The 56,316-nt window shown below is 57.4% G+C and carries 55 protein-coding genes (2 of these 55 cut by a window edge); 9 read left to right on the top strand and 46 right to left on the bottom strand.

The genetic code is table 11. From position 1 onward, the window contains the following. Positions 1-33, bottom strand: partial view of a glutathione transferase gene (gene yfcF, locus F3J28_RS01895; RefSeq protein ID WP_166874366.1) — the start only. The gene continues 612 nt to the left of window position 1, outside the view; 33 of the gene's 645 nt are visible here — the first part of the coding sequence; its start codon is at positions 31-33; its stop codon lies off the left edge, out of view. Between the two features lie 151 nt (positions 34-184). Between yfcF and yfcG the strand changes: the two genes are divergently transcribed. The 3 genes from yfcG to F3J28_RS01880 all read left to right on the top strand — a co-directional run bounded on the left by yfcG (position 185) and on the right by F3J28_RS01880 (position 2,168). Continuing rightward, a complete protein-coding gene (gene yfcG, locus F3J28_RS01890) occupies positions 185-814 on the top strand; it encodes a GSH-dependent disulfide bond oxidoreductase (RefSeq protein WP_039295554.1) in 630 nt (209 codons plus the stop codon). A 77-nt stretch (positions 815-891) separates the two neighbouring features. After that, positions 892-1,251 carry a dihydroneopterin triphosphate 2'-epimerase gene (gene folX / locus F3J28_RS01885; protein WP_205247105.1) on the top strand — a complete coding sequence of 120 codons (360 nt, stop codon included), beginning with the start codon at positions 892-894 and terminating at the stop codon, positions 1,249-1,251. Positions 1,252-1,274: 23 nt separating this feature from the next. Then, the gene (locus tag F3J28_RS01880; RefSeq protein WP_166872171.1) at positions 1,275-2,168 is read left to right on the top strand and encodes a TIGR01777 family oxidoreductase; all 894 of its coding nucleotides are present in this window, start codon (positions 1,275-1,277) and stop codon (positions 2,166-2,168) included. A 37-nt stretch (positions 2,169-2,205) separates the two neighbouring features. Here the strand turns inward: F3J28_RS01880 and F3J28_RS01875 are convergent, their stop codons facing one another. The 3 genes from F3J28_RS01875 to dalD form a co-directional block, all read right to left on the bottom strand. After that, the gene (locus F3J28_RS01875; protein WP_166872169.1) at positions 2,206-3,483 is read right to left on the bottom strand and encodes an MFS transporter; all 1,278 of its coding nucleotides are present in this window, start codon (positions 3,481-3,483) and stop codon (positions 2,206-2,208) included. A gap of 63 nt (positions 3,484-3,546) precedes the next feature. Then, positions 3,547-5,013, bottom strand: a complete 1,467-nt coding sequence (gene xylB, locus F3J28_RS01870; RefSeq protein WP_166872167.1) for a xylulokinase — start codon at positions 5,011-5,013, stop codon at positions 3,547-3,549. Between the two features lie 9 nt (positions 5,014-5,022). After that, on the bottom strand, positions 5,023-6,417 hold the full coding sequence (dalD, locus tag F3J28_RS01865) for a D-arabinitol 4-dehydrogenase (protein WP_166872164.1): 1,395 nt from the start codon (positions 6,415-6,417) through the stop codon (positions 5,023-5,025). A gap of 194 nt (positions 6,418-6,611) precedes the next feature. Here dalD and F3J28_RS01860 point away from each other — a divergent pair, with 194 nt between their 5' ends. Next, complete coding sequence (locus F3J28_RS01860) at positions 6,612-7,562, top strand: sugar-binding transcriptional regulator (protein ID WP_166872163.1); 951 nt, start codon at positions 6,612-6,614, stop codon at positions 7,560-7,562. A gap of 128 nt (positions 7,563-7,690) precedes the next feature. Here F3J28_RS01860 and hisP read toward each other — a convergent pair whose 3' ends face one another. The 17 genes from hisP to pdxB form a co-directional block, all read right to left on the bottom strand. Then, a complete protein-coding gene (gene hisP, locus F3J28_RS01855; protein ID WP_008459737.1) occupies positions 7,691-8,464 on the bottom strand; it encodes a histidine ABC transporter ATP-binding protein HisP in 774 nt (257 codons plus the stop codon). Between the two features lie 10 nt (positions 8,465-8,474). Continuing rightward, a complete protein-coding gene (locus F3J28_RS01850; RefSeq protein WP_039305135.1) occupies positions 8,475-9,188 on the bottom strand; it encodes an ABC transporter permease in 714 nt (237 codons plus the stop codon). Continuing rightward, positions 9,185-9,871: a histidine ABC transporter permease HisQ gene (locus F3J28_RS01845; protein ID WP_008459735.1), complete on the bottom strand. Its 687-nt coding sequence runs from the start codon at positions 9,869-9,871 to the stop codon at positions 9,185-9,187. The genes F3J28_RS01850 and F3J28_RS01845 overlap by 4 nt, the downstream gene beginning before the upstream one ends. 74 nt (positions 9,872-9,945) lie before the next feature. Next, a complete protein-coding gene (hisJ, locus tag F3J28_RS01840; protein ID WP_166872161.1) occupies positions 9,946-10,728 on the bottom strand; it encodes a histidine ABC transporter substrate-binding protein HisJ in 783 nt (260 codons plus the stop codon). Between the two features lie 191 nt (positions 10,729-10,919). Next, on the bottom strand, positions 10,920-11,702 hold the full coding sequence (argT, locus tag F3J28_RS01835; protein WP_039295568.1) for a lysine/arginine/ornithine ABC transporter substrate-binding protein ArgT: 783 nt from the start codon (positions 11,700-11,702) through the stop codon (positions 10,920-10,922). A 287-nt stretch (positions 11,703-11,989) separates the two neighbouring features. Beyond that, positions 11,990-12,562, bottom strand: a complete 573-nt coding sequence (locus F3J28_RS01830) for a UbiX family flavin prenyltransferase (protein ID WP_039305142.1) — start codon at positions 12,560-12,562, stop codon at positions 11,990-11,992. Between the two features lie 21 nt (positions 12,563-12,583). Next, complete coding sequence (locus F3J28_RS01825; RefSeq protein WP_166872160.1) at positions 12,584-13,255, bottom strand: ArsR/SmtB family transcription factor; 672 nt, start codon at positions 13,253-13,255, stop codon at positions 12,584-12,586. Positions 13,256-13,320: 65 nt separating this feature from the next. Beyond that, positions 13,321-14,733, bottom strand: a complete 1,413-nt coding sequence (locus tag F3J28_RS01820) for an MFS transporter (protein WP_166872157.1) — start codon at positions 14,731-14,733, stop codon at positions 13,321-13,323. 135 nt (positions 14,734-14,868) lie between these two features. After that, positions 14,869-16,386, bottom strand: coding sequence for an amidophosphoribosyltransferase (purF, locus tag F3J28_RS01815; RefSeq protein ID WP_008459723.1), 1,518 nt, complete (start codon positions 16,384-16,386; stop codon positions 14,869-14,871). A gap of 38 nt (positions 16,387-16,424) precedes the next feature. Next, positions 16,425-16,910 carry a colicin V production protein gene (gene cvpA, locus F3J28_RS01810; protein ID WP_008459721.1) on the bottom strand — a complete coding sequence of 162 codons (486 nt, stop codon included), beginning with the start codon at positions 16,908-16,910 and terminating at the stop codon, positions 16,425-16,427. 344 nt (positions 16,911-17,254) lie between these two features. After that, positions 17,255-17,971: a cell division protein DedD gene (gene dedD, locus F3J28_RS01805; protein ID WP_166872155.1), complete on the bottom strand. Its 717-nt coding sequence runs from the start codon at positions 17,969-17,971 to the stop codon at positions 17,255-17,257. Then, positions 17,961-19,229, bottom strand: a complete 1,269-nt coding sequence (gene folC, locus F3J28_RS01800; RefSeq protein ID WP_166872153.1) for a bifunctional tetrahydrofolate synthase/dihydrofolate synthase — start codon at positions 19,227-19,229, stop codon at positions 17,961-17,963. The genes dedD and folC overlap by 11 nt, the downstream gene beginning before the upstream one ends. Before the next feature lie 64 nt (positions 19,230-19,293). Beyond that, positions 19,294-20,214: an acetyl-CoA carboxylase, carboxyltransferase subunit beta gene (gene accD, locus F3J28_RS01795; RefSeq protein ID WP_008459714.1), complete on the bottom strand. Its 921-nt coding sequence runs from the start codon at positions 20,212-20,214 to the stop codon at positions 19,294-19,296. Positions 20,215-20,352: 138 nt separating this feature from the next. Continuing rightward, the gene (locus F3J28_RS01790) at positions 20,353-21,012 is read right to left on the bottom strand and encodes a DedA family protein (RefSeq protein ID WP_039295583.1); all 660 of its coding nucleotides are present in this window, start codon (positions 21,010-21,012) and stop codon (positions 20,353-20,355) included. 25 nt (positions 21,013-21,037) lie between these two features. Next, positions 21,038-21,853, bottom strand: coding sequence for a tRNA pseudouridine(38-40) synthase TruA (gene truA, locus F3J28_RS01785; protein ID WP_166872150.1), 816 nt, complete (start codon positions 21,851-21,853; stop codon positions 21,038-21,040). Next, the gene (locus F3J28_RS01780) at positions 21,853-22,866 is read right to left on the bottom strand and encodes an aspartate-semialdehyde dehydrogenase (protein WP_166872147.1); all 1,014 of its coding nucleotides are present in this window, start codon (positions 22,864-22,866) and stop codon (positions 21,853-21,855) included. Before F3J28_RS01780 ends, truA begins: the two co-directional genes overlap by 1 nt. A 69-nt stretch (positions 22,867-22,935) precedes the next feature. Then, entirely contained in the window at positions 22,936-24,072 is a 1,137-nt protein-coding gene (gene pdxB, locus F3J28_RS01775) for a 4-phosphoerythronate dehydrogenase PdxB (protein ID WP_166872145.1), read from the bottom strand. Positions 24,073-24,323: 251 nt separating this feature from the next. Here pdxB and flk point away from each other — a divergent pair, with 251 nt between their 5' ends. After that, positions 24,324-25,328 carry a flagella biosynthesis regulator Flk gene (flk, locus tag F3J28_RS01770; RefSeq protein ID WP_166872142.1) on the top strand — a complete coding sequence of 335 codons (1,005 nt, stop codon included), beginning with the start codon at positions 24,324-24,326 and terminating at the stop codon, positions 25,326-25,328. A 56-nt stretch (positions 25,329-25,384) separates the two neighbouring features. Here flk and F3J28_RS01765 read toward each other — a convergent pair whose 3' ends face one another. Then, complete coding sequence (locus F3J28_RS01765; protein WP_166872140.1) at positions 25,385-26,566, bottom strand: MFS transporter; 1,182 nt, start codon at positions 26,564-26,566, stop codon at positions 25,385-25,387. 225 nt (positions 26,567-26,791) lie between these two features. Continuing rightward, on the bottom strand, positions 26,792-28,009 hold the full coding sequence (gene fabB, locus F3J28_RS01760) for a beta-ketoacyl-ACP synthase I (protein ID WP_166872138.1): 1,218 nt from the start codon (positions 28,007-28,009) through the stop codon (positions 26,792-26,794). Between the two features lie 158 nt (positions 28,010-28,167). On the opposite strand from fabB, the gene mnmC reads away from it, so the two are divergent. After that, positions 28,168-30,168 (top strand): bifunctional tRNA (5-methylaminomethyl-2-thiouridine)(34)-methyltransferase MnmC2/FAD-dependent 5-carboxymethylaminomethyl-2-thiouridine(34) oxidoreductase MnmC1, encoded by a 2,001-nt coding sequence (gene mnmC / locus F3J28_RS01755; RefSeq protein ID WP_353620567.1) that lies wholly within the window; start codon positions 28,168-28,170, stop codon positions 30,166-30,168. Between the two features lie 71 nt (positions 30,169-30,239). On the opposite strand, the gene F3J28_RS01750 is transcribed toward mnmC, so the two are convergent. From F3J28_RS01750 to prmB, 6 genes are all read right to left on the bottom strand, one after another. Further along, positions 30,240-30,515: a YfcL family protein gene (locus F3J28_RS01750; RefSeq protein ID WP_008459691.1), complete on the bottom strand. Its 276-nt coding sequence runs from the start codon at positions 30,513-30,515 to the stop codon at positions 30,240-30,242. Positions 30,516-30,542: 27 nt separating this feature from the next. After that, a complete protein-coding gene (locus F3J28_RS01745; protein WP_008459689.1) occupies positions 30,543-31,091 on the bottom strand; it encodes an elongation factor P hydroxylase in 549 nt (182 codons plus the stop codon). Positions 31,092-31,107: 16 nt separating this feature from the next. Continuing rightward, positions 31,108-31,905 (bottom strand): sulfite exporter TauE/SafE family protein, encoded by a 798-nt coding sequence (locus tag F3J28_RS01740; RefSeq protein ID WP_166872133.1) that lies wholly within the window; start codon positions 31,903-31,905, stop codon positions 31,108-31,110. Next, complete coding sequence (gene mepA / locus F3J28_RS01735) at positions 31,906-32,730, bottom strand: penicillin-insensitive murein endopeptidase (protein WP_166872131.1); 825 nt, start codon at positions 32,728-32,730, stop codon at positions 31,906-31,908. 4 nt (positions 32,731-32,734) lie between these two features. Continuing rightward, complete coding sequence (aroC, locus tag F3J28_RS01730) at positions 32,735-33,820, bottom strand: chorismate synthase (protein ID WP_166872129.1); 1,086 nt, start codon at positions 33,818-33,820, stop codon at positions 32,735-32,737. Between the two features lie 82 nt (positions 33,821-33,902). Beyond that, on the bottom strand, positions 33,903-34,835 hold the full coding sequence (prmB, locus tag F3J28_RS01725) for a 50S ribosomal protein L3 N(5)-glutamine methyltransferase (RefSeq protein ID WP_008459683.1): 933 nt from the start codon (positions 34,833-34,835) through the stop codon (positions 33,903-33,905). A 173-nt stretch (positions 34,836-35,008) separates the two neighbouring features. On the opposite strand from prmB, the gene smrB reads away from it, so the two are divergent. Continuing rightward, the gene (gene smrB, locus F3J28_RS01720) at positions 35,009-35,560 is read left to right on the top strand and encodes an endonuclease SmrB (RefSeq protein WP_008459682.1); all 552 of its coding nucleotides are present in this window, start codon (positions 35,009-35,011) and stop codon (positions 35,558-35,560) included. Between the two features lie 176 nt (positions 35,561-35,736). Here smrB and sixA read toward each other — a convergent pair whose 3' ends face one another. The 4 genes from sixA to F3J28_RS01700 form a co-directional block, all read right to left on the bottom strand. Next, on the bottom strand, positions 35,737-36,225 hold the full coding sequence (gene sixA, locus F3J28_RS01715; protein ID WP_166872127.1) for a phosphohistidine phosphatase SixA: 489 nt from the start codon (positions 36,223-36,225) through the stop codon (positions 35,737-35,739). 179 nt (positions 36,226-36,404) lie between these two features. Further along, positions 36,405-38,570 (bottom strand): fatty acid oxidation complex subunit alpha FadJ, encoded by a 2,166-nt coding sequence (gene fadJ, locus F3J28_RS01710; protein WP_166872125.1) that lies wholly within the window; start codon positions 38,568-38,570, stop codon positions 36,405-36,407. Further along, on the bottom strand, positions 38,570-39,880 hold the full coding sequence (fadI, locus tag F3J28_RS01705; RefSeq protein ID WP_008459679.1) for an acetyl-CoA C-acyltransferase FadI: 1,311 nt from the start codon (positions 39,878-39,880) through the stop codon (positions 38,570-38,572). Before fadI ends, fadJ begins: the two co-directional genes overlap by 1 nt. A gap of 179 nt (positions 39,881-40,059) precedes the next feature. Then, positions 40,060-40,344 carry a YfcZ/YiiS family protein gene (locus F3J28_RS01700; protein WP_008459678.1) on the bottom strand — a complete coding sequence of 95 codons (285 nt, stop codon included), beginning with the start codon at positions 40,342-40,344 and terminating at the stop codon, positions 40,060-40,062. Between the two features lie 377 nt (positions 40,345-40,721). On the opposite strand from F3J28_RS01700, the gene fadL reads away from it, so the two are divergent. Next, complete coding sequence (gene fadL, locus F3J28_RS01695) at positions 40,722-42,086, top strand: long-chain fatty acid transporter FadL (protein WP_166872123.1); 1,365 nt, start codon at positions 40,722-40,724, stop codon at positions 42,084-42,086. 49 nt (positions 42,087-42,135) lie between these two features. Here fadL and F3J28_RS01690 read toward each other — a convergent pair whose 3' ends face one another. The 13 genes from F3J28_RS01690 to ccmA all read right to left on the bottom strand — a co-directional run bounded on the left by F3J28_RS01690 (position 42,136) and on the right by ccmA (position 55,294). After that, positions 42,136-44,037, bottom strand: coding sequence for a heavy metal translocating P-type ATPase (locus tag F3J28_RS01690; RefSeq protein ID WP_166872121.1), 1,902 nt, complete (start codon positions 44,035-44,037; stop codon positions 42,136-42,138). Continuing rightward, positions 44,034-45,086 carry a protease modulator HflK gene (gene hflK, locus F3J28_RS01685; protein ID WP_008459674.1) on the bottom strand — a complete coding sequence of 351 codons (1,053 nt, stop codon included), beginning with the start codon at positions 45,084-45,086 and terminating at the stop codon, positions 44,034-44,036. Before hflK (F3J28_RS01685) ends, F3J28_RS01690 begins: the two co-directional genes overlap by 4 nt. Then, entirely contained in the window at positions 45,083-46,096 is a 1,014-nt protein-coding gene (hflC, locus tag F3J28_RS01680; protein ID WP_166872119.1) for a protease modulator HflC, read from the bottom strand. Before hflC ends, hflK (F3J28_RS01685) begins: the two co-directional genes overlap by 4 nt. After that, positions 46,093-48,057 carry a protease modulator HflK gene (gene hflK / locus F3J28_RS01675; protein ID WP_166872117.1) on the bottom strand — a complete coding sequence of 655 codons (1,965 nt, stop codon included), beginning with the start codon at positions 48,055-48,057 and terminating at the stop codon, positions 46,093-46,095. The genes hflC and hflK (F3J28_RS01675) overlap by 4 nt, the downstream gene beginning before the upstream one ends. 166 nt (positions 48,058-48,223) lie before the next feature. Further along, positions 48,224-48,982 (bottom strand): phospholipid-binding lipoprotein MlaA, encoded by a 759-nt coding sequence (gene mlaA / locus F3J28_RS01670; RefSeq protein WP_008459669.1) that lies wholly within the window; start codon positions 48,980-48,982, stop codon positions 48,224-48,226. Positions 48,983-49,028: 46 nt separating this feature from the next. Further along, complete coding sequence (locus tag F3J28_RS01665) at positions 49,029-50,042, bottom strand: cytochrome c-type biogenesis protein CcmH (RefSeq protein ID WP_502706891.1); 1,014 nt, start codon at positions 50,040-50,042, stop codon at positions 49,029-49,031. A 26-nt stretch (positions 50,043-50,068) separates the two neighbouring features. Next, entirely contained in the window at positions 50,069-50,626 is a 558-nt protein-coding gene (locus tag F3J28_RS01660; protein ID WP_166872115.1) for a DsbE family thiol:disulfide interchange protein, read from the bottom strand. Continuing rightward, positions 50,623-52,578, bottom strand: a complete 1,956-nt coding sequence (locus tag F3J28_RS01655; protein WP_166872113.1) for a heme lyase CcmF/NrfE family subunit — start codon at positions 52,576-52,578, stop codon at positions 50,623-50,625. The genes F3J28_RS01660 and F3J28_RS01655 overlap by 4 nt, the downstream gene beginning before the upstream one ends. After that, the gene (gene ccmE, locus F3J28_RS01650; RefSeq protein WP_166872111.1) at positions 52,575-53,054 is read right to left on the bottom strand and encodes a cytochrome c maturation protein CcmE; all 480 of its coding nucleotides are present in this window, start codon (positions 53,052-53,054) and stop codon (positions 52,575-52,577) included. The genes F3J28_RS01655 and ccmE overlap by 4 nt, the downstream gene beginning before the upstream one ends. Further along, on the bottom strand, positions 53,055-53,267 hold the full coding sequence (ccmD, locus tag F3J28_RS01645) for a heme exporter protein CcmD (RefSeq protein WP_008459664.1): 213 nt from the start codon (positions 53,265-53,267) through the stop codon (positions 53,055-53,057). It lies immediately after the preceding gene. Further along, positions 53,264-54,004 carry a heme ABC transporter permease gene (locus tag F3J28_RS01640; protein ID WP_166872110.1) on the bottom strand — a complete coding sequence of 247 codons (741 nt, stop codon included), beginning with the start codon at positions 54,002-54,004 and terminating at the stop codon, positions 53,264-53,266. The genes ccmD and F3J28_RS01640 overlap by 4 nt, the downstream gene beginning before the upstream one ends. Positions 54,005-54,033: 29 nt before the next feature. Next, positions 54,034-54,693, bottom strand: coding sequence for a heme exporter protein CcmB (gene ccmB / locus F3J28_RS01635; RefSeq protein ID WP_038480670.1), 660 nt, complete (start codon positions 54,691-54,693; stop codon positions 54,034-54,036). Continuing rightward, positions 54,686-55,294 (bottom strand): cytochrome c biogenesis heme-transporting ATPase CcmA, encoded by a 609-nt coding sequence (gene ccmA, locus F3J28_RS01630; protein ID WP_166872108.1) that lies wholly within the window; start codon positions 55,292-55,294, stop codon positions 54,686-54,688. The genes ccmB and ccmA overlap by 8 nt, the downstream gene beginning before the upstream one ends. Before the next feature lie 203 nt (positions 55,295-55,497). Between ccmA and F3J28_RS01625 the strand changes: the two genes are divergently transcribed. Beyond that, on the top strand, positions 55,498-56,316 hold the 5' portion of the coding sequence (locus F3J28_RS01625) for a formate/nitrite transporter family protein (protein WP_166872105.1). It continues 123 nt past the right edge of the window; 819 of the gene's 942 nt are visible here — the first part of the coding sequence; it begins with the start codon at positions 55,498-55,500; its stop codon lies beyond the right edge, outside the window.

Genomic DNA, 56,316 nt, shown 5'->3' with positions numbered 1-56,316 from the left:
ATCGGTCCACAACGTAATGGCAGGCTGGCTCATCATATCCTCACTTATTCGCGCGACAGGTTATTGAACATAGAGCGAAAAAAGCGTTTTGTCATCCGCTTAAAACGCACCATTGCGGTGCAGAAATAGCAATAACTTCTATACTCGAAACATTTGCCAAAATGGACTAACCCCTGGAGTGACCATGATCGAACTTTATTATGCGCCTACCCCAAACGGCCATAAAATTACCCTGTTTCTGGAAGAGGCCGGCCTGGAGTACAAAATCCACCGGGTCGATATCGGCAAAGGCGAACAGTTTCGCCCGGATTTTTTGGCTATCTCGCCGAATAACAAAATTCCTGCCATCGTGGATAACAAACCGGCCGATGGCGGCGAGCCTTTAAGTCTCTTTGAGTCCGGCGAAATTTTGCTTTATCTGGCGGATAAAACCGGGTTACTCCTCAGCAAAGAACTGCGCGCCCGCCATGCCACGCTGCAGTGGCTTTTCTGGCAGGTCGGCGGCTTCGGCCCGATGCTGGGCCAGAATCACCATTTCAACCACTTTGCTCCGCAGCCCGTCCCTTATGCTATCGAGCGCTACCAGGTTGAAACCCAGCGTCTTTACGGCGTACTCAATAAACAACTCGAGAAAGCCCCGTGGCTTGGCGGCCACGATTACAGCATTGCGGACATCGCGACTTATCCCTGGGTGGTGTCTCACGAACGCCAGCGCGTTGACCTCGCCAATTTCCCGGCGGTAAGGAACTGGTTTGAGCGGATCCGCACCCGGCCTGCCACCGTGAAGGCTTATCAGCGGGCAGAGAAGGCGTAATCCCCGGTTCAGGTTTTTTCCCGCCCTGGTGTATCCTGTGGCGGGAAAAGACTAATAAGGAACCTGCAATGTCATCCATGCAACCAGACGCCATTATTCGCATTAAAAACCTGCGCCTGCGGACTTTTATTGGTATCAAAGAAGAAGAGATCGCCAACCGGCAGGACATCGTGATTAACGTCGCACTCCACTACCCAGCGGGCAAAGCCAGGGAGAGCGAGGACATCAACGACGCGCTGAACTACCGCACCGTGACCAAAGACATCATCCAGCTGGTTGAGAATAACCGCTTCTCCCTGCTGGAAAAATTAACTCAGGATGTGCTGAACATCGCATGCGCCCACCCGTGGGTGACATATGCTGAAGTAGAGATCGATAAACTTTACGCGCTTCGCTATGCCGACTCGGTATCCATAACCCTGAGCTGGCGGCGATAAGCGCGTCCAGGTGGGAGGAAAGTATGGAGATCCTGATTACCGGCGGCAGCGGGCTGATTGGCCGCCACCTGACAGCTCGCCTGCTCGAGCTAGGCCATACTGTTTCGGTCGTCACGCGTGCGCCGGAAAAGGCCCGCAAGCGGCTGAATAATCGCGTCGTACTGCTCAAAGGGCTCGACGGCTTACAGAATCTCGACGCCTTTGACGCGGTCATCAACCTGGCCGGGGAGCCGATCGCCGATAAACGCTGGAGCGAGGAGCAAAAACAGCGCCTGTGCCAGAGCCGCTGGCAAATCACCGAGCGGCTGGTCGAGCTGTTTAAGGCCAGCCAGCAGCCGCCCAAAGTCTTCATTTCCGGGTCGGCCACCGGCTATTACGGCGACCTGGGCGAAGTGGTCGTCACCGAAGACGAACCTCCCCACAACGAATTTACCCACAAGCTTTGCGCCCGCTGGGAGCAAATCGCCTGTGGCGCGCAAAGTGAAAAGACGCGAGTTTGCCTGTTACGTACCGGCGTTGTTTTAGCCCCCAAAGGCGGAATTCTGGCCAAAATGCTGCCGCTGTTCCGGCTGGGGCTCGGCGGCCCCATCGGCAATGGCAGGCAGTATCTGGCGTGGATCCACGTCGACGATATGGTAAACGGCATTCTCTGGCTGCTGGATAACGACCTGCGCGGGCCGTTTAATATGGTTTCCCCTTACCCAGTTCGCAACGAACAGTTTTCCCATGCTCTCGGCCATGCCCTCAAGCGCCCGGCCATACTTCGCGCCCCGGCCACGGCGATTCGCCTGCTAATGGGGGAATCTTCCGTGTTAGTGCTCGGCGGACAACGTGCGCTGCCTAAACGCCTTGAGGAATCCGGCTTTGGCTTCCGCTGGTTCGACTTAGATGAGGCGCTGGCGGACGTGATTCGCTAACAGCAAAAAGCCGGGTAATTCGCCCGGCTTTTTCATTTTACTGCTCTACAGCGCTCATTTTTCTCGCGTCAGCTTTATCCTTCACCCGTTTCGGCTGCGGAACTTTGATGATAAACGTCAGCACGCCCGCAAACAGATACAGTCCGGTGTACGCCCAAACTACGCCCACAATGTCGAAAAACGGCAGGATGAGTGACGCAATAGCCGGTGCCACAAAGTTGCTCATCCCCGCCGACAGGTTATAGATGGAAATAGCCGCCCCGCGGTGATGCGGCTCCAGCGTTGGAAATACCGCCGTCATTGGCACAAACGCCGCGACAAAGGTGCCGAGCATGACCGCCGGGATCAGCGCCACCCAGAAGTTATGCCCCACCCACACCGGCAGGTAATAAAACGTCAGGCTGGAGATCGCCATACCTAAACAGCCGAACCAGCGAACCTGGCGGATCCAGCCGATGTACTCCCCCATAATTCCCCAAAAGATATTGGTGAAAATGGTGACAAAGAAGAACACCGCCCAGATTTGCAGCCATTCCGAAATCGTGAAACCGAGACGGTCAACAAACAGCAGCGGCATCACTATCGCAAAGCCAAACAGCGACAGCGTGTTGATAATGCGGATAAGACAGGCGTAAAACACGTCACGGTTGCTGAACAGAATGGTCACGGCCCGCGACATCTCCGTCATTTTCTCTTTCAGCGGCAGATTAACCCGCGAACGGTCAACCGGCACATTACGCAGGCTGAAGAAGGCGATAAGCCCCCCGCCCGTTACCCAGGCAATGGCCATCCACAGCGTCCCCGTTTCGCCAAATGCCGGGATAGTCAGGCTGGGCAGATAGCTCCCCACCACGCCGATGCCGATAGAGTACATCGCCCAGAACCAGCCCGTTGCCGCCGCCAGCCTCTCACGCGGTACCACCTGCACCAACATCAGCATGAAGGAGTAGATAAACAGCGGATAAGCCAGGCCGCGAATGCCGTAAAACAGAAGCATCAGCGGGTAGTTACGCATCCCGAGGCCAAGCGTCATAAACAATGCATGCATCACGACCCAGGTCACAAAACCAATCAGCATTGCTTTTTGCGGGGTGATAAGCTCAGCGACTACGCCGGAAGCCCAGGCCGCCAGACCTGCCGCAAGGCCATACAGAGTAAACACCATCGCCGATTCCGCGGGCGTAAAGCCCATGTCGGTAATGTGTTTAGACAAAAACGCCATCTCGAAACCATCGCCGCTCATAAAAATAGCAATGGCGACAAATCCCCACAGCAGATGTTTAGGTAAACCAAACCAGTAGTGTTTAGATTGCATCACACTCTTCCTCGTTCACGGGTACAGGGGTTTCCGGCGGCAGAGAGGCCGCCGGAAGGGCCGTCAGGGCAGCAGCTTACGAGCGGCTTTTTGTTGTTGGTAAAGCAGATGGAACACGGACAACCGCTGCTGCAGCACACTTTGCAGTTTTTTACGCGGCGTGAAGCGCTGTTGAACAGGAGGCTTGCGGCAAACAACTTCTTCTACGCCGCCGTCGGCTAACCAGCCAAGGCGAGCAGCACCGAGCGCTCCGGAGGAACTCGCCGGATGGGTCACAATCGGCACATCCAGCACGTCGGCAATCAGCTGCGCCCAGATAGCGCTACGCGCCCCTCCGCCGGTCAGGCTGCATTGGGTAATCTGGCTGCGGGACGTCTCCAGCACCGCCATGCCGTCCGCCAGGCCAAAAGTCACGCCCTCAATAACCGAATACCCCAGTAAGGCACGGCTGGTTTCATGGTTGAGTGCGAAGAAACTCCCCATGGCATGAGCATCGTTATGCGGCGTGCGCTCCCCTGACAGATAAGGCAGGAAAACAGGCGCATGCTTTTTCTGCTCGTCGCTCAGATCGGCCATTTCCTCCATAAGCTGGCTTTCGGTGACCGACAGCAGATTGCACACCCAGCGCAGGCAGCTGGCGGCGCTGAGCATTACGCTCATCTGGTGCCAGCGCTGAGGTAGAGCGTGGCAAAAAGCATGCACGCCGGATTCAGGACGGGTTTGCAGCTCGTCGTTTACCACGAAGATAACGCCAGACGTGCCGAGCGAAATAAACGCATCGCCGCTATTCACCGCGCCAACGCCCACTGCAGAGGTAGCATTATCGCCACCGCCACCGGCGATGTTGACGCCGGAGCTAAGCCCCCACTCGGTCGCCAGGGCGGAACGTAAAACGGCGCTGACTTCGCTGCCCTCTACCAGGCGCGGCATCTGGCTGCGGGTCAGTCCGGTCGCCGCCAGCAGTTTGTCTGACCAGTCACGTTCTGCCACGTCCAGCCACAGCGTTCCGGCGGCATCCGACGGGTCAGAAACGAACGCGCCGCTCAGCCGCCAGCGCAGGTAGTCTTTCGGCAGCAGCACCTTGTCCACGCGGGAAAAGATTTCCGGCTCGTGCTCCGCCACCCAGCGTAGCTTCGGGGCAGTAAAGCCGGGCATCACCAGGTTGCCGCTGATGGTAAGAAATTCAGGGTGTTCTGCCGTGAGCCGAGCGCATTGTTCGGCGCTGCGCGTGTCGTTCCACAGAATGCAGGGGCGCAGCACTTTTCCCTGGTCGTCCAGCAGCACCGCGCCGTGCATCTGCCCGGACAAGCCAATAGCGCGAATTCTCGCCCAGGCATCAGGCATTTGCTGACGCAGCGTAGAGACCACCTGCTGCGTCGCCTGCCACCAGGCTTCAGGATCCTGCTCAGCCCAGTGCGGATGCGGGCGCTGAACGGTTAATGCCGCGTGAGCAGAGGCTAAAATTTCACCCTGCCCGTCAATCAGCAAAGCCTTTAGTTCAGAGGTGCCGATATCGATGCCAAGATACATAGAGCCTCCTTAAGCTGCTGCCAAAGGCGATTGAGGAGACTTGATCCACGCCTCAAGGCGAGTGACCGTCCGCACCATCAGCTCATGGAAAGCGGAGGAATGCGCGAGTTCAGCAAACAAAGTTTTGTCGCTGACAAAGGCTTTGAGCGGCTCAGGAGCGGCGAACAAGGCCCGAATCGCGTCGTCCTGCATGACGCCATCCTGGTACTCATAAGGCAGCAGACCTTGCGCCCAGCGCTGCAGGAAGAGGAAGAACAGTGCGGGCAGAACCGCCGTGGCCGCAGGCTCTTCACCTCGCTGATAGCACTCAATCAGCGTCGGGGTAATAAAGCCTGGGATCTTGGACAGGCCATCGGCCGCCACGCGCTGGTTGGTGTCTTTGATATAGGGATTGCTAAAGCGGGCCAGCACCACATCCCGATACTCAGCCAGATCCAACGGGCTTGGCGACAGTGAAGGAATAACATCCTCCGTGACGTAGTCCCATGCCATCTGCCTAATCGGCTGCTGCACGGTGCTTTCATCGATGTAGTTCAGCCCGGTCAGCGTCCCCGCCCAGGCAATGCAGCTGTGGCTGGCGTTCAGAATGCGGATTTTTGCCTCTTCATACGGCAGCACCGATTTCACCATTTCGACGCCAACGTTCTCAAGCGGCGGGCGACCGTTGATAAAGTCGTCCTCGATAACCCACTGAATAAAAGACTCCCCCATCACCGGCACCTTATCGTCGAACCCCGTAGCCGCTTTCACCCGTGGAGCAATGTCTGCCGTAGGACGAGGGGTAATACGGTCAACCATGGTGTTAGGCGACACAGTGTGGGTGGTCACCCAGTCAAACAGCGCGTGGTCGCCCTTCGCCTTCAGGAACGACAGAAAGCCGTGGCGGAAGCGTTCGCCGTTGTGGCGCAGGTTATCGCAGTTGAGCAGCGTTACCGGCTCACCGCCGTTGCTCATGCGCCGATGCAGAATGCGGCTGAGCGCGCCGTAAAGTGTGGTCATGCCCCCGGCAAGATCGGCTTTGACATCCGGCTGATGAACGTCCAGCTCGTGCTGCGGCGTGAGGTAATACCCGGCTTCGGTGACGGTGAAGGCGATCACGCGGGTCGACGCTCTGGCCCCCTCTTCAACCAGGGCAGTAATCTCTTTATCCCACGGCAGCACTTTGCGGATAGAGGCAATCTTTTCGTAGGCTCGGACACCTTCCGGCGTAACGGTTTCCAGCACGTATTCGCCGTGCTGCGCAGTCAGTTGACTCAGCAGTTCACCGGCATCATTGCGGATATTGCCCAGCGAAATACTCCAGCCGTCATCGCCCTGCTCGCGCAGCTGATTGAGATACCACGCCTGATGGGCACGGTGGAAAGAGCCTGCGCCAATATGCATCCATACCGATTTCGTCGTCATGATTCACCTCAGAATTAAGCATTTGTCATTTTTATGGGCATTTGCCCGTTTGTTATAGTCTAGTTGCGGCAGCTGCCGTCTTTCTGAGATCAAACTCACACAGACAACATTTGCCCATTAAAATGACTTTTGCCCAATTACCAACGAAACGCGTGCGGAGTAGAATGCGTTTCAAAGAGTCATAAGGTGTCGCCATGAGCAGAGAAGAGAAAAAACAAGAGCAAGCCGCACGCGTTGCCTGGATGTATTACGTGGCAGGTATGACGCAGCAGGATATTGCCCGCGAACTGGGCATTTCCCGTCAGGTCGCTCAGCGGCTGGTTTCTTCCGCGCGCGAGCAGGGTATGGTAACGGTGAAAATTGCCCATCCGGTCGCCCGCTGCCTGAAGCTGGCGCAGCAAGTCCAGGAGCGTTTCGGCCTGGAAATCTGCCGCGTGGTGCCTTCGGAAGGGCTGGATGACGAAGCTATCCAGCAGATGCTGGCGGTGGAAGGTGCCGAAGTGATGTCACAGTTTATCGCCGACGAGCAGCCGCAGGTTTTCGGCATCGGCTCCGGGAAAACGCTGCGCTCAATCATCGACGTGCTGCCGTGGATCGAACGCCCGCAGCACCACTGCGTCTCAATGATTGGGGCGATTGCGCGCGATGACTCGGGTACGCGCTATGACATGCCGCTAAAAATGGCGGAAAAAATGCAGGGCAAATATTATTTTATCCCCGCCCCTCTGTACGCCGACAGCGAAGAAGACCGCGACATGTGGTGCCGGCATAAAGTGTACCAGCGAGTAACCGACCGGGCGCTGACGGCTAACGTTGCGTTTCTCGGCGTTGGCGAGGTGGACATCGGCTGCCCGCTGAACGCCGAGGGTTTTATTACCGACGAGCAGGTCAACATGCTGCACCGCCAGGGCGTTGCCGGTGAAATGCTGGGGCATTTCTTTGACCACAGTGGCCAGCGCGTTTACAGCGAGCTGGATGCTCTGCTGACCAGCGTGCCGCTGCAAAGCGATAACCCGCGTAAGATCATCGCTTTTTCCGGTGGAGCGCGAAAATTTGCCGCCATCAAAGCAGCATTGACCGGTCGCTGGATGTCAGGCCTGGTAACGGATGAGAGTACGGCGGTAAGGTTGTTGGCTGAGAGGTGAGGCGTTATTCACCCTCACCCCGGCCCTCTCCCAGAGGGAGAGGGGGAAAACAATGAATGCCCACTCCGATTGGGAAGGAAGAAAACCATAAGTCCCCTCTCCCTTTGGGAGAGGGTTAGGGTGAGGGATTACTTCAACGAACCAGAAAGGAACTGCTGCAGGCGAGCGCTCTTAGGGCTGCCAAACAGCTCAGCTGGCGGGCCTTCTTCTTCAATGCGGCCCTGATGCAGGAAGATGACGTGGCTGGAAACATGTCGGGCAAAGTCCATCTCGTGGGTGACCACCACCATGGTTTTACCCTCCTCCGCCAGCTTCTGCATAATGCGTAACACTTCGCCCACCAGCTCCGGGTCAAGCGCCGAAGTAGGCTCGTCAAACAGCAGCACTTCCGGCTCCATCGCCAGCGCACGGGCAATGGAAACGCGCTGCTGCTGGCCACCGGACAGATGCACCGGGTATTTAACGTACTGACGCTCGTCGATGCCGACTTTGGCCAGGTATTTAATCGCCCGTTCTTTTGATTCCTGCTTGCTCAGCCCAAGCACCTGAATAGGCGCTTCCATCACGTTTTCCAGCACCGTCATGTGGCTCCACAGGTTGAAGTGCTGGAACACCATCGTCAGCCGGGTGCGCAGCAGGCGCAGCTGGTTTTTGTCGGCGACTTTGAGCTGACCGTCTTTATCCCGCACCAGATTGATGTTCTGGTTGCTGACCACAATCGTGCCTTCACTTGGTTTTTCAAGGAAGTTAATGCAGCGCAAAAAGGTACTTTTGCCCGAGCCAGACGAACCGATGATGCTGATCACGTCCCCGGCGTTAGCCTTCAGAGACACCCCTTTGAGCACTTCATGTTCGCCGTAGCGTTTGTGCAGATCCGTTACGTTTAGTTTAATTTCAGCCATCAGAAGTCACTCAGTGCGAAGCGGGTTTAACGTGCTGCAGCCAGCGTTTTTCCGCTTTGCGGAACAGGCTTATCAGCACATAAGAGATAATCAAATACAGCACGGCCGCGATGCCAAACGCGGTAAACGGCTGGTAGGTTGCGGAGTTGATATCACGGGCAATCTTGAGCAGATCCGGCACCGTGGCGGTAAACGCCAGCGCCGTAGAGTGCAGCATCAGGATCACTTCGTTGCTGTAGGCCGGCAGCGCAATACGCAGCGCGGAAGGCAGAATAATACAGCGGTACATTTTCACTTTTGAGAAGCCGTAAGCGCGCGCAGCTTCAATATCACCGTGCGGAACCGAGCGAATAGCACCGGCGAAAATCTCCGTGGTGTAGGCGCAGGTATTCAGCGTCAGCGCCAGCACGGTACAGTTCAGGCCGCTGCGGAAGAAAGCGTTCAGCAGCTCCGTACCTTTGACTATCTCCAGCGTGTACATCCCGGAATAGAACACCAGCAACTGCACGTAGAGCGGTGTACCGCGGAATACGTAGGTAAAGAGCCAGATGGGGAACGAAATAAATTTGTTGCTGGACACCCGCCCAATGGCGAGGAACAGCGCCAGAATCCCGCCCATTACCACTGACGTAATCAACAGCCACAGCGTAATGGCGACGCCCGTAAAGCGGTAACCGTCAGTCCACAGCAGCGACTGCCAGTAATCGTGAATAATATCGATCATAGCTCGGCCCTCTTCACGCCAACGGAATAGCGGCGTTCAAGCCAGAGCAGCACTCCGTTTGAAACCGTGGTAAAGACCAGGTAGATAATCCCGGCGACAATCGCGAAGTAGAACGGCTGCCAGGTGCTTTTCCCGGCAAGCTGCGTGGCTTTCACCACGTCTTCCAGGCCAAGCAGAGAAACCAGCGCGGTGGCTTTGAGGATAACCTGCCAGTTGTTACCTATCCCCGGTAACGCGTAGCGCATCATGGCCGGGAACAGAATACGGCGGAAAGTTTGTGACCCGGTAAAGCCAAAGGCGGTGGCCGCCTCAATATGGCCCTTCGGCACGGCAAGATAGGCCCCACGGAAGGTTTCGGTGAAATAAGCCCCATAGATAAAGCCTAGCGTGATGATCCCGGCGATCATTGGGTCGATATCAAACTGCGCCATTCCAAGCGCATCTGTAATGCTGTTGAGCAGCATCTGCAGCCCGTAGAAAATTAACAGCATCAGCACCAGGTCAGGCACGCCGCGAATCAGCGTGGTGTAGCCTTCAAACAGCAAAGCAAGCGGGCGATTTTTGGACAGTTTTGCGCCAGCACCGGCAAGCCCAATCAGCACGGAAAGGACAACCGAGGCGAGCGCCAGCTCAAGCGTAACCAGAGCCCCTTTGAAAATTACTTCGGAAAAGCCATACAACATGGTGCGTATCCTGTCGTCAGTGTTTGCTGCTTATTGGGCCCCGTCTGACGCGGGGCCTTTGTCACCGGTAAGGCTTATTCACCATACACATTAAAATCAAAGTACGGCTTCGCTAACTTGTCGTAAGTGCCGTCTTTACGCATCTCCGCGAACGCCTTGTTCAGCGCCTCACGCAGTTCGTTATCTTCTTTACGCAGGCCCATGCCGGTGCCCACGCCAAACAGCTTGTCGTCTTTAATGGACGGGCCACCGAACTGATAGTTTTTGCCCACCGGCTGCTTCAGGAAGCCTTCGCTGGCGGCGACTTCATCCTGGAACGCAGCGTCAATACGTCCGGCAGCCAGGTCAGCGTAAATGGAATCCTGCCCCTGATAGGAGACAATTTCGATGCCTTTTGGCGCCCAGTGTTCATTGCCGTAGGTTTCCTGCGTGGTGCCCTGCAGCACGCCGACGCGCTTGCCTTTCAGCGACTCAAGGGTCGGCTGAATCGGGGAACCTTTGGCCACCACCAGACGAGAATCTGCCGCGTACAGCTTGTCGGTAAAGGCGATTTCCTGCTGACGTTTTTCGGTGATGGACAACGAAGACATGATGGCGTCGATCTTCTTCGCTTTCAGCGACGGGATCAGCGCATCCAATGGGTTTTCAACGAAGGCACATTGGGTGTTAATGCGCTTGCAGAGTTCTTTCGCCAAATCGATATCAAAGCCGATCAGCTGGCCCTGAGCATTTTTGGATTCAAATGGCGCATAGGTTGGATCCGTGCCAATCCGCAGGTTTTTCGGAATGGCAGCGAATGCTGTGGTCACGCTGGAAAACGCCAGCACCAGAGAAAGAGACAAAACCAGCTTTTTCATAATTATCCTCAATAGACTGTCCGTTACTTAAGGCTCACACCCACTACAAACAGGGAAAACTTACGCAACACGTTGCGAACAAACCGTTTTCGCACCATAAAGGTGCAGCCGGAACGGGGCTGCACCACTGCATAGTTATCCTGCCAGGTTAAGAATATATTCAAAACCGGGCTACAGACTAAGGGATAAACTTATTCGCCGTAAACATTAAAGTCGAAGTACTTTTTCGCCAGTTTGTCGTAAGTCCCGTCTTTACGCATTTCAGCCAGCGCTTTATCGAACGCGGCCTTCAGCTCGGTGTCATCTTTACGCAGGCCGATCCCGGTCCCATCGCCGAAGTATTTTTTGTCCTTCACGGACGGACCGGCAAAGGCATAGTCTTTCCCGGCAGGCTGTTTCAGGAAGCCTTCGCTCCCGGCAACTTCGTCCTGGAATGCCGCATCCAGGCGCCCTGCAGCGAGGTCAGAGTAAATCAAATCCTGGTTGGCGTAGGCCACCACATCAACGCCTTTCGGGCGCCATTCAGCGTTGCCGTAGGTCTCCTGAATGGAGCCCTGCAGCACCCCAACGTGCTTGCCTTTCAGCGATTCGAGCGTCGGCTGAATCGGGGAGCCTTTGGCCGCGATCAGGCGGGAATCCGCCGCGTACAGCTTGTTGGAGAAAAGGATCTCCTGCTGGCGTTTTTCGGTGATCGACAGAGACGAGATAATGGCGTCAATTTTCTTCGCTTTCAGCGACGGGATCAGGGAATCAAAGTCGCTGCCAACCCAGGTACATTTGGTCTGAATGCGCTTGCAAAGTTCGTTACCCAGATCGATATCAAACCCAACAAAATCGCCTTTCGCGTCTTTCGAAGAGAATGGCGCGTAGGTCGCGTCGGTACCAATGCGGACGTTTTGCGGAATCGCTGCAAACACGCTGGCTGCGCTGGACAGGCCGAGCAGTAAAGACAGTGCAAGAACCGACTTCTTCATACGATACCCTCAAGTTTGGCTTTCTTATTTGTGATGTCTTGTTGTGTGGTAATGCCTTTGCATACGGAGAGTTGCAGTTCTCATGCCACTTTTCCCTGCGTGGAAAAAAGCCGCTGATTTATGTTAATAAAACGTTGCAACTTCGCGCTAGTTTGAAAGATAGCAGGTCTGGGAAGCGGGACTAGAGGGGAAGGCGGTTTTCGAGGATTAAATCTTCTAAAAGCGATCGGCGTTGCAGAATTGCCCCATAATGAGGCAATCATTTTGTGATGCACCGCAGCAGTGCATTACTTGTGTTCACCCCAGCGAACGAACAGGTCTTCGGGCAGCTCAAGGTCAAACTGATCCAGCACCCGGTTGACCGTCTGGTCGACAATATCCTGCAGCGTTTGCGGGCGATGATAAAACGCCGGCACCGGCGGCATGATCACCGCGCCCAGCTCGGATGCCTGGGTCATCAGGCGCAGGTGCCCGAGGTGCAGCGGCGTTTCGCGAATGCAAAGCACCAGCGGGCGACGTTCTTTCAGCACCACGTCCGCCGCACGGGTCAGCAGCCCGTCCGTATAGCTGTGCACGATGCCGGAGAGCGTTTTAATCGAGCACGGCAGCACCGCCATCCCCATGGTCTTAAACGAGCCGGAAGAGATGCTGGCGGCGATATCCCGTGAGTCATGCACAACATCCGCCAGGGCCTGCACATCACGCAGCGAGTAATCGGTTTCCAGCGCCAGCGTCTGGCGCGCCGCATTGCTCATCACCAGGTGGCTTTCCACCTCCGGCAGCTGCTGGAGGATCTGCAGTAAACGCACCCCGTAAATGGCGCCGCTGGCGCCGGAAATACCGACAATCAGTCGTTTCATTCATCACCTTATCTCACCCTTTCAGGATGACCATTTCGACTCAACTCGCAACCCGGCCGCCTGCCAGCCAGGAAAACCATCATCCACGCGCTGCACCATAAAGTCTTTCTGGCGCAGAAACGCCACTGCCTGTCTGGAAAGTACGCAGAAACGCCCGCCGCAGTAGGCCAGAATATCCCTGTCGCGAGGTAAATCAGACAGGCGCTGCTCCAGCTTATCCAGCGGAATATTCAGCGCACCGGGGATATGGCCGGCGGAATAATCTTCCGCGGAGCGAACATCCAGCAACAACGCGCCCTGCTCCAGCCTGGCCAGCAGCGCTTCAATGGAAACCCCCTCCAGCCGCTGCGGATTGTAGAGACTCGCTGTCGCAACGCGCTGCATTTCGCTGTGCTGCCAGGTATTAAAATTGTGCAGAGCAGAGAGCACGTTTGCCACCGGCCCTTCGCCTTCGCGGTAAAAAACCTGCTTCCCGACGCGCCGCGACTGCACGAACCCGGCCCGCCTGAGCTGCTGTAAATGCTGGGAGGTATTGGTCACGGAAAGGCCGGTTGTCTCTGCCAGTTGCTCAACTGAACTTTCGTGCTGAAAAACGGCCTCCAGCAAGGCAAGACGATGGGGATGCGCCATCGCGCGAGCAAGACCTGCCAGTATTTCTAGTTGGCCCTGCGGGCTCCCCATCACTTTTTTCATCCACGCTGCCCGTTATCCGCCAAACGCCGCCGATGTTAGCATTGCCGCCCCTAAAGTGACAGATATCACCTGGCCTGCCGACTCAGGCGTATTGCTAAAAGCGTCGCACCGGCCGGCGCCAAAGCGAAGACCCCAAACAACGCCATACTGGCCGTGCTGGCCCCTTCAACCCCTCCGGGCGAGGTGATGCCGGCCCCGTTAGTAATAACCCCGGCCAGGGCGGCGGCGAGCGCCGTCGCGTAAAGCTGCACGGTGGTAATGGAGGCGGACGCCAGCGTTTCTTCCCCGGGCGGTGCCGCCTGAAATACCTTCGTTAACAGATGAGGCCAGGCAAGACCAATCCCGAACCCAACGCCCGCCAGCGCCGTACCGCAGGTAACCACGCCCGCCGGGCCGTTAAAAGGTGTCGGCATAATAATGGACAGCGTGACCAACGACACAAGTACCACCAGCGGCCCGACGCAGATTATCCGCTGCGACATTTTTGAACTGACTGAAGCGCTACAAAGCGCCGCCAGCGTCCAGCCTCCGGCCATCATTGCCGTCAAATAACCGGCGGACAGCGGGCTGAATAGATGGATGAGCTGCAGAAAGTATGGCACGTAAATTTCCGTCGTCAGGCCAATGACCAGCAGCGCCATCATCGCATAGAGCAGGCCAATACCACGCGTCGGGGAATAAGCGCCGCGAGGCAGCAATTTTGCCGCGCCCGGCCTGCTGTCCAGGCGAGCGATGAGCCACCCCAGCCCCAGACCAACGGCTATTCCGGAGATATTCAGGGGCAAAGAGTCGCCCAGACCGGCGAGGGAAATGGCCAGCACGGACAGGACCAACAGCGAGATGGTGAGTACGGGCAATCGTGCCTCACCGGCTTCAGGCTTCGACATGCTTCTAAATTGCACCATCACAATCAGGGCAAGCACGGCGGCTATCGGCAGCAGCGCCCAGAACGCCAGGCGCCATTCGCCGATCTCCGCGAAAACACCGCCGATCGCCGGGCCGCATAGGGTTGCTATGCCCCACATGCCGGAAACCAGCGCCATAGCCCGGGACCAAAGCGGAGCCTCAAAGGCGACGCGGATCAGCGCGTAGCTCAGCGCAAACAACACACCGCCTCCGAGTCCCTGCACCACTCTCCCCAGGAGCATGACCGGCATGGAGGGTGCCAGCGCGCAGATTACCGCCCCACAGGAAAACAGCAGCAGGGCCGACAGGTAGGCCATCGCCGCGCCCTGCCGCGCAATCAGCTTCGCAGAGATGGCGGAGCCTACAATCGACGCGGCGACAAAGAGCGTGGTGTTCCACGCATACCAGGCCAGGCCGCCAATTTCCTGAATGACGGTCGGCAAAATCGTGGTGACGATATAAATATTAATGGCATGCAGCGCCACGCCGCCGGCGAGGGCCAGGGATCGCAGCCCGTTATGGCCGCTAAGCAGCGTGGCCCAGGAGGCATTTTGACTCGTAATGTCTGACATTCACTCTTCCATCTATCATTCCATAAAGTAATGGAATGATAGAATGAAAAACCAACCGCAATTTGTCTCTCTGTGCATCGGGCATAAAAAAGCCCACGGGGTAAACCGTGGGCCTGTAAACGAGGGCGGCTTAGCTTAGCCTTCGTTGTGCATCTCTAAGTTTTCCACTTCGTTCTGACGCGCCAGCGCCTTGGAGTCGTCGTTACGCAAGGATTCGAGATACTGCAGGTATTTGTGGTCAACGTCTTTCGTCACGTAAATGCCGTTAAAGACGGAGCATTCGAACTGGGTGATGTCCGGGTTTTCCACACGTACCGCTTCGATCAGATCGTCCAGATCCTGGAAAATCAGGCCGTCGGCGCCGATGATCTGGCGAATTTCATCCACTTCGCGGCCGTGAGCAATCAGCTCGTTGGCGCTCGGCATATCAATGCCGTACACGTTAGGGAAGCGAATTTCCGGTGCAGCGGATGCCAGGTAAACCTTTTTGGCACCGGCTTCACGCGCCATCTCGATAATCTGCTCAGAGGTGGTGCCGCGCACGATGGAGTCATCCACCAGCAGCACGTTCTTGTCGCGGAATTCAGCGCGGTTGGCATTCAGCTTACGTCGCACGGATTTACGGCGCAGCTGCTGGCCCGGCATGATAAACGTACGGCCTACGTAGCGGTTTTTCACAAACCCCTGGCGGTACGGCTTCTCAAGAATGCGGGCGATTTCCAGCGCGATGTCGCAGGAGGTTTCTGGAATCGGAATGACCACGTCGATATCCAGGTCTTCCCATTCACGGGCAATTTTTTCGCCAAGCTTTTTACCCATCTCAACGCGCGCGCTGTAGACGGAGATCTTGTCGATGAAGGAGTCCGGGCGAGCAAAGTACACGTACTCGAACAGGCAAGGATTGCTGACCGGGTTGTCGGCGCACTGGCGGGTGAACAGCTGGCCTTTCTCGGTAATGTAAACTGCTTCGCCCGGCGCGATATCACGCAGGAATTCAAAGCCCAGAGTGTCCAGCGCCACGCTCTCGGAGGCCACCATGTATTCGGTGCGGCCATCGCCCAGATCGCGTTTGCCGATCACCAGCGGGCGGATGCCGTTCGGGTCGCGGAAGGCAACCATGCCGTGGCCGATAATCATCGCCACGCAGGCGTAAGCGCCGCGAATCTGGCGGTTAGTGGCGGCGATAGCGGCAAAAATGTTGTCTGCTTCCAGCGGATAATGGCGGAAGTTATCCAGCTCGCTGGCAAAGATATTGAGCAGGATTTCAGAATCAGAAGTGGTGTTAATGTGGCGGCGCTTTTCTTCGAACAGCTTTTTGCGCAGCTCGTGGGCATTGGTCAGATTACCGTTATGCGCCAGCGTAATCCCGTAAGGCGAGTTGACGTAGAAAGGCTGAGCTTCAGAAGCGCTGGAACTGCCGGCGGTGGGGTAACGCACGTGGCCAATACCCATATTCCCCTGCAGACGCTGCATGTGACGGGCTTCAAACACATCGCTCACCAGGCCATTCGCTTTACGCAGACGGAAGCAATTTAACGCGTCGATGGTGACGATGCCTGCGGCATCCTGGCCACGGTGCTGAAGCACCGTTAACGCATCATAAATCGACTGGTTTACCGGCATGAAACCGGCGATACCGACAATACCGCACATGTTGTCTTTTCCTCATTAAGCCACACCCCCCGCTACGATTAGCGGGGCAAGAAACTTGACGAGCTTTGCAGATAGTCAAAGAACCATCTGATGATGAAACTGAATTGCGGGATAAGCTGCGACTTTTGCCAGTCATCGCTTTTCGAAAAACCGGTAAAGGTATCCAGGAAGAACAGAATGGCGGAGACGATCAGTACGCCACGCAAGGCGCCAAAACAGATCCCCAACACCCTGTCTGTACCCGACAGGCCGGTTTTTTGCACCAGCGCGCTAATCACATAATTGACTATCGCACCGACAATCAGCGTCGCGATAAACAGCACCGCGATAGCTATCCCATTACGTACCAGTTCGTCTTCAAAGCCAGTGAACCAGACTGACAGATAAGTGTAGTAATGACTGGCGACAAAGAAAGCACATCCCCAGGTCACAAGCGATAACGCTTCCTTCACAAACCCACGTATTACGCTTACCAGACAAGAAAAACCGATAACCGCAATGATGGCGTAATCTATCCAGATCATGAAAAAATCTCGTGATAAATTGCCCTGACGTCCAGTTCGGGGCGAATTCTAACAGAAAAAGAAAACGTTTGCGTAGGGATTTCCTTCCCCCGCGTAAATAAATAATGGCGTTGAAAAAAGCATCAACGCCATTAAAAAAGTGCCTGTTTTGCCTTCACTCCGTTGGGGGGAAGCGAGGCTATGCCGTCGCTTTTCCCCTCACCCTAACCCTCTCCCCAAAGGGGCGAGGGAACCGATAGGTGTAATAACTTTTCCCTCTCCCCAGAGGGCGAGGATACCGAACTGTGCAACATCTTTCCCCCTCTCCCTTCCAGGGAGAGGGCCGGGGTGAGGGTAACAGACGACTACCTCGGCGAGTAATTCATCACCACGCCGTTCAGACCAGAAAGGGAATTCAGTTCGCCCAACGAAGACTTCAGCTTATCTTTCGAAGCATCCGGCCCGACCAGAATACGGGTAATTTTCCCCTGCACAGGCGTGGTCGGCGAGGTATAAACCTTGAACCCGGCCCCGCGCAGTTTACCAACAATTTCATTCACTTTGTCCGCATTTTTCAATGCGCCAAGCTGCACCACATAGGCTTGCCCGGTCGGGGCTTTGTCGGCAGTTTTTTCCGCCCTCGACGGCTGTTCGGAAGCCATGGCAAGCTGCTGCCCGGTGTTATCATCGGCGGCAGGTTTAGGCTGCGGCTTTTCCACCGGCTTGGGCTTTGGTTTTTCCTGCACGGGCTGCGGCTTAGGCTGTTCGCGCGCGACAGGCACTTCGTCAACGCCCGCAGAACCTTCATTCGGAATAGCTCCGCTGTTCAGCCCCGGCGGTACGGAAGCGCCCGCCCTTACCTCTTCCGCCGCGCCTTCCGGCGGCTGCGCTGGTAAAGCCTGAGTAGCCGCCGGCAGCATATCGGGCTCGTCGCTGTCTCCAGGTTTTGGCACCAAAGGAATGGCCGCGAACTCATCCTGATAATGTTTTTTCTGCCCATCCAGCAGACCCGGCAGCACAATCACGCCCAGTGCGACCAGAATAATGGTTCCGACTAATCGGTTTTGAAACTTACTCGCCACCTGCTCTCCCCGCGTCCAGTACTTCCATTACATGGGCCACCGTGTGGAACGAACCACACACCAGCACGGTATCTTCGGCCGTCGCTTCCGTCATGGCGGCATGCCATGCGTCCGCCACGGTTGCAAATGTTCTGCCGTGACCAAGATGAGCCATAAGCTGCTCTGCGCTTGCGCCTCGTGGCCCTTCCAGCGGAGCACAATACCAGCTATCGACCTGAGGCGACAAACAGACAAGCGTTCCGGCTATGTCTTTATCGTGTAGCATGCCAATCACCGCCAGCACACGACCCTGTTTTGGTAACGCCGCCAGGCGACCCGCAAGATAAGCCGCCGCGTGAGGATTATGGGCAACATCAAGAATCACGCGCGGTGCCTGAGACACAATCTGGAAACGCCCTGGCAGCGTGGCATATTCGATGCCATAGCGTATCGCTTTTTCACTCACGTTCAGTTTGCTGGCACGTAAAGCGGCCAGCGCCGTGGCGGCATTGGGCTGTGGAACCAGCGGTAGCGGCAGATCTTTAAGCTCGCCGTTAGCGTCGCGGAACGTCCAGCCTGTGCCGTTAACTTCATAATCCCAGTCAACGCCGCGGCGCAGTAATTGCGCGCCTTTCTCCTGCGCCACATCGGCAATCGTCTGCGGCATATCTGGCTCGCCCACAACCGCAGGGTTATCTCTGCGGAAGACACCGGCTTTTTCACGGCCAATGCTCTCACGGTCCGGGCCAAGCCAGTCGGTGTGATCGAGCGCGATGCTGGTGACCACAGCCACATCGGAATCCACAATATTAGTGGCATCCAGACGCCCGCCAAGGCCAACCTCAAGAATCACCACGTCTACCGCCTGCTGCTTAAACAATAGCAAGGCCGAGAGCGTTCCGTATTCAAAATAGGTTAAGGAAATATCTCCGCGAGCGGCCTCAATTTCGGCAAACGAGGCGGTATGCAGGGCTTCAGGCAACTCTTCACCCTGAATGCGCACGCGCTCGGTGTAACGCACCAGATGCGGGGAGCTATAAACCCCTACTCGATAGCCGTCGGCCATCAGCGCGGTTTCAAGCGTACGGCAGGTGGTGCCTTTCCCGTTCGTGCCGGCCACGGTAAAGACCGTTGGCGCAGGTTTCAGCACATCGAGCTTGCGCGCAACGTTGCTGGTGCGCTCAAGGCCCATATCGATAGTGGTGGAATGAAGGTTCTCAAGATAGCAAAGCCACGTGGCCAGGGGCGACGTGGCTTGAGGAATAAGGTCTTTGTCCATGATGCCCACTTAACATGCACATAAAGAAAAGGGCAGAACCTGCTGGCCTGCCCTTAGTTGCGAATCAGGCCTCTTGACCCTGTTCCGGTGCTGGCGGAACCACGATGGGCTCACGCGGGGCTTCCGGGTTTGGCGCTGGCAGATTCATGAACTTCGCCAGGATGCTCGCCAGTTTAAGGCGCATTTCCGGACGACGAACGATCATGTCGATAGCGCCTTTTTCGATCAGGAACTCACTGCGCTGGAAGCCCGGCGGCAGTTTTTCACGAACAGTCTGCTCGATAACGCGTGGACCGGCAAAGCCAATCAGCGCTTTCGGCTCGGCAATGTTCAGATCACCCAGCATCGCGAAGCTTGCGGAAACGCCGCCCATGGTTGGGTCAGTCAGCACGGAGATGTACGGCAGACCGCGTTCCTGCATTTTTGCCAGCGCAGCGCTGGTTTTCGCCATCTGCATCAGCGACATCAGCGCTTCCTGCATACGCGCCCCGCCGGATGCGGAGAAGCACACCATCGGGCAGTTGTCTTCCAGCGCCTGCTCAACGGCACGAACAAAACGCGCGCCAACTACGGAGCCCATTGAGCCGCCCATAAAGGCGAACTCGAAGGCTGCAGCCACAACAGGCATACCGTGCAGGGTGCCTTTCATAACAACCAGCGCGTCTTTCTCGCCGGTCTCTTTCTGCGCGCTAACCAGACGATCTTTGTACTTCTTGGAGTCACGGAACTTCAGCAAATCTTTTGGCTCAAGCTCGCTCCCCAATTCCACCATTGTGCCTTCATCTAACAGGCTATGCAGGCGATCGCGGGCCGACATACGCATGTGGTGATCGCACTTAGGGCAGACACCAAGATTGCGTTCCAGCTCAGCACGGTACAGGACCTGGCCGCAGCTGTCGCACTTGGTCCACACCCCTTCAGGGATGCTCGCCTTGCGGGTGGGAGTAATATTGCTCTTATTGAGAATTCGTTCAATCCAGCTCATTGATGACCTTTCTGCTTGAACCTGGTCGATACCAGCTTTTCTGCGGCAGTTTTCCCTGCCCCAGACCATAAATGGTGCTCATTAAAACACAACGGCCCACGACTTTGGATAAAAAAGTGGTCTAACCGCTGCCACGTATTATTTTGACTGCCGCGACGCCGCGCGTTTGTGGCGTATAACTTCCACCACGCCAGGCAAAATCGACACCACGATAATTGCCACAATCAGCAGCTTCAGGTTTTCCTGTACCACCGGCAGGTTACCGAACAGGTAGCCCGCGTAGGTAAACAGCAAGACCCACAGCAGTGCGCCGACAACGTTATAGATCGCAAAATGGCGATAGGACATGTGCCCCATCCCGGCGACAAACGGTGCGAAGGTTCGCACAATCGGCACGAAGCGCGCGAGGATAATCGTTTTTCCGCCGTGACGCTCGTAAAAAGCGTGAGTTTTATCGAGATAACTGCGGCGGAAGATTTTTGAATTCGGATTACTGAACAACTTCTCGCCAAACAGCCGCCCGATAGTGTAGTTCACCGCATCGCCGATGATGGCGGCAATCACCATCAAAATGACCATGTAATGCACGTTCAGGTCGTTGGTTTCCAGCGACGCCAGCGCGCCCGCCACAAACAGCAGTGAATCACCCGGTAAAAACGGCGTAACTACCAGCCCGGTTTCGCAGAACAAAATCAGGAACAGAATAGCGTAAACCCAGACGCCGTATTGTGCCACCAGCTCGGCCAGATGCACGTCGATATGCAAAATGAAGTCGATGATAAAACGGATGAAATCCATCAAAGTATCCTTTCTTAAGCAGCAATCAATCGGCTAAAAAAAGCGGCCCCATCGGCAGACGCGGCAGCGCAAAGTGGTCGGGGTAATCCACCGACACCAGGTACAGCCCTTCCGCCTTCGCGGTGGCAGCGGCCTTAGTGCGGTCCTTCATTGCCAGCAGATCGGCCATCCAGGTTTCTGCCTGGTTGTCGCAGCCGACTTCCATCAGGCTACCGACGATGTTGCGCACCATGTGGTGCACAAAAGCGTTGGCCTTAATATCCACCACGATGTAAGCGCCGTAGCGGTTTACCGTAATGTGCATCATATTGCGCCATGGGGTGCGGGACTGGCACTGCACCGCACGGAACGAGGTAAAGTCATTTTCCCCCAGCAGGCTCTGCGCGGCGCGGTGCATTTTATCCGCATCCAGAGGAAGGTGAAAATGGGTTACACCTTGCTGCAAAATGGCCGGACGCAGGCGGTGGTTATAAATCACGTAGCGATAGCGGCGAGCCGTAGCGCTAAAGCGGGCATGGAACTCAGACGGCACATCTTTTACCCAGCGCACGGCGATGTCACCAGGCAAATTCGTATTGACGCCCATCGTCCAGGCCGCATCTTTGCGCACCGCGGTGGTTTCAAAATGCACCACCTGGCCCGTGGCGTGAACGCCCGCATCGGTGCGCCCTGCGCAAAACACGTTAATCGGCTCATTAGCTACCTGAGACAGCGCTTTTTCCAGCTTTTCCTGCACGCTGCGCACTTCGTTCTGGCGCTGCCAGCCGTAATATTTACTGCCGTCGTACTCAATGCCGAGCGCGATTTTATGAAGCGGAATTTCGCTTAGCACTTCGGACATCAGTACATATACTCCTGCACCAGTTTCTCAGCGGTTTTTATCGCCATCAGAGCGCCGCCAAAGCGAACGTTATCGGCGACTGACCAGAACTGGATTTGCTCCGGCATACCGTAATCGTTGTGTACGCAGCCAATAGAAAGATGGCCGCTACCGGACGCATCCGCCACCTGAGTAGGGAATTCTCCCTCTTCAGACAGCTCAATATCTTCTACCTGAGCAAACGCATCGCGGGCTTCTTCTGCCGCCAGCGGGCGCAGCGCTTCAAAGTTGACGATTTGGGCATGGCCATAGAACACCGGCGACTGCACAAGGCTGGCGGAGATCATTAAGCCATCGTCCTGCAGCACTTTACGCACTTCATTCACCAGGCGACGCTCTTCCCGCACGCTGCCTTCGGCGTCCGGCACCAGCGGCAGCATGTTGAACGCCAGCTGGCGGCCAAACAGGTCTTCTTCATCAATAGGAATGCCGTTCAGCAGACGGGCGCTTTGCCCGGCCAGCGCGTCTACGGCCACTTTGCCGCGCGCAGAAGCAGACAGCAGGCTGGTCACCTGAATACGTGACAGGCCACCCTGCTCAATCAACGGTTTCAACGCGCTCAGCAGTTGGCTGGTCAGGCTGTCCGCCACGGCCACCAGATTACGGTTACGGTAATCACTCAGCACGAACGGGTTCACATCCGGCACAACCAGCGGCACGTCCGGCTCGAGCGAGAAAAGACCGCTTGAGTCAATCACCAGACAGCCCGAGTTGGTCGCTTCTTCCACATAGCGAGCGGAGGCTTCAACGCCCGCGACGAAGAACGCCAGCTGAGCCTGCGTCCAGTCAAACTCTGCCGCGTCCTGCACCAGGATGGTTTTGCCTTCATAACGCAGATTTTCACCGGCGCTCTCGCCGCGCGCCAGGGCATACAATTCACCAACCGGGAACTGACGTTCAGCAAGCAGTTCAAGCAAAGCTGAGCCTACGGCACCGGTGGCGCCTAAAATGGCAATATTCCAGCCTTCGGACATGTTGGTTTACTCCAGAAAATAGAACAGATGCTCCCCAGGACGTCGCCCCAGGGAGCCAGAAGATATTGCTCAGCGAAGCGGGTGATGTGCCGCGCTAAAGCCAAGTTTTTGCAGCATGCCTGCCGCGTCGGCATCGTCACACTGCACATACAGCGATGACCACTCGCGGCGCTCCAGATAGTTCTTACGCAGCTTGTCGAATTCACCAGGCTGACCGGCTACCTTCCGCAGCGGCGCGTCGTCGCGGCGCACATCATACACCAGATGCACCAGTCTTTTGAGCGTGGGCTGATCGAGCGGGCCTGCCAGCGTGATGCGGCCAAACTCCGGCGCAGGCAGAAGTGAATCCAGCGCCACTGTCTGAGACTGGCCGATAAAATCGCTAAAGGCTTCAAAGACCTGAGTAGTACCGCGAGCTTTACCTTCAAGCGTATAGCCCGCAATGTGCGCCGTGCCAATATCGACCTTGTCGAGCAACTCGACGTTGAGATCCGGCTCCGGCTCCCAGACGTCCAGCACAACGCTGAGATTCTGCCCTGCTTTTAAGCATTTCAGCAATGCGTTGTTGTCCACTACCGGGCCGCGACAGGCATTAATCAGAATAGCGCCAGGCTTCAGGCGGCTAATCAGCGCCTCGTCCGCCAGATGCAGCGTTTTATACTCGCCGGATTTAAACAGTGGCGTATGGAAGGTGATGACGTCGGCTTCCTGCACCAGCGTTTCCAGCGAAACGAAATCGCCTTCGTCACCGCGATCGGCTCGCGGCGGATCGCACAGTAAGATGCGCACGCCCCAGGCTTCCAGACGCGCCTGAAGACGGGAACCAACGTTACCCACGCCGACGATACCGACGGTTCGGTCTTTCAGCTGAAAACCATCGCGCTCGGCCAGCATCAATAAGGAGGAGAACACATACTCAACCACGGCAATCGCGTTGCATCCAGGAGCGGCAGAGAAAGCCACCCCGGCACTTTGCAAATAAGCTTCATCAACGTGATCGGTTCCGGCCGTGGCCGTCCCGACAAATTTAATCCCTTTACCGTCCAGCAGTTCGGCATTCACTTTGGTGACCGAACGAACCATCAACGCGTCAGCATCCGTTAACGCATCCACCGGAATCGGACGCCCCGGCACGGCAGTCACCTCGCCCAGGCGGCTGAAAAGTTCGCGGGCATAGGGCATATTTTCATCAACGAGGATTTTCACCTGAGTACCTGTCTGTTAATCGTCGAGATAAGGCCGGATAGTGTGCCATAATCTGACGTCCGGGCATAACGAACTATGCTCGTCATACTTCAAGCTGCAGGCGCGTTGGCTGCACCCGTTCACCCCAGTCACATAGTTAGCTATGCTCCTGAGGACTCACGGTCTTGCCCTCTTCCTGCAACTCGAATTATCTAGAGCATATTTGTTATATGTTTTGCCGTGTTTAAGGCGAGCTTAAGGATTTTACTATAATGCAACCCATTCAGGGCGCCACGCCGCGTCCTCCGGGGGAACCTCCCTCCGCACCTTCTGCCGCCGGCGAACAGCCGCTTTCCACCCAGCAACGTACCGTGCTGGAGCGCCTGATCACCCGGATCATTGCGCTTAGTCAACAGCAGAGCGCTGAAGTGTGGGCGGGCCTTAAGCACGATCTGGGACTCAAAAGCGAGACGCCGCTGCTGTCCCGGCATTTCCCCGCCGCTGAGCAAAACCTGAATCAGCGCCTGACCAGTGCGCAAACCACGCTGGCAACGCGTCAGATCATTCAGCAACTGAGCGATTTGCTGCCCCAGGGCAATAACCGCCAGGCGGTGAGCGACTTTATCCGCCAGCAGTTTGGCCAGACGGCGCTGAGCCAGCTCACGCCGGACCAGCTCAAAACCGTGCTGACGCTGCTGCAAAACAACCAGCTCGCCATCCCTCAGCCGCAGCAGCGCCCGGCCACCGACCGCCCGCTGCTCCCCGCCGAGCACAACAGCCTGAACCAGCTTGTCACCAAACTCGCCGCGGCAACGGGCGAGTCCGGCAAACAAATCTGGCAGTCAATGCTGGAGCTGTCCGGCGTGAAAACCGGTGAACTCATTCCGGCTAAGCACTTTGCTTTGCTGACAACCTGGCTCCAGGCAAGGCAAACGCTGAGCCAGCAGTCTGCGCCTACTTTGCACAGCGTGCAGGCGGCCCTAAAGCAGCCGCTTGAGCCGCAGGAGTGGAAAGAGATGGTGGATTACAGCCAGCAGCGCTTCCAGGCCACGCCGCAAACGGTACTGACGACCGCGCAGGTGCAGGACATTCTCAATCAGGTGTTTTTAAAACGTGCCGAGCGCCAGCCAGCTACGATTGAAGTGCGTGATATTAAGCCGATCTACAACCCGATGTTTAGCGCAATTATCGAGCCGATAAAGGCGCTGAGCGCGAGGCCTGGTCTGGCGTTGCTCGCGCTGGTCGTGGTGGTGATTTTGCTCTGGCTGGTGATCTAGTTCCTCGCCCCAACCCTCTCCCAAAAGGAGAGGGAAAAAACGGGCAACAAGCAAACCTACTTCCTGAACGCCACCAGCGTCACGGCAATCCCCAGCACCGCAGAAACGGCCCCGGCCATAAACACCGACGAATAGCCCATAGACGTTGCCAGAATTCCGGTCAGCGGCCCGGTGACACCGTATGAAATATCCTGGAAAGCAGCATAGCCGCCCAGCGCCGTGCCGCGCACCTGAGGCGGAACACGCTTAACCACTTCAACGCCAAGCGCGGGGAATATAAGCGAACAACCGCAGCCGGTCAGCGCCGCACCCAGCAGCGCGGTCCAGGCTCCAGGCGCGTGCCAAAGCAGCAGCAAACCCACGGTTTCAACCGCAAGGGAAAACAGCGCCACGCGCACGCCGCCGTAGCGATCGGGCATCCAGCCAAACAGCACGCGCACCAGTACAAAAGCGCCGCCAAAAGCCGTCAACGTGAAGCCTGCATGGGCCCAGCCGTTTGCGGCAAAATAGAGCGAAACAAAGGTGCCGATAACCGCAAAGCCGACGCCCTGCAGCGCGAGACCCAGCCCCGGCTGCCAGATAAGTCCGATCACGGTCAATAACGAAGGCCGCTCGCCTTTATGGGCCGGAATAGGTTTCACGGTGCCGTTAAACAGCAGCCCAATCAGCGGCAAAGCAATGGTTGTCACGCCCAGCGCCACAAAACCCCACTGGCTGTTAAGCATCAACCCCAGCGGTGCACCGGCAGCCAGCGCGCCGTAAATCGCCATCCCATTCCAGGACATCACCTTACCCGAACGCCCAGGGCCGACCAGCCCCAACCCCCAGGTCAGGTTGCCGGTCAGCAGCTGGCTTTCACCAAAGCCAAGAATCAACCGCCCAACGATCAGCAAGGCAAACTTCACCGCTGGATCTACCGGCAATAGCGCGGCGAGCAGGTAGGCAGCGCCCGCCAGTCCGCAGGCAAACATCCCTTGCAGGACGGAGCGTTTAGCGCCCATCTGGTCGGCGAGTCGCCCCGCGTAACCCCGGGTCAATACGGTGGCGAGAAACTGAATGCCCACCGCCACGCCAACCATCATGTTGCCGTACCCCAGCTGCTGATGAACAAAAAGCGGGATAACGGGCAGCGGCAGGCCAACCGTCATATAGGTAAGAAAGACCGCAAAGGTAATTCTGAAAAGCGATGTATTTGCCGATTTCGACGTTTTAAGAGTGGAATCAGGTACTGCAGACATACTGCTTACTCCATAAATTCAGAGCAAGGCGCAAGTTACCCCGCGCCCTTTCCTCTGAGTGTTCAGATGACAGGGTGCGTTGGTTAACGTTAAACGCTTACGCATTATCAATAATGATAATGGAGGGGAATGCATAGTGCCCTTCGGTTAACCGGCTGTCAATGCTGAACAATGGGCAAAAAAATGGGGCCCCCGCAGGTGCCCCATTCCGAATGATTATGGCGATTAAGCGTTCAGCTTACGCATCACCAGCGTGGCGTTAGTGCCGCCGAAGCCGAAGCTGTTGGACATCACGGTGGTCAGCGCTGCATCAGTCGCTTTAGTGACGATGTTCAGGCCAGCAGCCTGTTCGTCCAGCTCTTCCACGTTAATGCTTGGCGCGATGAAGCCGTGTTCAAGCATCAGCAGAGAATAGATGGCTTCCTGTACGCCCGCGGCGCCCAGAGAGTGGCCGGTCATGGCTTTGGTCGCAGAGATCGCCGGGCTGTGATCGGCGAACACTTCACGAATCGCACCCAGCTCTTTCACGTCGCCTACCGGAGTAGAAGTACCGTGGGAGTTCAGGTAGTCGATTGGGGTATCAACGCCGTGCATCGCCATCTTCATGCAGCGCACCGCGCCTTCACCGGACGGGGCAACCATGTCTGCGCCGTCAGACGTTGCGCCGTAGCCAACGATTTCAGCGTAGATGTGTGCGCCACGAGCCAGCGCGTGCTCCAGTTCTTCAACGACAACCATACCGCCGCCGCCTGCGATGACGAAGCCGTCGCGGTGCGCGTCATAGGTACGGGAAGCTTTTTCTGGCGTTTCGTTGTACTTGGTGGACAGGGCGCCCATCGCATCGAACTCACACGCCATTTCCCAGCCCAGCTCTTCGCCGCCGCCGGCAAAGACGATGTCTTGTTTACCGAGCTGAATCTGCTCTACCGCGTTACCGATACAGTGGGCGGAAGTTGCACAGGCGGAGCTGATGGAGTAGTTCACCCCATGAATTTTGAACGGCGTTGCCAGGCAAGCAGAAACCGCGGAGCCCATGGCTTTGGTCACTACGTAAGGCCCCACGGCTTTCAGGCCGCGCGGGCTACGCATGGCGTCAGCACCAAAGACCTGCGCTTTAGAAGAGCCGCCGGAACCGGCAATCAGACCAACGCGTGGGTTGTTCTGGTAAACCTCTTCGCTCAGGCCTGCATCGGCAATCGCTTCACGCATGGAGAGATAGGCATAGATAGAGGCATCGTTCATGAAACGAACCACTTTACGGTCAATCAAACCAGTGGTATCCAGCTTGACGTTACCCCAGATGTGGCTACGCATTCCCGCGTCTTTAAACTCTTCCGAGAAAGTGATCCCTGAGCGTCCTTCTCGCAGAGATGCCAGGACTTCCTGCTGGTTATTACCAATGCTGGAAACAATGCCCAGGCCAGTAATCACTGCACGTTTCATTCAAATACCTCGTTCACTGCACTATGTAGGATTTCGTGTCGCACAATAGCGTACAGTTGTAAGCCGAACAAGTCCGATCAGCCAAATTGTGCGGAAATTTGCGCCGCTCCGCTCACACCGTTATGATCGTGCCACTGCCTGTCAGACGAGCAACTTACGTGAAACATTCCCCTATACAATCCGCCAACCTCGGTTTTAACGAAGAAGGTACACCTGTATCCCGAGATTTTGACGACGTTTACTTCTCTAACGATAACGGACTGGAAGAGACGCGATACGTCTTCCTCGGCGGAAACCATCTCCCTGAACGCTTTGCAACCCACGAAAGACCGCTTTTTGTGGTCGCAGAAAGTGGGTTTGGTACCGGCCTTAACTTTTTGACTTTATGGCAGGCGTTCGATGAATTTTGTGTGAAACGTGAAGATGCCTGCTTAAAACGGCTACATTTTATCAGTTTTGAAAAATTTCCCCTGACCGCCGCCGATCTGGCGCTGGCCCATCAGCACTGGCCAGAGCTCAGTCGCTTCGCCACCGAGCTCCAGCAACAATGGCCGCTGCCGATTCCCGGCTGCCACCGCCTGCTACTGGACAATGGCCGCATCACGCTTGACCTGTGGTTTGGCGATATTAACGAGCTGATATCTCAGTTAGATGACACCCTTAATCAGCAGGTCGATGCCTGGTTCCTGGATGGCTTCGCGCCCTCCAAAAACCCGGATATGTGGACGCAGCAGCTCTTCCAGGCCATGGTTCGCATGGCTCGCCCTGGGGGCACGCTGGCGACCTTTACTTCCGCAGGCTTTGTACGCCGTGGCTTAATTGAAGCGGGCTTCACCGTGACACGCAGCAAAGGGTTTGGCCGCAAACGCGAAATGCTCGTAGGATCGCTACCACACCCCGTGGCGACGCCTGCCCGCACGCCCTGGTACGCTCGCCCTGGCACAAGTGAACGTGAAACCGCGATTATTGGCGGCGGCATTGCCAGCGCCCTGCTCGCCCTGGCGCTGCTGCGTCGAGGCTGGAAGGTCACCCTGTATTGCGAGGATGAAGCTCCAGCCCAGGGCGCATCCGGCAACCGTCAGGGCGCACTTTACCCGCTGCTAACCGCGCATGATGCGGCGCTAACCACCTTTTTCCCGGCGGCATTCACCTTCGCGCGCCGCCTGTACGATGCCCTTCCGGTAACTTTTGATCATGCCTGGTGCGGCGTAACCCAGCTCGCCTGGGATGAAAAAAGCGCCCATAAAATCGAACAGATGCTCGGCCTGGCTCTGCCAGACTTACTGGCGAAGGCCGTGGATGCTGAAACGGTGGCGGACACCTGTGGCGTGGACACGCAGTGCGGTGGCATCAGCTATCCGCTGGGCGGCTGGCTCTACCCGGCACAGCTTACCGCCGGCGCTCTTGCGCTAGCCGAACAGCAAGGGTTGAAGATTCATTATGGATACCGGGTGACCGACTTAACGGCAGCGAATGGCGGCTGGAAGATAGATTTTGCTCAGCAGGATACCGCCCAGCATGCCGCCGTCGTGCTGGCCAACGGACATCAAATAAGTGGGTTTTCTCAAACTCAGAACCTGCCTGTTTATTCAGTCGGCGGCCAGGTCAGCCATATTCCTACCACGCCGGGATTAAGCCAGCTCCGCCAGGTGCTGTGCTACGACGGCTATCTGACGCCGGTCAACCCGCAAAACCAGCAGCATTGTATTGGCGCCAGCTATCACCGTGGCCGGGATGAAATGACCTGGAATGCAGAAGATCAGCAGCATAATCGCCAGCGCCTGCTCGACTGCCTGCCGAATGCAGAATGGGCAAAAGAAGTGGACGTTTCAGCCAACGAAGCCCGCTGCGGCGTGCGCTGCGCTTCACGCGACCACCTTCCAATGGTGGGCAGTGTGCCAGATTATGACGCCACGCTTGAGCAATATATCGGGCTGGCCGAGGATCGTGCAAACGCAGAGCCTGCACCGGTTTACGGCAATCTTTATATGCTGGGTGCATTGGGCTCACGCGGGCTGTGTAGCGCGCCGCTGGCTTCTGAGATTCTGGCAGCGCAGATGAGTGAAGAACCTATTCCGCTGGATGCAGTCACGCTCGCGGCGCTGAACCCGAATCGGCTTTGGGTAAGGAAGCTATTGAAAGGAAAAGCAGTGAAGTGATGTTCCCCTCATCAGCTCCTCTGTAACGCTTTTATCCCCTCTCCCTTTTAGGGAGAGGGTTAGGGCGAGGGTTAAAATTTAGCCTTCTCGAAAAGCGTTTCCCACATGCCCAATACCAGCGCCTGGTCGCGCGGGGAAAGCTCACCGGCCTGAATCGCCTTTTGCAGGCTATCGCTCACCACCACATGCAGCGCGTCTGGCGTATGGTCGTCGCCGTTTTCCAGTTCGGCTACCGCCAGAGTCAGGTGCCCACGCAGATAACCGCTGGCAAACAGGTCGTCGTCACTGGCGTGCTCCACCATCTCATCAATCAACGCCAAAATACGTGACTCAAATTCCGCGATCATCATACATCCTCTTCATACAGGTGATTTTTAGTTTAGGTCTTCTGGCCAGGCAAACTGCCCGGCTTCGAGCGCAGGGGTACCATAATACGCCCTTAGCGCGTCAATCAAACGAGCCGGGCGCTCGGGGATCCCGTCTTTCAGATAAGTCATAACCTGGGCATGAACCCGGCGCTGAAACGCAATGCGGTCAGGCTCAAAATCGCCGCTCAGGTTGTCGCAGCTGACGTTAAACGGGAAGCCCGCGGCGGTGCTGAGCATCCACTCCAGCGCCTGCGGCTTCACTTCCACATCTTCGAACTTGCCCTGGGTTTCGGCGTCTCGCCCGTCCGGGCAATACCAGTAACCGAAGTCCACCAGCTTGCGGCGCTCTGCGCCCGCCACGCACCAGTGGGAAATCTCATGCATTCCGCTGGCGTAATAGCCGTGCGCGAAGACGATGCGGTTATACGGCAATTCGTCATCCGCAGGCAGATAAATAGGCTCGTCATCACCCTTGATCAAGCGGGTATTAAACTCTGCCAGGAAGCAGCTATCGAACACGTCAATCAGTTCCTGGTAATGGTGTTGTTTGCTCATAGAGACATCATTCATTTCAGGCTATCCCTAACCAATGGAGAATTTCCGGTCCGTGGCTGTCATACAGCAGCCTGGCGCTCATTACCGCCGAAACAACGACAATCATTGGGCGAATCAGCTGCTGCCCTTTACTTAAGACGAGGCGCGAACCCGCCCTCGCCCCTAAAAATTGCCCGGCCATCATCACAAAGCCGGTGCCCCAAATCACCTTGCCGCCGATGATAAACAGCAGCAGCCCGCCAAGATTGGAGGCGGCGTTCAGGACTTTCGCGTGGGCGGTGGATTTGGCGAGGTTGAAGCCGCAAAGCGTCACAAAGGCCAGCGCGTAAAACGACCCGGCGCCGGGGCCAAAGAAGCCATCATAAAAACCGACGCAGCCCCCGGCAATTAACGCGAACGGCAAACCGTGCAGGCGGCGCTGCCGGTCTTCTTCCCCGAGCTTTGGCATCAGCAGGAAATAGAGCCCGATGCCGATAATCAGCAGCGGCAGGATCTGGCGCAAAATATCGGACTTCACGTGCTGCACCAGCAATGCGCCGCAGGTAGAGCCGATAAAGGTCATCAGAATATTGAGCTTCTGATCGGCGAGGCTGACCACCTTGCGGCGAATGAAATAGAGAGAGGCTGAAACCGAGCCACCGCAGGCCTGTAGCTTGTTGGTTGCCAGGGCCTGAGCAGGAGACATGCCTACCGCCAGCAAGGCAGGGACCGTCAGTAAACCGCCGCCGCCCGCAAGGGCATCAATAAACCCGGCCAGCATGGCGACAAAAAACAGCGCCAGCAGCAGCAGCGGGGAAACCATAAACCATTCCATTTAGAGAGCGTGCTCATCCAGTAATGCCTGACAGGAGGCGGGTAGCGGCGGTGGCGTTGTCTTTTTCGGCGGCGTGCTGCCCGGTGCAGGCGGCGCGAACCAGCTTTGCAGCTCGGCCCCGCAGCCGTCTCCCGGAGGAGGCAGAGGCTGATCCTCACACTCAAGGCTGTTAGCCGGGCAGCGCAGGCGAACGTGCATGTGGGCGCGGTGGGCAAACCACGGGCGCACCTTACGCAGCCAGTCGCGGTCAGCGCCCGCATCTTCGCAAAGCCGCTGCTTAATAGCCGGGTTCACGAAGATGCGCGTCACCTCGTTATCTTTAGCCGCGAGCTTAATCAGGCTGTCGATTTCCGGTTTCCACAGCGAAGGCACCACGCGCTTGCCGTCGGCAGCAACCAAATCCAAAGCCTGAGGGCGCAGCAATTGCGCCGACGTCCAGCGAGTTTTTGGCAGTTGCAGGAAAATGTCGACATCAAGCCCGGTCTGATGGCTGGCGTGGCCGGAGCTAAAACGCCCGCCTGCCGCCATGCCCATGTCACCAATCAACACTGTCCCCAGGCTGAGCTGATTTACCTGATTACTCAGGCGCTGAATAAACATCACCAGATCGGGATGACCAAAGTAGCGACGCTGATCCGGGCGTATCACCTGGTAGCGGGCGTCCTCAAGCGGCAACGCGTGAGCCCCGACGATGCAGCCGTTGGAAAACGCGCCAATAGACTGCGCGCTACCGGCAATCGGGTGGTCGATTTTTTGCCACGGCGTCGCCGCTAAAGCCTGGGCGCTGGCGGCCAGCGCCAGCATCCCGATCAGGAGTTTGTTCATCGTCTTACCAGCGAGGCAGCGGGGAAGAAACGTCAGCGTTCTGAGCGCGCTGGCGCAGCAGGTGATCCATCAGCACGATAGCCAGCATCGCTTCTGCGATCGGCACAGCGCGGATCCCTACGCAAGGATCGTGACGCCCGCGGGTGATCATCTCCACTTCTTCGCCTTCGCGATTAATGGTTTTGCCCGGCACGGTAATGCTGGAAGTGGGTTTCAGGGCCACGTTAGCCACTATCTGCTGGCCGCTGCTGATGCCGCCCAGAATGCCGCCCGCGTGGTTGCTCTGGAAGCCTTGCTGGGTGATTTCATCCCGGTTCTGGCTGCCGCGCAGGTTCACCACGCCGAAGCCTTCGCCAATTTCCACGCCTTTCACCGCGTTGATACTCATCAGCGCGTGGGCAATGTCTGCGTCCAGGCGGTCAAAGACCGGTTCACCGAGGCCCGGCGGCACGTTATCAGCCACAACGGTCACTTTCGCGCCGATGGAGTCGCCCTCTTTTTTCAGGCCTCGCATCAGCTCGTCCAGCGCTTCGATTTTATCCGGATCCGGGCAGAAGAACGGGTTCTGCTCAACCTGATCCCAGTCTTTGATTTCCAGCGGAATATCGCCCATCTGCGTCAGGCAGCCGCGAATTTTAATGCCGAATTTCTGCTCAAGGTATTTCTTGGCAATGGCGCCCGCTGCAACGCGCATGGCGGTTTCACGGGCAGAAGAACGGCCGCCGCCGCGGTAGTCGCGCAGGCCGTATTTTTGTTCGTAGGTGTAATCCGCGTGTCCCGGACGGAACACGTCTTTAATGGCGCTGTAATCCTGGGAACGCTGATCGGTATTTTCAATCAGCAGGCCAATGCTCGTGCCGGTCGTCACGCCTTCAAACACGCCGGAGAGAATTTTGACCTGATCAGGCTCACGGCGCTGAGTGGTGTAGCGCGAGGTGCCCGGACGGCGGCGATCGAGATCGTGCTGCAGGTCGGCCTCCGTCAGCGGGATGCCCGGCGGGACGCCGTCAACAATGCAGCCCAGCGCGATGCCGTGAGATTCACCAAATGTCGTTACGCGAAAAACCTGTCCAATACTGTTACCAGCCATCACGGCTCCTTAATCACCGTTCTAGTTATTGTGTTGTGCGCGGGAAGTAAAACGAGCCCGAAGGCTCGTCTACGTTCGGCAATTAATCTTTGTAGATACTGAAGTACTCGCGAGCGTCAATCAGCTGCGCTTTAGTCAGCATAAATACGCCGTCGCCGCCGTTGTCGAACTCAAGCCAGGTGAACGGCACCTCCGGGTACTGCTCCATCAGGTGTACCATGCTGTTCCCCACTTCACAAATCAGGATCCCGCCGTCGGCCAGGTAATCCGGCGCGCAGCCAAGAATACGACGAGCCAGCTTCAGACCATCGCTGCCGGCCGCGAGGCCCAGCTCAGGTTCGAAGTGGTATTCGCCCGGCAGATCCGCCATGTCTTCTTCATCAACATACGGCGGGTTCGTCACAATCACGTCGTACTGCACTTTAGGCAGGTCGCGGAACAGGTCAGAACGAATCGGCGTGACGTTGTGGTCCAGGCCGTGCTCGGCAATGTTCTGCTCGGCCACGGCGATAGCGTCAGGGGAAATATCAACAATATCCACTTCCGCATTCGGGAATTCATAGGCGCAGGCAATCCCGATGCAGCCGCTGCCGGTGCACATATCCAGAATGTGCTGCGGCTCGTGGTCGATCATCCCGGCAAAGCGGTTGTTAATCAGCTCTCCAATCGGCGAGCGCGGCACCAGTACACGTTCGTCCACGTAGAACTCGTGGCCGCAGAACCAGGCTTTATTGGTCAGGTAGGCAACCGGAATACGTTCGTTGACGCGGCGAATCACGCGCTCGACGATACGGTGACGCTCGCTTGGGGTCAGACGCGCGGTGCGCATGTCTTCAGGAATATCCAGCGGCAGGTACAGACTTGGCAGAACCAGCTGAACGGCTTCATCCCATGGATTGTCGGTGCCGTGCCCATACCAGATGTTGGCGGCGCTAAAGCGGCTGACCGACCAGCGCAGCATGTCCTGAATGGTATGCAGCTCGTTTACTGCCTCATCGACGAAAATTTTATCCACGTGCCCTCCGCAGGCGACTCACGCTAGTTCAATAATAATCGGCTAGTTTGCCATGAAGGAGGCGACAAATCAGCATCCATCGACGCCGGGAGGCCGCGAAATTTGCGTTTTCTTTATTGCTGCCGGGTAAAGCAGGTAAACTGGCAGCAAAGCGAATGCGAGATGAGAGAAACATGAAAAAAAAATCACCGCTCAGTTCCGAAGATGAGGCGCTGTTTCGCGGCTTGATGGGCGGCACGAAAAAACTGGCTCAGGACACGATTGTCCACCGCCCGGTGCGCAAGAAAATAACGGAAGTGCCCGTGAAGCGTCTGTTGCAGGAGCAGGCCGATGCCAGCCACTATTTTTCCGATGAGTTTCAGCCACGCCTGGCGACCGAAGGGCCAATGCGCTACGTGCGCGAAGGCGTGAGTCATTTTGAACTGAAGAAACTGCGTCGCGGGGATTATTCTCCGGAGCTATTTCTTGATTTACACGGTCTGACCCAGCTTCAGGCCAAACAGGAGCTGGGCGCGCTGATTGCCGCCTGCCGCCGCGAGCACGTTTTTTGTGCCTGTGTGATGCACGGCCACGGTAAACACGTCCTGAAGCAGCAAACGCCGCTCTGGCTGGCGCAGCATCCGCATATTGTGGCGTTTCATCAGGCTCCGAAAGAGTACGGCGGCGATGCCGCGCTGCTGGTGTTAATAGAAATTGAAGAGTGGCAGCCGCCGGAGCTGCCATAAGCTCAGCGCAAGGGATTCCCCTCACCCCGGCCCTCTCCCAGAGGGAGAGGGGGAAAACGATCGGGAGCAGTCCCCTCGCCCCTTTGGGGAGAGGGTTAGGGTGAGGGGGAAAATCCTGAGCACCTTAAAAGAAAAAAGAGCCGCATTCGCGACTCTTTTTTTCATGCTCACAGCAATCAGATAGCCTTAGCCACCTTGAAGTTGCAGGGGCTCATCTGCCAGTTAAACACGCCTTTACCGGTATCCGGGTCCAGCGTGACGTTGGCAATGGCCGAAGTAGTAAACATCGGCGGAGCCTCTTCCGGGCAAAGCTCGGAAACCAGGTAACCCACGAGCGGCAGGTGGGAAACCACCAGCGCAGATTTAACACCTTGACTTGCCAGCGCCAGCAGGTAATCCCCCACCAGGCCTACATCCCCGCAGGGCCGCAGCTCTGGCAGGATGTCTTCTTTTTCCGGGAGGTTCAGCGCTTCCCGCACCACGTCCAGGGTCTGTTCAGCTCGCAGGTAAGGGCTCACCAGAACACGTTCGATACTTGCCACTTGACCCGTTAACCAGGTCGCCATCAGACGGGATTCATCACACCCACATTGGGTTAAGGGACGAACCGAGTCGCTGGCAGCATCGAGTGCTGCGTCGCCGTGACGCATGATAAAAACTTGCATATTGCACCGCTTTTGTTAACCAGGAACGCCTGAACCCGCACGCTGAAAAAGTGGGGTTCACGGCAGCCGGGCATTGTGCCTTATCCGTACATCGAATGAAACGCTGTCTTTTACCTCAATGCTGCAAGTATAGTCAATATCTGTTTACAAAATGACCTTGCAGCGTACATTTACCGGTTTTAGCTCAGCGCTTCGTCAAGCTCGGTCACCGGCTGCGACGTCAGCGCAGGCCAGAAACTAAGGTGTTGTTCAGCCATAATAATCAGCCTTTCACAGGGGCTGAACCGCTCCCCGTACTGGCTCGCTAAACGCTGTAATTTTGCCACCACATCGGCGGCCCCCAGGCTGTCCATATACCTGAACGGCCCGCCTAAAAACGGCGGAAAACCAATGCCGAAAACGCCGCCAATATCGCCATCACGTGCGCTTCTGACCACGCCCTCATCGAGGCAGCGAGCGGCCTCGTTGAGCATCATCATGACGCAGCGCTCGGCGATGTGTTCCGGGGTCTGACGCCCGTTCGGCGTCACGCCTAACAGCGTGTAAATCGCTGTGTCAGGCTGTTTCTTGCTTTTACGCCCTTTTGCAGGATAAAGATAGAAACCGCGACCATTTTTTCTTCCTTTGCGATCGTCCTTCAAGATTGCATCCACGGTATCAGGCGCGGCAAAGCGATCGCCGAAAGCCTGCTGCAGAATCGGGATAATCTTCGTGCCGACGTCTATCCCAACCTCATCCAGCAATTGTACCGGCCCCACCGGGAAACCGAACTTCACCAGCGCATCGTCAATACGCTCGATCGGCTCACCTTCCGTGAGGCAGCGCAGCGCTTCATTAACATAAGGCGCAAGAATGCGATTGACGTAAAACCCGGCGCTGTCGCCTACCACAATCGGCGTTTTGCCCTGTTTTTTCGCCAACTGCACGGTCGTGGAAATGGTTTCCGCGCTAGTCCCTGCATGAGGAATCACTTCGACCAGCGGCATTTTGTCTACAGGGCTGAAGAAATGCAGGCCAATAACCTGCTGCGGGCGCGCTGCCTGAGCGGCAATATCGGCAATCGGCAGCGAAGAAGTATTCGAGGCAAAAACGGTGTGCGGTGCGGCATACTGTTCAACCTCAGCCACCATTTTTTGCTTCAGCGCCAGATCTTCAAACACGGCTTCCACCACAATATCTCGCTGGCTAAAGCCGTGGTAATCGGTTCCACCGGAGATACGTGCCAGTTCGCGCTGGCGCTCGGCAGGCTTCATATGGCGACGACGGACTTTCTTCTCCAGCAGATCCCAGCTGTATTTCAGCGCGTGGTTAATACCTTCGTTGTTAATGTCCTTAATGCGCACCGGAAGCTTGCCTTTGGTGGCCGTCACATAGGCGATCCCACCGCCCATTAATCCCCCCCCCAGCACGCCGACAGAATTTAGTTTGCCGGGCTTTGCTTCACCGCCATACTCTTTTTTCAACTCCGTACTGGCAAAGAACAGGCCGCGCAAAGCGGCAGATTCAGGAGACATGGCCAGCTCACCAAACGCTTTGGCCTCGGCCTCATAGCCGCTTTTGCTCCCTTGTTCCAGCCCGGTGCGGATAACCTGGATAATGCGGCCCGTTGCCGGGTAATTGCCCTGCGTCTTCTCTTCGGTCTTCTTGCTGACCATGCTGAACAAGAGCGAGCGCCCCAGCGGCCCGGCGAGTACGCGTTCTTTTACCGGCAGTTCACGCGAAGGTTTCCGCCCTTTAAGCGCCAGCTCAACAGCGGCCTCAAGCAAAATAGATTCGGGCACCACGTCATCCACCAGCCCCAGCTTCAGGGCCTGACGCGGGCGCAGCTGCTTGCCGGTCAAAATCATGTCCAGCGCATTGCTGACGCCTATCAGGCGAGGTAAACGCTGAGTGCCGCCCGAGCCCGGCAGCAGGCCCAGTTGCACTTCCGGCAGGCCAAGCAGCGTTTTAGGTGAATCGGTACAGATGCGGACATGGCAGGCAAGCGCCATCTCCAGGCCGCCGCCCAGGCAGGCGCCGTGAATCGCGGCCACCACCGGGATCGGCAGCGCGGCGATTTCTGCCATGATCTGCTGCCCCTGCCTCGCCAGCTCTTGGGCTTCTTCAGCCGTTTTGCAGCCGCCTATCATGTTGATGTCGGCCCCGGCGATAAAGTTGTCCGGCTTGCCGGAGATAAATACCAGCCCCTGCACGCTCGGGTTGTCGCGCAGTTTTTTTATAATACTGTGTACCTGCGCCCCAAATTCGGCCTTCAGGGTATTCATTTTTTCGCCCGGAACGTCGATGGTCACTACGGCAACGTTATCCAGTCGGATGTGTAAATCGAATGCGCCTTGCTGTGCCATCACTCCACCTCCAGAACCATTGCCGCACCAAGCCCACCGGCCGCACACGCGGTAACGAGACCAAAGCCTCCCCCGCGGCGACGCAGTTCATGCAACGTCTGGGTAATCATCCTTGCGCCCGTCGCCGCAAACGGATGCCCGTAGGCGATCGACCCTCCCAGCACGTTAAATTTCGCGTCATCGACTTCGCCCGTGGCGTGAGCCCGGCCCAGCACATTGCGGGCAAAGTTTTCACTGGAAAGCATTTTCAGGTTGGCTAACGTCTGCGCGGCAAAGGCTTCGTGCATATCAAACAGGGTCAAATCATTCAGCGTAATGCCCGCGCGCTCAAGCGCCAGCGGCGTCGCCCACGCGGGGCCAAGCAGCATATCCTGCCAGACATCAATGGCGGTGAACGCATAGCTGCGCAGGAAACCGAGCGGCTTGAGGCCAAGCTCTTTTGCCCGGGATTCGGTCATCAGGATCACGGCCGCAGCGCCGTCCGTCAGCGGCGTACTGTTAGCCGCGGTCACGGTGCCGTGCTTGCGGTCAAACGCCGGACGGAGTTTTGCATAATCGGCGAGGCTGGAGCCTTTACGCACGTTGTTATCTTCAGCGAACGGCTGGCGATAGGGAGGAATAAACGCCGTCATCACTTCATCGGCCAGCTTTCCTTCCTGCCAGGCCTGGGCGGCACGCTCGTGGGAACGATGTGCCAGCGCGTCCTGCTGTTCGCGAGTGATGCCGTGAGTTTTCGCCATCTGCTCAGCGGTATCCCCCATACGCAGACCGGTAGAATATTCAGCCACGGCGGGAGGAACAGGCAAAAGATCGCGAGGACGTAATTTGGAAAACAGTTTCAGCCGCTGCCCGAGCGTGCGCGCTTTATTCACGTCCACCAGCGTTCGCCCCAACTTTTTGCTGACGCCAATTGGCAACACGGAAGAGGAATCTGCGCCACCGGCAATCCCGGCGCGAATGGTGCCGGCCATCAAACTTTCGGCGACGTTCGCAACGGCCTGGAAACTGGTGGCGCAGGCACGGCTGACGCTGTAGGCATCGGTATGTACGCTCATGCCGGTCGCCAGCACGATTTCACGGGCAATGTTTGGCGCTTCCGGCATTTGTACCACCTGGCCAAAGACCAGTTGCTCAATCGCCTCGGGCGGCACTTCGCTGCGGGCCATTAGCTCGCTCACCACCATATTGCCGAGATCGACGGCGGGAATACCATGAAAAGCCGTGGCCTGACGGGCAAACGGCGTACGTAAACCACTGACAATGGCAATACGATCGCCCTGGCGGGTAATCAACGGCAGTGCCTGACTCATAACGCTCCCCTGCTAAAAAAAGTGAATACAGACAAAAAGTGGTCTGACCTGATCACAGTCTTAACTAAAAATTCACATCCAGCCAACCAGCGGGCGAGAAAAATGGGAGAAGCGACACGAATTATTACATAACGAAATGAACGCCCCCGCTTTACACGGGGGAATTAGAGAGCGGGAATTTAACGCAGGCCGAGCTGGAAGATCATCGTTTCGGCCTGGCAGCTAAACTGGAAATCGATATCCAGCTGCACGCCGTCGGCGACTTCGGTGTAGCGCGGTGTAATCTGGCAAGGTTCAGACTCAACGTCACGGGCTTTAGCCGTTAACGCAGCCAGGACTTCATCGGCTTCTGTTTTGCTAGTAAATACACGGCTGTAGGAGGCGATGCAATCTGTGTTGTCGATAATAGAACCGACATCAATGCAGCAGCAAACCGGGGTTTCATCGGCGGTATTTTTACTCATCACGCTTTCCTCTGTAATGCGGCTTAAAATAGGAGAATGGTTAAAATAATTGTGGCTATTTTACGCCCGCCGTTGCATCTGCTCCAGTTGATAATCCTCACAAAACCGACAAGTGACGGAAATCACACTTAAAAATGATCTAAAACAAATAACATCCTCGCTTTGATGAGAAGTTCCCCCCAATTTTGCCACTCAGATCCCGTTTTCAAGATCAAACATGAAAAACTTTAGAAACAAACTTGCAACATCCTCGCTGGTCAGACCTATACTCTCGCCACTGGTCTGATTTCTCTGTACCCGATCAGTCCCTACTATTCGCGCTCCTGTTACGGTATGTAACATTGTTTGCATAAAAATAAATCAATGAGGTTTTGGTCATGAGCCAGAAAAACCTGTTTACTAAGTCAGCCCTCGCGGTTGCAGTGGCAATAGTCTCCTCCCAGGCGTACGCCGCCGGCTTTCAATTAAACGAGTTCTCTTCCTCTGGCCTTGGCCGAGCGTATTCGGGGGAAGGTGCAGTTGCGGATAATGCGGGTTCAGCAAGCCGCAACCCCGCTACCATCATGATGTTCGATCGCCCTTCTTTCTCTGCCGGCGCAATCTTCGTTGACCCGGACGTTGATATCTCTGGCCGCTCGCCGTCGGGCAAAAGCCTGGATGCGAAAAACATCGCGCCAACCGCATGGGTGCCTAACCTGCACTTTGTGGCGCCGATCAACGACCAGTTTGGCTGGGGTGCGTCCGTCACCTCCAACTACGGCCTGGCCACCGAGTATAATGACAGCTACGCAGCAGGCTCTATGGGCGGTACCACCGACCTGACGACCCTGAACATGAACCTGAGCGGCGCCTACCGCCTGAGCAGCAACTGGAGCTTCGGTCTGGGCTTCAACGCGGTATACGCCAAGGCAAAAATTGACCGTTATGCGGGTGACTTAGGCCAGCTGATGGCTGGTAAAATTGCCCAGGGCGGTGGTTTAGCAACGCCTGAAGGTCGTGCACTTGCCGCCTACGCAAACTCTATTGCGCCAGATACCCAAATTGCACACCTGAAGGGTGACAAATGGGGCTTCGGCTGGAACGCCGGTATCCTGTATGAAATTGATAAGGATAACCGCTACGGCTTCACCTACCGTTCAGAAGTGAAAATTGACTTCGACGGCGACTATAAGAGCAGCCTGCCACCTTCAAGCGCCCTGCCACCGGCAGCTTCAGCGCTGTTAGCGGCCAACAATATTCCAACGGGCACCGGTGGCGCGACCATTCCAGGCTCCCTGAATCTGTATCTGCCTGAAATGTGGGAACTGTCCGGCTATAACAAAGTGGCACCGAAATGGGCCATTCACTATAGCCTGACCTACACCAGCTGGAGCCAGTTCCAGGAGCTGAAAGCGACCGGCAGCAACGGCCAGACGCTGTTCTATAAAGACGAAGGCTTCAAAGATGCATACCGCATCGCGCTGGGTACCACCTACTATATGGACGACAACTGGACGTTCCGTACCGGTATCGCGTTCGATGACAGCCCGGTTCCGGCTAACAAGCGTTCTATCTCCATTCCGGACCAGGATCGCCTGTGGCTGAGCGCCGGTACCACCTATGCGTTTAACAAAGACGCGTCTGTGGACGTAGGCGTTTCCTACATGCACGGTCAGAAAGTCAATATCGAAGAAGGCCCATACACCTTCAAATCAGAAGGTAAAGCCTGGCTGTACGGCGCTAACTTCAACTACGCGTTCTGATTTACTGTCCTGAAAAAAAGCAAAGCGCCTTCTAATGAAGGCGCTTTTTTTATGCCTGCTCGTTCAGCTTCTCTTCAAACCGCAATAACCTGCCCGCATTGCCGAGCACCAGCAGCGTGCTGAGATTATGCAGCAGCGCGGCGATAACTGCGCCAGAAGCGCCAAGCCAGCCAAAAGCCGCCATCGCGACAATGGCCAGCGTCCAGCCCAGGCCGATAAACACGTTGACCTGCAAAGTCCGGCGGCAGCGGCGGCTCAGGCGCACGCAGGTGCCCAGCCGGCGAAGATCGCTGCCAATCAGCACAATATCCGCCGAAGACATCGCGATGTCGGACCCACCGGCCCCCATTGCTACGCCCACCACGCCAGCCTTTAGTGCCAGCGAATCGTTGATGCCATCGCCGATAACCATAGGCCGATAGCCGCTGTCGATCTGTCGTTTCACCTGTGCCAGCTTATCCGCGGGCAGCGCCCCGGCCACTACGTCAGCGATCCCCACCTGGTGCGCAATTTTGTCCGCAACCGACTGGCGATCGCCGGTCAGTAAAAGCTGCCGGTTTAGCCCAAGATCGCGCAGCTCGGCCATCGCCGTTGCCGCCTCACTTCGCAGGCTGTCGGCCAGCAGCAGCCAGCCAAGAAAACGGCCATCCAGCGCCAGCCCGACAATCGGGCCATCGTGCTCCGGGGCTGCAGGTAAGTCGGTCAGAGTGGAGGCTAATAGCTCACGCCTGCCAAGCACCGCTTCTCCCTGCGGTGTAGAGGCGGAAACGCCTAACCCCTGATGCTCACGCACATTGTCGAGAGGCAACCAGGCTTCCCGAGAAACAATCTCGCTTACCGCGCGGCTGACCGGGTGATTGCTGGTCGCGCCCAGGCTGGCCGCCAGGGTTTGCAGCAAAGTGGGATCGATGTCGCCATAAGGCGCCACGGCCTGCAGGTGTAGCCTGCCGTGGGTCAGCGTGCCGGTCTTGTCGACCACCACGGCGTTGATCTCCGCCAGCTCCTCAAGAAATGCCGCGCCGCGAATTAAAATGCCGTGGCGGGCGGCCACCGTCAGCCCGGCAATAGATGATGCCGGGGCGGAAAGCACCAGCGCGCAGGGACAGGCTGCCACCAGGACGGCCAGCATCGCCTGGGCATCCTGCGTCAGGAACCAGGTGCTGGCGGCAATCATCAGCACCAAAAGCAAATAACGCGCCGCGTGGCGCTCAAGCAAACGCGTTATCGGCGGGCTTGCCTGTTCCGCGCTTTGCATCAGGGCGATCACCCGCCCCAGCGTCGAGGTCTCTCCGGTACGCGTAACCCGGATGCGCAGCAGACCATCCAGATTTATCGCCCCGCCAAAAACTTCCGCACCCGGCACAACTTCCTGCGGTACGGACTCCCCGGTAATCGGTGCCGTGTCCAGGCTGGCTTTACCTTCCAGCACCAGGCCGTCGGCAGGAATATGATCTCCGGCACGAACCTCGACCACATCACCGGGTTCGAGATCGTGGTTGTCGATATCCTGTAATTCACCGTCCGCACTTAAGCGCCTCGCCCGGCTGCGCGTGAGTTTACTCAGCGCGGCAATAGCTTCCTGTGAGCCGATGACGCTGCGCTCTTCGAGAATATGCCCGACGATCATGATCAGCGGCAGCAGCGCGGCGGTCAGAAGATCCCCGGTCGCCCAGGCGCCCAGCAATGCCAGCGCGATAAGCTGGTCGGTCAATCCGTGCAGGCTGGGGTAGCGCAGGCTATGCAGCGCGTGACGCAGCACCGGAACAGCCACAACAACCGAGGCTGCGCCCAAAAGTAAATCGCCAACGGCAACCTGCTGAGGCGCCAGCCACCGCCAAAGCAGCCCCAGAATCAGCGCCCCGCTGGCCACCAGCGCCAGCATCAACTGGCGGGTAATATGCCGCTGCTCCTGGCGGGTCAGCGCCCCACCGGCTTGTACAGAAGAAGTCATGGTTTCGTCGCCTCTTGTTGCGCTACACCCTGCAGGATCAAATGCGCATCATCCTGCGGCGACACGGTAATCACCGATCCGGCCTGGGACAGGATCCCGGCTATTCGCTGGCGATAAATACGCCCCAGCAAATCAGGATCGTCATGGTTGCTGGCCAGACGGGCAATTGTCGCCGTGTCCGACTGCGCCTTCGCCACGCTCTCCTGCGCTTTTGCCTGGGCGGTTTGTAGCATCTGGTCGGCCTGTTGAACCGCCTTCTGCCGCGTTAATGAGGCATCGCTTTGCGCCGTCGCGATCGCTTTCGAGGCCTGCTGGCTGGCGGTTAAGACCGCATTGAATGCCGCCACGGTCGTCAGCGGTAAAGCAGACTGCACGGTCACCCGCTCAAGAGTAATACCCGCATCGCTCCCCGACTGCTGAAGCCGCAGCAAATTCTGTTCGATATTCCGCTGCACGTCGCTCCGCAGCTGTTCGCGCTGCTGCGCCACGTTCATATCGTTGCCGGGCATTTCGGGCCGGGCAACCAGAATGGTATCCAGATCGCGGGAAGCACAAACCGCGACCGCCGCGCGCTCCACCAGCCGGTCCAGCAGCGGCAGGACATGCTTGTCCTGTAAGACGTAAGCAGTTGGCGTTCTGACCCGATAAAATACGCTAATATCCAGCTGCACAACGCCCGCATCACCGGTGAGCAAGAAACCAGAGCCCGAAACAGCATCATTGCCGGGGCCACCGTTGATATCCAGGCTTTGCGCTTCGGACGAGCGCAGCAGCGCGGTCACCCGGTGTTCAATCACCCGATCCGGCCCCGGCACCATCACGACTTCATTTACCGGCGCGGGCCAGGCAAGCAGCAAGCCAGGCTCGGCCACGCGCTGCTCAGCGCCGAAGCGCAGCACCACGGCCCTGCTGCCCGGCGGAATTTGCCGGACATTCGACAGCAACCACGCCCCGGCGGCAAACAGCGTCAGCACAAAGATCGCGATAAACGCCAGCCGAATCGACTGCGTCCACGGCCCACCGGGCTCAAGTTTTTGCCGTTCAGTCATGGTTTTTTATCCGCCGCTTTATCCATTTGCGGCCCGTCAACCAGCAGGCTGAACGGTTTGGCATCGGTACGCAGCACCAGTCGGGTTTGCGCGTTCACCATGCCGCTAAGCGCGTCAATCTGGCGCAGCAGGCTATAAAGCTGCGGGGCGCTGGCATAAGCTTTACCGTAAATGGACGCCGTTTGTACCTGGGCCTGGGCTTCGATATCCGCCGCTTTCACTGAGGCCTGAGCTTCGGTGATGCGGGCATCGCGGTCGGCGGCGGAACGAATCTCTGCCGCCGCGCGCTTACCTTCCGCCGTGCGCTCAATCGCAATTGTTTCACGCTCTGCTCGCATACGGTCAACCGTGGCGTTGAGCGTCACGGCCGGCAACGTCAGGCGTTCGGTGCCCATCTGCACCAGCCTGATGCCGTAACTTTGCAGCAACGGCTGGCTGATTTGCTGTTGAAGATGCGATTCAAACTCCGCCAGCTGAACCTGCTTGCCGTCGGTGTTCACCAGTTGAGAAAGCGCGAAGCCGCTGGCGGTGGTTTCCAGCGCTGAGCCTAAGTAGGTGCGAATTTGCCGGGCTGCTTCATCCGGCTGGTTTTGCACCGCCCGCATAAACCGCTGCACGTGTTCAGGCGTGCTGTCCACTTCCCATACCGCGTAGGACTGAACGATGATCCGCAGGCCATCGCGCGTGCCGACATCCTGCAGCCCGCTGGACGTCGTCCGCAGGCGCAGATCCACCACCGTTGCCGTTTCAAAAGGGGCAGGCAGTCGCCAGGCAAGCCCCGGCTCCAGCAGCACGCGGACGGGTTTGCCAAAACGAGTGATCACCAGTGATTCACCGGATCTCACCTGCACCAGACTCGCAGCCGCAAGCAGAATAACGACCAAAACAACGGCGGCGGTAATACGCTTCCAGGCGCCTTTTTTACCCCCTTCCGGGGCGGAAGAGTGGCCATGACTGCAGCCGTGGCCGTGGTGGTGATCATGATGTCCATGAGAGTGGGAATGGCTCACCGGGAAAGCTCCTGTGCGGGTTTAGCGGGCGCGTCACGCCGCGCCGCATCGGTAGAAGTAGGGAAATCACGCAGATCGAGCGTGGGCGGCGAACCGGCACCAATTCGCTGGTCAATGACCAATAATGGGCGGCCGCTGAGGGCCTGCTGAAGCTGTTTAAACCAAAGCTCGTCGATAAAGACCTGCCCTGCCTGCTGGTAAGCATTCTTCTGCGCGGCAAAGCGGGTGGCCGTTGCCTGAGCTTCGCTTAGCGCTTCGGTAGCATTAACCTGCGCCGTGTTTTCGCGCACTGCAGCATTGGTCGCGGCAATCGCGGCTTTTTCTGCCGCACTTCCCTGCTCTCTCAGAATCAGCGACTGCGCGGCAATCTGCGCGGCCTGTACACCATGAAAAGCGTCGGCCGCCCCGGCAGGCGGATGAATCGCCTCCACCACGGTAGAAAGGATTTCCACGCCGCTGTGCAGGTTATCCAGTTGCTGCTGCACGGCCCGGTTAATCTGCCCGGCCAGGTCGTCACGCCGCTCGCTCAGGACATCATCCAGCGTTAAAGACGAGAACTGATGTACCAATACCTCATTTGCCGTGCTGCGCACCAGATCCGACAGGTTCACTGCCCGGTAGGTTGCCGCCAGCGCGGCGTTATCAGTCAGGCCAATACGCCACATAAAGCGCACGTCGCTGTTAACGATCTGCAGGCTTTGCCGATCCCCGCTTTGGCTGGCGATGATTTGCGCTTTGTCGAAGTTGTGGGTGGCATCCCAAAGCCTGTCGGCGCTGGCGGGCGCGGGGCCTTCGGCATCGGCGCGTTTTACAGGAGGTTGGCTGGCTGGATCTTCCCCGGCAGCCAGCTCATGCACCTGCCCATTTTCGGTCAACTGCACCCGACCAAACGGCCAGGGCAGCCCCAGATGCAGCCCCGGCTCAAGCACCGCCACAGAGCGGCCAAAGCGCTCATACACGCCGCGTTCGGTGGCTGAGATTTGCTGCAGCCCGGTCAACAACCAGCCGCAGATCACCATCAGGGTCACCATCGGGATAAACGCGCGCTTCAGGACGGTGAAGGCCCAGACCTGGCGAAGATCGATGCCAAACCGCTGGTGCAGCTCCTGCTGTAAAAACCCGAGCGGGCGCGGCGGCCAGGTTAGCTGGGCGGCCAGCTGGCTTTTGGGGATAAGCCTGGGCTCTGTCGTGCCGTCTCCAGGGGGTGCGAACAGAGAAAACAGCCCGCGCAGCATAAACTCGACGGCAACCAACAGTACCAGCGCAGCGGGCAAGTTTATCGCCAGTGCACTGTTGAGCTGTGGCCAGACAAGCCCCGGTAAACTCAGCACCTGTACCGCCATCACCAGGCGCAGCAGCGGCGCTATCGACCCGGCTTCCGGGGAAGCTTCTTTCGATACCGCACTGAGATGCCGTTCGGCCACCAGCAGCACAAAGACGGATCCAGCCAGGCACGCTACAGCCATCCAGCGGTTATTATTGTCCAGCAGCGGAACGTAGCGGCTACTCCAGCCAGAAAACGCAATATAGAACGCCAGCGCGGCAAGCGCCCCGGACCAGATGCCTTCTGCCTTAAACAAAGCTTCAGCCCGGGCAAAATTTAACGGCACCAGGCCCGTAAGCCAGCTTAAAAGAGGGTTCTTTGGCGCTTCTTCATCCTGAACCGAAGGCTCAATCGGTGGGGAAAACTTAAAACTTCGCCACTGGCAAATACGCTGCGTCGCGTGCAGCGAAACAACCAATAACAAAAGCGCTGCGGCATTGCTGCAGAGTAAAGCGACCCAGCGGGAAGCTGGCTCCAGAATACTGACCGTCAGCGCCAGCAGGAGCATCATAAACAGCAGGAAGGTTAAGGCGAACACCGCACGCGCGGCGAGTCGGGCCTGCGCGCCGGCCAGCGAATAGCGAGCGGGCAGCGCCTGAGGCAGCAGTTCAGCTTCGGGTAACCGGGTAGGTGGCATGATGTTTTAAGCGTGAGGTGCGCAAGAGTTGCGCAGTATTTTTGGATTGTTATTTTATAACATACCAACACAAAATGCTGGCGGGTAAAGATGTGTCATTTTATGTCAGTGTTATGACAATAAAAAAGCGAACATCAATGTTCGCTTTTTCACATCCAGGTAGCACTTACTGGGAGTCGATATCTTTCAGGTCATCCTGAATCGCCGCCGCGTTCGGGTTCGCCTCTGGCTTAAGCTGGCCGCCGTTAGCCAGGAAGTCATGGCGCTGGAAGTAGGCTTCACGCACGGTGATATAAGGATCGGCTGACTGGCGCAGCAGGCCGTCGGAATCCAGCAATTGGGCACGCGTTTCGACGCCTTCGACCGCCCATTTACCGATGGACATCGGCCAGGTCAGCCAGGAAAGCACCGGATACAGCGTATCGACAAAATCACCGCCGTCTTCGCGCAGCGTGAAGCTGCCGTAGCCCGGTAACATCACATAAGGACCGTAGCCTACGTCGTAATGGCCCAGCGTGCTGCCGAAGCGGTGAGGCTCGACGCGCTGAAGTTTAGGGTTAGCCATCCCGGCCACGTCGATGAAGCCCCCCATCCCCAGCAGGGTGTTCAGGAAGAAGCGCGTAAAGTGCACCATTCCCTGGTACGGGTCGCCCTGCACGAAGTAGTTCACCATCGTGGCGGGCTCTTCGAGGTTGCTGGTGAAGTTGCTCAGGCCGTTGCGCGCGGGCACCGGCACATAGTCACGCCACGCTACGGCCACCGGACGTAATACATACGGGTCCAGCACGTTGTAGTTGAAGTTGAACATTGAACGGTTGAACCCTTCGAGCGGGTCCGAACGCCCCTGAGGCTGCTGGCTACCAGAACTGGCACATCCCACTAATACCGTTGTTGCCAGAGCAAGTCCGGTCAGGCGGAAATTCATTAGCGTCTCCCTATTATTGTTTGTCTGCGCTTTCAGTGGTGCCCGGTTAAAGCTGGGCCCTCGCCTGATCGATACTGCGCTCAATGACGGCGCGGCGCTGGTCGTTTGCCGGTAAAATTTTCAGCATCATCTCCCACGCCCCAATCGCCTCACGGTAGTTCTGGCGCTCAAAAGCATTGAACGCCAACAGGCTGAGCACGCGAATATTCGTGTGGTCATCTTTTAACATTTCGCGGAGCAGAAGCCCACCAAGCTGGTTATCCTGCGCGTCGGCAGAGCGGGTCAATACTTCAGCATAGCCCAGCTTTGCTTCGCCGTTTGTGGGCGCAAGTTTATATGCGTGAGCAAAAGCCTGTGTCGCCGTTGTGGCGTTATTCAGCACCATGCCAATGCGCCCAAGCATCATCCAGCCTTCAAGATTATCAGGCTGTTGCTGCAATCGCGTGCGTAATCCTAACCCAAGACGCGCCATCTCTTCCATAGTCAGCGGCGCGGCCTGCGGGTCAAGAACACGTTTTAACAACGCTGGCGTCTCGGCCGTCGCCTGCCGCCAGGCCTGCACCTGCGCCAGACCGGACGTTTTCAGATAACTGCCAGCGCTGACCGCCAGCAGCAGCACGCCCCCCGGCAAGAAGACCCACAGCGAGATTTTCCCTGAGGTTATCCCTCCGTTCAGCGCCGGATTTTCTTCCGTGAGCGAAATCTTTTGCCGCCTGCGGCTGCGCAGCACAATCACCGCCGCACCACCGACAATAAACAGCCCCGGCAACACCCAGAGGATCACCGTGGCTGGCGTCAGCGGCGGCTCATAGGTCACAAAATGGCCGTAACGCTCCACCATATAGTCCACAATTTGTTGCTTGCTTTTGCCCTGCTGCATCAGCTCGTAGACTTTAAGCTTCATGTCTGAGGCAATCATTGCGTTGGAATCCGCAATACTGTTGTTCTGGCATTTCGGGCAGCGCAGCGCCTCGGTTAGCTGACGGAACTGCTGCTCCTGCGCTTCATCTTTAAAGGTGAAGGTATCAATGACCGCCGCCGCATGTACGCTAAACAGCATGCCGATAAGCAAGAAAACTACGCGTATCATGAGCCCGCCTCCTGGCTGTATTTTTCCCACAGCGGCTTCAGCTCCTGCTGCCAGACGCGATCGTTCAGATCGCCCGCGTGGCGATAGCGGATGATCCCCTTGCCGTCGATCAGGAAGGTTTCCGGCGCGCCGTACACGCCGAGATCCAGCCCCAGCATGCCATTGCCGTCAAACAGGCTTAGCCTGTACGGGTTTCCGAGATCGCGCAGCCAGGTAATCGCTTTGTGGCGATCGTCTTTATAGTTCATGCCGACGACGCGGACGCCCTGCGCGGCAAGCCCGTTAAGAAACTTGTGCTCGGCGCGGCAGGTTGGGCACCAGGTCGCCCAGACGTTCAGCAGCAGCGGCTTGCCGTCCGCCAGCACTTCCCGCCCCCACTCTTTACCCGGCTCATCGAGCGATTCCAGACGAAACACCGGCACAGGCTTACCAATCAGCGCCGACTCCAGATCCGTGGGCGCTTCGCCCTGGGCATTGCGCGCCAGCTGCCAGAGCAGCAGCGAGGCCAGCAGCAGAAACAGCGCCAGCGGAATAAAAAGATAGCGGCGCTTCATGCTGCGGCCTCCGGCTTAACTTTACGGCTGCGATAACGCGGGTCACACAGGCAGCAAAGCCCGCCGAGGGCCATCAGCAGCCCGCCCGCCCAAATCCAGCGCACGAAAGGTTTGTAATACAGACGCACCGCCCAGCTGCCATCGTCCAGCTCTTCGCCCAGCGCGGCATAAAGGTCACGGGTGAAACCGCCGTCGATGGCCGCCTCGGTCATCATCGCCCGGTTGCTGTTATAGAAACGCTTTTCGGCGTGCAGCGTGGCTTCCGGCTTGCCGTGGCGGGTGACGTCAATCACGCCCACACCGCCGCGGTAGTTAGGGCCGGTGATGTCCCGCACTTCCCGGAACACAAAGTGGTACTGATGAATATCAATGCTGTCGCCGGACTTCATGCGCACATCGCGCTCGACGCTGTAGCTCTGGCTAAAGGCGATGCCGACCACCGTCACCGCCAGGCCCAAATGCGCGGAAACCATCCCCCAGTGGCTGGCAGGAATTTTGCGTAACCCATCCCAGAAGCCGTGGCGATGCGTGGCGCGCTGATAAACCTCCATCAGCGCCAGCACAAAGACCCAGACGGCCATCAGCAGGCCGACCACCGTCATCGCCTCTACGCGATCCTGCATCAGCCACGGTAAAAGCAGCGACAGCATCAGCGTGATAACCACCGCCGCCAGCAGATGCTTGCGCAGCTTGCCCGGCTCGTCGCGCCGCCAGCGAACCAGCGGCCCAATGCCGAGCATCAGCGCAAACGGGGCCATCAACGCAGTAAACATCGTATTGAAGAACGGCTCCCCGATGGAAATGCTGCCGAGGCCAAGCTGCTTATGCACCAGCGGCAGCAGCGTACCCAGCAGAACCACCAGCATGGCGGCAATCAGCAGGACGTTGTTGCCGAGCAGGAAAGACTCGCGCGACCAGAGATCGTTGCTCACGCGGGAGCGGACTTTGCTGCCTTTGACCGCATACAGCAGCAGCGAACCGCCGATAACGACCACCAGGAAAGCCAGAATAAACATGCCGCGCGCCGGATCGGACGCAAAGGAATGCACCGACACCAGCACGCCGGAGCGCACCAGGAACGTGCCCAGCAGGCAAAGGGAAAAAGCGCTTATCGCCAGCAGCACCGTCCAGGCTTTAAAGCTGCCGCGTTTTTCGGTAACGGAAAGCGAGTGGATAAGCGCAGTGCCTGCCAGCCACGGCATAAACGAGGCGTTTTCTACCGGGTCCCAGAACCACCAGCCGCCCCAGCCCAGTTCGTAATAAGCCCACGCCGAACCCAGCACAATCCCCACGGTCAGGAAAGCCCAGGCCGCCAGCGTCCACGGGCGAGTCCAGCGCGCCCAGGCGCTGTCCAGCCTGCCGCCCAGCAGCGCCGCAATCGAGAAAGCAAACGCCACAGAGAAACCTACATACCCCATATACAGCAGCGGCGGGTGCAGAATCAGGCCGATGTCCTGCAGCAGCGGATTTAAATCTCGCCCTTCCAGCGGGTAGTCCGGCAGCGTGCGGATAAACGGATTGGAGGTGAAAATAATAAACAGCAGGAAGCCGAAGTTAATCATCCCCATGACTGCCAGCACGCGGGCGTGGTCTTCTTTAGGCATGCTGCGCCCGGTGAGAGCAACGGCAAACGTCCAGCCGCTCATCATCAGCACCCACAGCATCAATGACCCTTCGTGCGCCCCCCAGGTGGCCGCCACGCGATACCAGACCGGCAGCTCGGTATTCGAGTTGTTGGCGACGTAAAGCACGCTGAAGTCGTTCACCACGAAGGCGTTAACCAGTATCAGGAATGATGCGCAAAGGGTGATAAACAGCGCCCAGCTAAACGGCCGCGCGGAGGCCATCAGCCGCTTGTCACCGCGCGCGACGCCCCAGAGTGGATAAACGCTTAATAACAAAGACCAACCGAGCGCCAGGCAAAGCAGGAACCCACCGATTTCCGGCATCATGAGGCGTTATCCTTATACACTTCCGGGGCCTGCTGGTGATTTTGTTCCATCGCCGCTTTCACCTCCGGCGGCGTGTAGTTTTCATCGTGTTTCGCCAGTACTTCTTTGGCGTGAATAAGCGTGGCGCCTTCTATCACGCCCTGGGCAACCACGCTCTGCCCCTCGCGGAACAGATCCGGCAGAATGCCCTCGTAGGTCACGTCCACCACGCCACGCGCGTCATACAGCTTGAAGCTGACCTTCAGGCTTTGGCTGTCGCGCTTCACGCTGCCCGGCATCACCATGCCGCCGATCCTCAGGCGCTGCCCGGTTTCCGGCATTAAATGACTTTCGCCTTTGCCGTAGATAATTTCGCCGGGGGTATAAAACAGGTCGATATTGCTGCGCAGGGCGTACAGCACGAGCGTTATTGTCAGCCCAAGACCGGCCAGCACCGCCACGGCCAGATAAAGCCGGTTTTTACGACGCGGATTCACTTAAACTTCCTCCTGGCGCTGGCGAGCGACACGAATACGCTGCTCTCTGGCCTGCTGGCGCGCCACCGCCCGTAGAATGGCGCGGTGCTGGTAGCGGGTATGAAAAATCAGCCCAAGCAGCGGCAGAAGCGTAAAAGCCACCGCCAGCCAGACATAAAAGGCGTAGCCGCCCATGGCGAAAAACTCGCCCCAGTGTGTGAACGCCCACGTCATGATTTTGCTCCTTTGCCGTTAGCAAGCGCTAACACCCACGGACGGCGGCTTTCCTGTAACAGCAGCAGGTTACGCAGGCGCATCAGGGTAAGCGTGATAAACAGCGCGAGGAAGCCGAAGATAGTCCAGCGCAGCGGCGTACGCATGGAAGGGTCGATGGACTGCTGCATATTGGTCGAGCCCTGATGCAGCGTGTTCCACCACTCCACCGAGAAGTGAATAATCGGCAGGTTCACCACGCCGACCAGCACCAGAATCCCGGCGGCGCGGCCCGCAAGACGACGATCGTCAAACGCACTGTACAGCGCGATGGCCCCCACGTAGAGGAACAGCAGCACCAGTTCGGAGGTCAGCCTCGCGTCCCAAATCCACCAGGTGCCCCACATCGGCTTCCCCCAGGCGGAGCCGGTGACCAGGGCGATAAAGGTAAATGCCGCCCCGATGGGGGCCATCGCCATCACCGCCAGATCGGCGGTTTTTATTTGCCACACCAGGCCAATAAAGGCGGCAATCGCCATGCTGGCGTAAACGCCCATGGACCACATCGCCGCCGGGACGTGAAGGTACATGATCCGGTAGCTTTGCCCCTGTTGGTAGTCCGCCGGGGCAATACCAAAGCCCCAGACGCAGCCGACCACCAGCAGCACCGCGCTGAGGATAGCCAGCCAGGGCAGCAGGCGGCCACAAAAGTGGTAAAGCCGCTCGGGTTTAGCCAGCTGATGTAATGTTTTCCACATAGGTTTTGCTCACAAAACAAAAAATAAAGTTATGCAACGCTTACCCGCAGCGCCGCCGCCGTAGCGAACGGGCTTAGCGTGGCGCTGCCGGCCAGCAGCGCGCCAAGAATTGCCATATAGCCCTCCACCGGCAGATGCATCGAGGCGGCATCCATCGCGGCGGTGGCAAAAATTAAAAGCGGGATAGTCAGCGGCAGCACCAGCAGGCTGAGCAGCACCCCGCCCCGCTTCAGACCAACCGTTAACCCCACGCCGGGTGCGCCGAGAAAGCTCAGCGTCGGCGTCCCCAGCAGCAACGTGGCGGCCATCACCTGCCAGCCATAAAAATCCAGCCCGAGCAGCAGGGCCGCCAGCGGTGAAAGCAATAACAACGGCAGCCCGGTCACCACCCAGTGAGCGGTCACTTTCGCCAGCACCACCAGCGGCAAAGGCACCGGCAGCAGCATCAGCTGTTCCAGCGAGCCGTCCTGAAAGTCATCCCGGAACAGCCTGTCCATCGCCATTAAAGAGGCCAGCAAAGCCGCCACCCAGATAATACCCGGCGCAATGCGCGCCAGCAGCTGCGGCTCCGGGCCAATGCCGAGTGGAAACAGGGTTATCACAATCAGGAAGAACCACAGCGGGTTGGCGATTTCAGCCCCGCGACGAAACACGACCTGCAGTTCGCGCCAGAAAATGCGCCTAATCATAAACAGCTTCCTGCAAATGAATCTGCCGTATAGCGCAACTTAGCGGCTGATGGCTGGTGAGAATAACTATCCCGCCTGCTTCGGCGTGCTGCTGCAGACGCCGGGTCAAGCGCTCAATGCCGGCGGCGTCCAGGGCGGTAAACGGTTCATCCAGAAGCCAAAGCTTTGCCGTGGAAAGCCACAGACGAGCGAGCGCGGCGCGGCGCTGCTGCCCGGCGGAAAGCTGGTTGACGGGGAAATCTTCGAAGCCGAGCAGCCCGGTTTGCTCGAGCGCAGCCCACAGCTGTTTTTCAGCTACATCGGCATGAAAAAAGGTGAGATTTTCAAAAGGGGTGAGAACGGATTTGATCCCCGGCTGATGGCCAATCCACAACAGGTCACCGTGGAAATTATCGCGTTGGCGGCGAAGTGGCTGATTTTGCCAGAAGACTTCGCCCTCATCGGCCTGCGCCAGTCCGGCCAGAATACGTAAAAGCGTGGTTTTCCCCGCGCCGTTTTTGCCCGCCACCTGCACCATTTCTCCCGGCTCAACGCTAAACGACAGCGCGTTGAACAGCGTGCGATCGTCACGCTGGCAGGTCAGTTGTCGGGCTTCTAGCATCAGGAGGCGCTCCTTGTCTCGGGTGACGCTAAGCATATCATATCGCCCTGTTTTCTTCAGGTTACCCCCGACGCCTTCGGCTACTCCATTAGGGTTAATTGGCTTATTCAGATCAAAACCGGGGCGATTATTCCCATTCGCCAAAAACGCGGGATAAAAACCGCTACGCTTAAGTGAACATTTTCTGACCTGGAACCGCCCTGATGGACAAGATCGAGCCCGACAAAATAGCTAAAAACGATGAGCTGGCAGTGGACAGCGACGAGAAATCGAGCGGCAAGAGAATAGAAGTGGATGAGGATCGCCTGCCCTCCGGCGCGATGGCAATTCACGAGCACATTCGCCAGGACGGGCAAAAAGAGCTGGAGCGCGACGGCATGGCGCTGTTCTGGTCTGCCGTGGCGGCGGGTTTGTCGATGGGGGCTTCGCTGCTGGCGAAAGGGATTTTTCACGTCAACCTGGTCGGCGTGCCCGGCAATTTTCTGCTGGAAAATATTGGCTACACCTTTGGTTTTATCATCGTCATTATGGCGCGCCAGCAGCTGTTTACTGAAAACACCGTCACCGCCGTGCTGCCGGTGATGCAGCACCCGACCACCAGCAATTTGGGGCTGCTGATGCGGCTATGGGGCATTGTGCTGTTCGGGAATATCGTCGGCACCGCGATGGCGGCGCTGGCCTTTGAATTTATGCCGATATTCGACGAAGCCACCCGCCAGGCCTTCGACGATATCGGCATGAAGGTGATGGCAAACCCACCCGGTGAGATGTTCGCCAATGCCATTATCTCCGGCTGGATCATCGCCACCATGGTGTGGATGTTCCCTGCCGCGGGCTCGGCAAAAATCTTCGTTATTGTGCTGATGACGTGGCTGGTTGCGCTGGGTGATTTAACCCATATCGTGGTCGGCTCGGTCGAAATTCTCTATCTGGTGTTCAACGGCACGCTGCACTGGAGCGAGTTCTTCTGGCCGTTTGCCCTGCCCACCTTAGCCGGAAATATTTGTGGCGGAACGTTCATT

This window comes from Enterobacter sp. Ap-1006, from assembly GCF_011752835.1.
In the GTDB taxonomy this organism is placed as follows: Bacteria; Pseudomonadota; Gammaproteobacteria; order Enterobacterales; family Enterobacteriaceae; genus Cedecea.
This window is presented reverse-complemented; position numbering and strand designations above follow the sequence as displayed.

What these genes read in the sequence shown, in the direction of transcription:
- yfcG (WP_039295554.1), top strand. Translation starts at nt 185, where the DNA reads ATGATCGAACTTTATTATGCGCCTACCCCAAACGGCCATAAAATTACC.
- folX (WP_205247105.1), top strand. Translation starts at nt 892, where the DNA reads ATGCAACCAGACGCCATTATTCGCATTAAAAACCTGCGCCTGCGGACT.
- F3J28_RS01880 (WP_166872171.1), top strand. Translation starts at nt 1,275, where the DNA reads ATGGAGATCCTGATTACCGGCGGCAGCGGGCTGATTGGCCGCCACCTG.
- F3J28_RS01875 (WP_166872169.1), bottom strand. Translation starts at nt 3,483, where the DNA reads ATGCAATCTAAACACTACTGGTTTGGTTTACCTAAACATCTGCTGTGG.
- xylB (WP_166872167.1), bottom strand. Translation starts at nt 5,013, where the DNA reads ATGTATCTTGGCATCGATATCGGCACCTCTGAACTAAAGGCTTTGCTG.
- dalD (WP_166872164.1), bottom strand. Translation starts at nt 6,417, where the DNA reads ATGACGACGAAATCGGTATGGATGCATATTGGCGCAGGCTCTTTCCAC.
- F3J28_RS01860 (WP_166872163.1), top strand. Translation starts at nt 6,612, where the DNA reads ATGAGCAGAGAAGAGAAAAAACAAGAGCAAGCCGCACGCGTTGCCTGG.
- hisP (WP_008459737.1), bottom strand. Translation starts at nt 8,464, where the DNA reads ATGGCTGAAATTAAACTAAACGTAACGGATCTGCACAAACGCTACGGC.
- F3J28_RS01850 (WP_039305135.1), bottom strand. Translation starts at nt 9,188, where the DNA reads ATGATCGATATTATTCACGATTACTGGCAGTCGCTGCTGTGGACTGAC.
- F3J28_RS01845 (WP_008459735.1), bottom strand. Translation starts at nt 9,871, where the DNA reads ATGTTGTATGGCTTTTCCGAAGTAATTTTCAAAGGGGCTCTGGTTACG.
- hisJ (WP_166872161.1), bottom strand. Translation starts at nt 10,728, where the DNA reads ATGAAAAAGCTGGTTTTGTCTCTTTCTCTGGTGCTGGCGTTTTCCAGC.
- argT (WP_039295568.1), bottom strand. Translation starts at nt 11,702, where the DNA reads ATGAAGAAGTCGGTTCTTGCACTGTCTTTACTGCTCGGCCTGTCCAGC.
- F3J28_RS01830 (WP_039305142.1), bottom strand. Translation starts at nt 12,562, where the DNA reads ATGAAACGACTGATTGTCGGTATTTCCGGCGCCAGCGGCGCCATTTAC.
- F3J28_RS01825 (WP_166872160.1), bottom strand. Translation starts at nt 13,255, where the DNA reads ATGAAAAAAGTGATGGGGAGCCCGCAGGGCCAACTAGAAATACTGGCA.
- F3J28_RS01820 (WP_166872157.1), bottom strand. Translation starts at nt 14,733, where the DNA reads ATGTCAGACATTACGAGTCAAAATGCCTCCTGGGCCACGCTGCTTAGC.
- purF (WP_008459723.1), bottom strand. Translation starts at nt 16,386, where the DNA reads ATGTGCGGTATTGTCGGTATCGCCGGTTTCATGCCGGTAAACCAGTCG.
- cvpA (WP_008459721.1), bottom strand. Translation starts at nt 16,910, where the DNA reads ATGATCTGGATAGATTACGCCATCATTGCGGTTATCGGTTTTTCTTGT.
- folC (WP_166872153.1), bottom strand. Translation starts at nt 19,229, where the DNA reads ATGGACAAAGACCTTATTCCTCAAGCCACGTCGCCCCTGGCCACGTGG.
- accD (WP_008459714.1), bottom strand. Translation starts at nt 20,214, where the DNA reads ATGAGCTGGATTGAACGAATTCTCAATAAGAGCAATATTACTCCCACC.
- F3J28_RS01790 (WP_039295583.1), bottom strand. Translation starts at nt 21,012, where the DNA reads ATGGATTTCATCCGTTTTATCATCGACTTCATTTTGCATATCGACGTG.
- truA (WP_166872150.1), bottom strand. Translation starts at nt 21,853, where the DNA reads ATGTCCGAAGTGCTAAGCGAAATTCCGCTTCATAAAATCGCGCTCGGC.
- F3J28_RS01780 (WP_166872147.1), bottom strand. Translation starts at nt 22,866, where the DNA reads ATGTCCGAAGGCTGGAATATTGCCATTTTAGGCGCCACCGGTGCCGTA.
- flk (WP_166872142.1), top strand. Translation starts at nt 24,324, where the DNA reads ATGCAACCCATTCAGGGCGCCACGCCGCGTCCTCCGGGGGAACCTCCC.
- F3J28_RS01765 (WP_166872140.1), bottom strand. Translation starts at nt 26,566, where the DNA reads ATGTCTGCAGTACCTGATTCCACTCTTAAAACGTCGAAATCGGCAAAT.
- fabB (WP_166872138.1), bottom strand. Translation starts at nt 28,009, where the DNA reads ATGAAACGTGCAGTGATTACTGGCCTGGGCATTGTTTCCAGCATTGGT.
- F3J28_RS01750 (WP_008459691.1), bottom strand. Translation starts at nt 30,515, where the DNA reads ATGATCGCGGAATTTGAGTCACGTATTTTGGCGTTGATTGATGAGATG.
- F3J28_RS01745 (WP_008459689.1), bottom strand. Translation starts at nt 31,091, where the DNA reads ATGAGCAAACAACACCATTACCAGGAACTGATTGACGTGTTCGATAGC.
- F3J28_RS01740 (WP_166872133.1), bottom strand. Translation starts at nt 31,905, where the DNA reads ATGGAATGGTTTATGGTTTCCCCGCTGCTGCTGCTGGCGCTGTTTTTT.
- mepA (WP_166872131.1), bottom strand. Translation starts at nt 32,730, where the DNA reads ATGAACAAACTCCTGATCGGGATGCTGGCGCTGGCCGCCAGCGCCCAG.
- aroC (WP_166872129.1), bottom strand. Translation starts at nt 33,820, where the DNA reads ATGGCTGGTAACAGTATTGGACAGGTTTTTCGCGTAACGACATTTGGT.
- smrB (WP_008459682.1), top strand. Translation starts at nt 35,009, where the DNA reads ATGAAAAAAAAATCACCGCTCAGTTCCGAAGATGAGGCGCTGTTTCGC.
- sixA (WP_166872127.1), bottom strand. Translation starts at nt 36,225, where the DNA reads ATGCAAGTTTTTATCATGCGTCACGGCGACGCAGCACTCGATGCTGCC.
- fadJ (WP_166872125.1), bottom strand. Translation starts at nt 38,570, where the DNA reads ATGGCACAGCAAGGCGCATTCGATTTACACATCCGACTGGATAACGTT.
- fadI (WP_008459679.1), bottom strand. Translation starts at nt 39,880, where the DNA reads ATGAGTCAGGCACTGCCGTTGATTACCCGCCAGGGCGATCGTATTGCC.
- F3J28_RS01700 (WP_008459678.1), bottom strand. Translation starts at nt 40,344, where the DNA reads ATGAGTAAAAATACCGCCGATGAAACCCCGGTTTGCTGCTGCATTGAT.
- fadL (WP_166872123.1), top strand. Translation starts at nt 40,722, where the DNA reads ATGAGCCAGAAAAACCTGTTTACTAAGTCAGCCCTCGCGGTTGCAGTG.
- F3J28_RS01690 (WP_166872121.1), bottom strand. Translation starts at nt 44,037, where the DNA reads ATGACTTCTTCTGTACAAGCCGGTGGGGCGCTGACCCGCCAGGAGCAG.
- hflK (WP_008459674.1), bottom strand. Translation starts at nt 45,086, where the DNA reads ATGACTGAACGGCAAAAACTTGAGCCCGGTGGGCCGTGGACGCAGTCG.
- hflK (WP_166872117.1), bottom strand. Translation starts at nt 48,057, where the DNA reads ATGCCACCTACCCGGTTACCCGAAGCTGAACTGCTGCCTCAGGCGCTG.
- mlaA (WP_008459669.1), bottom strand. Translation starts at nt 48,982, where the DNA reads ATGAATTTCCGCCTGACCGGACTTGCTCTGGCAACAACGGTATTAGTG.
- F3J28_RS01665 (WP_502706891.1), bottom strand. Translation starts at nt 50,042, where the DNA reads ATGCTGTTTAGCGTACATGCGGCGGCGGTCATTGATACCTTCACCTTT.
- F3J28_RS01660 (WP_166872115.1), bottom strand. Translation starts at nt 50,626, where the DNA reads ATGAAGCGCCGCTATCTTTTTATTCCGCTGGCGCTGTTTCTGCTGCTG.
- F3J28_RS01655 (WP_166872113.1), bottom strand. Translation starts at nt 52,578, where the DNA reads ATGATGCCGGAAATCGGTGGGTTCCTGCTTTGCCTGGCGCTCGGTTGG.
- ccmD (WP_008459664.1), bottom strand. Translation starts at nt 53,267, where the DNA reads ATGACGTGGGCGTTCACACACTGGGGCGAGTTTTTCGCCATGGGCGGC.
- F3J28_RS01640 (WP_166872110.1), bottom strand. Translation starts at nt 54,004, where the DNA reads ATGTGGAAAACATTACATCAGCTGGCTAAACCCGAGCGGCTTTACCAC.
- ccmB (WP_038480670.1), bottom strand. Translation starts at nt 54,693, where the DNA reads ATGATTAGGCGCATTTTCTGGCGCGAACTGCAGGTCGTGTTTCGTCGC.
- ccmA (WP_166872108.1), bottom strand. Translation starts at nt 55,294, where the DNA reads ATGCTAGAAGCCCGACAACTGACCTGCCAGCGTGACGATCGCACGCTG.